The sequence below is a fragment of the Amycolatopsis sp. NBC_00348 genome (assembly GCF_036114655.1).
Classification (GTDB): Bacteria; Actinomycetota; Actinomycetes; order Mycobacteriales; family Pseudonocardiaceae; genus Amycolatopsis.
In genome coordinates this window covers 3,410,243-3,466,349 of record NZ_CP107994.1, presented here as the reverse complement: position 1 = coordinate 3,466,349, position 56,107 = coordinate 3,410,243, and the positions used below count along the sequence as shown (strand labels likewise).

At 71.4% G+C, this 56,107-nt stretch carries 52 protein-coding genes (1 of these 52 only partly in view); 19 read left to right on the top strand and 33 right to left on the bottom strand.

The genetic code is table 11. The annotated features are described in order from the left end of the window. Positions 1 to 247: 247 nt before the first annotated feature. Both OHS58_RS14615 and OHS58_RS14610 read right to left on the bottom strand, forming a co-directional pair. Positions 248 to 583 carry a transcriptional regulator gene (locus OHS58_RS14615; RefSeq protein ID WP_328648589.1) on the bottom strand — a complete coding sequence of 112 codons (336 nt, stop codon included), beginning with the start codon at positions 581 to 583 and terminating at the stop codon, positions 248 to 250. Then, entirely contained in the window at positions 580 to 1,377 is a 798-nt protein-coding gene (locus OHS58_RS14610; RefSeq protein ID WP_328648588.1) for a hypothetical protein, read from the bottom strand. Before OHS58_RS14610 ends, OHS58_RS14615 begins: the two co-directional genes overlap by 4 nt. 73 nt (positions 1,378 to 1,450) lie before the next feature. Here OHS58_RS14610 and OHS58_RS14605 point away from each other — a divergent pair, with 73 nt between their 5' ends. Beyond that, positions 1,451 to 1,867, top strand: coding sequence for a RidA family protein (locus OHS58_RS14605; protein WP_328648587.1), 417 nt, complete (start codon positions 1,451 to 1,453; stop codon positions 1,865 to 1,867). Positions 1,868 to 2,027: 160 nt separating this feature from the next. Here the strand turns inward: OHS58_RS14605 and OHS58_RS14600 are convergent, their stop codons facing one another. The 3 genes from OHS58_RS14600 to OHS58_RS14590 all read right to left on the bottom strand — a co-directional run bounded on the left by OHS58_RS14600 (position 2,028) and on the right by OHS58_RS14590 (position 5,085). Beyond that, a complete protein-coding gene (locus OHS58_RS14600; RefSeq protein WP_328648586.1) occupies positions 2,028 to 3,023 on the bottom strand; it encodes a YdcF family protein in 996 nt (331 codons plus the stop codon). A 104-nt stretch (positions 3,024 to 3,127) separates the two neighbouring features. Then, positions 3,128 to 4,651, bottom strand: a complete 1,524-nt coding sequence (locus tag OHS58_RS14595) for a catalase (protein WP_326949330.1) — start codon at positions 4,649 to 4,651, stop codon at positions 3,128 to 3,130. Next, complete coding sequence (locus OHS58_RS14590) at positions 4,648 to 5,085, bottom strand: Fur family transcriptional regulator (RefSeq protein WP_326953531.1); 438 nt, start codon at positions 5,083 to 5,085, stop codon at positions 4,648 to 4,650. Before OHS58_RS14590 ends, OHS58_RS14595 begins: the two co-directional genes overlap by 4 nt. Positions 5,086 to 5,192: 107 nt before the next feature. Between OHS58_RS14590 and OHS58_RS14585 the strand changes: the two genes are divergently transcribed. Further along, entirely contained in the window at positions 5,193 to 5,552 is a 360-nt protein-coding gene (locus OHS58_RS14585; protein ID WP_328648585.1) for a DNA polymerase ligase N-terminal domain-containing protein, read from the top strand. Positions 5,553 to 5,781: 229 nt separating this feature from the next. Here OHS58_RS14585 and OHS58_RS14580 read toward each other — a convergent pair whose 3' ends face one another. The 7 genes from OHS58_RS14580 to OHS58_RS14550 form a co-directional block, all read right to left on the bottom strand. Beyond that, a complete protein-coding gene (locus tag OHS58_RS14580; protein ID WP_328648584.1) occupies positions 5,782 to 6,390 on the bottom strand; it encodes a TetR/AcrR family transcriptional regulator in 609 nt (202 codons plus the stop codon). 386 nt (positions 6,391 to 6,776) lie between these two features. Beyond that, on the bottom strand, positions 6,777 to 7,481 hold the full coding sequence (locus OHS58_RS14575) for a DUF998 domain-containing protein (RefSeq protein ID WP_328648583.1): 705 nt from the start codon (positions 7,479 to 7,481) through the stop codon (positions 6,777 to 6,779). 199 nt (positions 7,482 to 7,680) lie between these two features. Continuing rightward, complete coding sequence (locus tag OHS58_RS14570; RefSeq protein WP_326949336.1) at positions 7,681 to 8,547, bottom strand: NAD(+)/NADH kinase; 867 nt, start codon at positions 8,545 to 8,547, stop codon at positions 7,681 to 7,683. A gap of 46 nt (positions 8,548 to 8,593) precedes the next feature. Further along, positions 8,594 to 10,048 (bottom strand): flavin-containing monooxygenase, encoded by a 1,455-nt coding sequence (locus OHS58_RS14565; protein ID WP_328648582.1) that lies wholly within the window; start codon positions 10,046 to 10,048, stop codon positions 8,594 to 8,596. Further along, positions 10,045 to 10,896 (bottom strand): SDR family NAD(P)-dependent oxidoreductase, encoded by an 852-nt coding sequence (locus tag OHS58_RS14560; protein WP_328648581.1) that lies wholly within the window; start codon positions 10,894 to 10,896, stop codon positions 10,045 to 10,047. Before OHS58_RS14560 ends, OHS58_RS14565 begins: the two co-directional genes overlap by 4 nt. Beyond that, a complete protein-coding gene (locus tag OHS58_RS14555; protein WP_328648580.1) occupies positions 10,880 to 11,770 on the bottom strand; it encodes an alpha/beta fold hydrolase in 891 nt (296 codons plus the stop codon). Before OHS58_RS14555 ends, OHS58_RS14560 begins: the two co-directional genes overlap by 17 nt. Next, positions 11,767 to 13,077 (bottom strand): cytochrome P450, encoded by a 1,311-nt coding sequence (locus tag OHS58_RS14550; protein WP_328648579.1) that lies wholly within the window; start codon positions 13,075 to 13,077, stop codon positions 11,767 to 11,769. The genes OHS58_RS14555 and OHS58_RS14550 overlap by 4 nt, the downstream gene beginning before the upstream one ends. Positions 13,078 to 13,176: 99 nt before the next feature. Between OHS58_RS14550 and OHS58_RS14545 the strand changes: the two genes are divergently transcribed. Further along, a complete protein-coding gene (locus tag OHS58_RS14545; protein WP_442875535.1) occupies positions 13,177 to 13,764 on the top strand; it encodes a TetR/AcrR family transcriptional regulator in 588 nt (195 codons plus the stop codon). Here OHS58_RS14545 and OHS58_RS14540 read toward each other — a convergent pair. Continuing rightward, the gene (locus OHS58_RS14540; RefSeq protein ID WP_328648577.1) at positions 13,742 to 14,806 is read right to left on the bottom strand and encodes an amidohydrolase family protein; all 1,065 of its coding nucleotides are present in this window, start codon (positions 14,804 to 14,806) and stop codon (positions 13,742 to 13,744) included. The two genes, OHS58_RS14545 and OHS58_RS14540, sit on opposite strands and share 23 nt — an antisense overlap. Before the next feature lie 62 nt (positions 14,807 to 14,868). Here OHS58_RS14540 and OHS58_RS14535 point away from each other — a divergent pair, with 62 nt between their 5' ends. The 3 genes from OHS58_RS14535 to OHS58_RS14525 all read left to right on the top strand — a co-directional run bounded on the left by OHS58_RS14535 (position 14,869) and on the right by OHS58_RS14525 (position 17,023). Further along, positions 14,869 to 15,411: a TetR-like C-terminal domain-containing protein gene (locus tag OHS58_RS14535; protein WP_326953523.1), complete on the top strand. Its 543-nt coding sequence runs from the start codon at positions 14,869 to 14,871 to the stop codon at positions 15,409 to 15,411. Between the two features lie 11 nt (positions 15,412 to 15,422). Next, positions 15,423 to 15,842 (top strand): cupin domain-containing protein, encoded by a 420-nt coding sequence (locus OHS58_RS14530; protein ID WP_328648576.1) that lies wholly within the window; start codon positions 15,423 to 15,425, stop codon positions 15,840 to 15,842. 137 nt (positions 15,843 to 15,979) lie between these two features. After that, positions 15,980 to 17,023, top strand: a complete 1,044-nt coding sequence (locus OHS58_RS14525; protein WP_328648575.1) for an alcohol dehydrogenase catalytic domain-containing protein — start codon at positions 15,980 to 15,982, stop codon at positions 17,021 to 17,023. Between the two features lie 21 nt (positions 17,024 to 17,044). Here OHS58_RS14525 and OHS58_RS14520 read toward each other — a convergent pair whose 3' ends face one another. Continuing rightward, positions 17,045 to 18,022 carry an SEFIR domain-containing protein gene (locus OHS58_RS14520; RefSeq protein WP_326949346.1) on the bottom strand — a complete coding sequence of 326 codons (978 nt, stop codon included), beginning with the start codon at positions 18,020 to 18,022 and terminating at the stop codon, positions 17,045 to 17,047. A 263-nt stretch (positions 18,023 to 18,285) separates the two neighbouring features. Between OHS58_RS14520 and OHS58_RS14515 the strand changes: the two genes are divergently transcribed. The 5 genes from OHS58_RS14515 to OHS58_RS14495 are packed head-to-tail and all read left to right on the top strand — an operon-like array spanning position 18,286 to position 24,903. Next, the gene (locus OHS58_RS14515; protein ID WP_326949347.1) at positions 18,286 to 18,870 is read left to right on the top strand and encodes a toll/interleukin-1 receptor domain-containing protein; all 585 of its coding nucleotides are present in this window, start codon (positions 18,286 to 18,288) and stop codon (positions 18,868 to 18,870) included. A gap of 3 nt (positions 18,871 to 18,873) precedes the next feature. Next, positions 18,874 to 20,508, top strand: coding sequence for a KGGVGR-motif variant AAA ATPase (locus OHS58_RS14510; RefSeq protein WP_328648574.1), 1,635 nt, complete (start codon positions 18,874 to 18,876; stop codon positions 20,506 to 20,508). Then, positions 20,505 to 21,146, top strand: a complete 642-nt coding sequence (locus tag OHS58_RS14505; RefSeq protein WP_328648573.1) for a hypothetical protein — start codon at positions 20,505 to 20,507, stop codon at positions 21,144 to 21,146. Before OHS58_RS14510 ends, OHS58_RS14505 begins: the two co-directional genes overlap by 4 nt. Next, positions 21,146 to 24,289, top strand: coding sequence for an ATP-binding protein (locus tag OHS58_RS14500; RefSeq protein ID WP_328648572.1), 3,144 nt, complete (start codon positions 21,146 to 21,148; stop codon positions 24,287 to 24,289). The genes OHS58_RS14505 and OHS58_RS14500 overlap by 1 nt, the downstream gene beginning before the upstream one ends. Before the next feature lie 53 nt (positions 24,290 to 24,342). Then, the gene (locus tag OHS58_RS14495; RefSeq protein ID WP_328648571.1) at positions 24,343 to 24,903 is read left to right on the top strand and encodes a dihydrofolate reductase family protein; all 561 of its coding nucleotides are present in this window, start codon (positions 24,343 to 24,345) and stop codon (positions 24,901 to 24,903) included. A 42-nt stretch (positions 24,904 to 24,945) separates the two neighbouring features. Here OHS58_RS14495 and OHS58_RS14490 read toward each other — a convergent pair whose 3' ends face one another. The 6 genes from OHS58_RS14490 to OHS58_RS14465 all read right to left on the bottom strand — a co-directional run bounded on the left by OHS58_RS14490 (position 24,946) and on the right by OHS58_RS14465 (position 32,992). Beyond that, positions 24,946 to 25,707: an Asp23/Gls24 family envelope stress response protein gene (locus tag OHS58_RS14490; RefSeq protein WP_328648570.1), complete on the bottom strand. Its 762-nt coding sequence runs from the start codon at positions 25,705 to 25,707 to the stop codon at positions 24,946 to 24,948. Positions 25,708 to 25,912: 205 nt separating this feature from the next. Further along, positions 25,913 to 26,899 carry a 3-oxoacyl-ACP synthase III family protein gene (locus OHS58_RS14485; protein WP_328648569.1) on the bottom strand — a complete coding sequence of 329 codons (987 nt, stop codon included), beginning with the start codon at positions 26,897 to 26,899 and terminating at the stop codon, positions 25,913 to 25,915. Further along, complete coding sequence (locus OHS58_RS14480; RefSeq protein WP_328648568.1) at positions 26,896 to 28,752, bottom strand: ThiF family adenylyltransferase; 1,857 nt, start codon at positions 28,750 to 28,752, stop codon at positions 26,896 to 26,898. The genes OHS58_RS14485 and OHS58_RS14480 overlap by 4 nt, the downstream gene beginning before the upstream one ends. A 338-nt stretch (positions 28,753 to 29,090) precedes the next feature. Then, entirely contained in the window at positions 29,091 to 29,336 is a 246-nt protein-coding gene (locus OHS58_RS14475; protein ID WP_328649809.1) for a hypothetical protein, read from the bottom strand. A gap of 310 nt (positions 29,337 to 29,646) precedes the next feature. Next, positions 29,647 to 31,953, bottom strand: coding sequence for a beta-glucosidase (locus OHS58_RS14470; protein ID WP_328648567.1), 2,307 nt, complete (start codon positions 31,951 to 31,953; stop codon positions 29,647 to 29,649). 28 nt (positions 31,954 to 31,981) lie between these two features. Continuing rightward, on the bottom strand, positions 31,982 to 32,992 hold the full coding sequence (locus OHS58_RS14465) for a LacI family DNA-binding transcriptional regulator (RefSeq protein WP_326949361.1): 1,011 nt from the start codon (positions 32,990 to 32,992) through the stop codon (positions 31,982 to 31,984). 133 nt (positions 32,993 to 33,125) lie between these two features. On the opposite strand from OHS58_RS14465, the gene OHS58_RS14460 reads away from it, so the two are divergent. Genes OHS58_RS14460 through OHS58_RS14445 form a run of 4 tightly spaced genes read left to right on the top strand, consistent with a single transcriptional unit; the run spans position 33,126 to position 39,258 of the window. Continuing rightward, positions 33,126 to 34,424, top strand: a complete 1,299-nt coding sequence (locus OHS58_RS14460) for an extracellular solute-binding protein (RefSeq protein WP_326953513.1) — start codon at positions 33,126 to 33,128, stop codon at positions 34,422 to 34,424. Beyond that, entirely contained in the window at positions 34,421 to 35,389 is a 969-nt protein-coding gene (locus OHS58_RS14455; protein ID WP_247051541.1) for a carbohydrate ABC transporter permease, read from the top strand. Before OHS58_RS14460 ends, OHS58_RS14455 begins: the two co-directional genes overlap by 4 nt. Continuing rightward, a complete protein-coding gene (locus tag OHS58_RS14450) occupies positions 35,389 to 36,213 on the top strand; it encodes a carbohydrate ABC transporter permease (protein WP_247051542.1) in 825 nt (274 codons plus the stop codon). The genes OHS58_RS14455 and OHS58_RS14450 overlap by 1 nt, the downstream gene beginning before the upstream one ends. A 15-nt stretch (positions 36,214 to 36,228) precedes the next feature. After that, positions 36,229 to 39,258, top strand: a complete 3,030-nt coding sequence (locus OHS58_RS14445; RefSeq protein ID WP_328648566.1) for a glycosyl hydrolase 115 family protein — start codon at positions 36,229 to 36,231, stop codon at positions 39,256 to 39,258. A 475-nt stretch (positions 39,259 to 39,733) separates the two neighbouring features. Here the strand turns inward: OHS58_RS14445 and OHS58_RS14440 are convergent, their stop codons facing one another. Continuing rightward, a complete protein-coding gene (locus OHS58_RS14440; protein ID WP_328648565.1) occupies positions 39,734 to 40,792 on the bottom strand; it encodes a LacI family DNA-binding transcriptional regulator in 1,059 nt (352 codons plus the stop codon). Between the two features lie 72 nt (positions 40,793 to 40,864). Between OHS58_RS14440 and OHS58_RS14435 the strand changes: the two genes are divergently transcribed. Beyond that, a complete protein-coding gene (locus tag OHS58_RS14435) occupies positions 40,865 to 41,011 on the top strand; it encodes a hypothetical protein (RefSeq protein WP_328648564.1) in 147 nt (48 codons plus the stop codon). Positions 41,012 to 41,091: 80 nt separating this feature from the next. On the opposite strand, the gene OHS58_RS14430 is transcribed toward OHS58_RS14435, so the two are convergent. Then, positions 41,092 to 41,637, bottom strand: a complete 546-nt coding sequence (locus OHS58_RS14430; protein WP_328648563.1) for a polysaccharide deacetylase family protein — start codon at positions 41,635 to 41,637, stop codon at positions 41,092 to 41,094. Between the two features lie 53 nt (positions 41,638 to 41,690). Continuing rightward, positions 41,691 to 42,626, bottom strand: a complete 936-nt coding sequence (locus OHS58_RS14425) for an acyl-CoA desaturase (protein ID WP_326949366.1) — start codon at positions 42,624 to 42,626, stop codon at positions 41,691 to 41,693. Between the two features lie 285 nt (positions 42,627 to 42,911). Here OHS58_RS14425 and OHS58_RS14420 point away from each other — a divergent pair, with 285 nt between their 5' ends. Continuing rightward, positions 42,912 to 43,139, top strand: a complete 228-nt coding sequence (locus tag OHS58_RS14420; RefSeq protein ID WP_326949367.1) for a hypothetical protein — start codon at positions 42,912 to 42,914, stop codon at positions 43,137 to 43,139. A gap of 76 nt (positions 43,140 to 43,215) precedes the next feature. On the opposite strand, the gene OHS58_RS14415 is transcribed toward OHS58_RS14420, so the two are convergent. The 3 genes from OHS58_RS14415 to OHS58_RS14405 all read right to left on the bottom strand — a co-directional run bounded on the left by OHS58_RS14415 (position 43,216) and on the right by OHS58_RS14405 (position 46,211). Then, positions 43,216 to 43,419 (bottom strand): cold-shock protein, encoded by a 204-nt coding sequence (locus tag OHS58_RS14415; RefSeq protein WP_086680104.1) that lies wholly within the window; start codon positions 43,417 to 43,419, stop codon positions 43,216 to 43,218. Positions 43,420 to 43,518: 99 nt separating this feature from the next. Continuing rightward, positions 43,519 to 44,784, bottom strand: a complete 1,266-nt coding sequence (locus OHS58_RS14410) for a cyclopropane-fatty-acyl-phospholipid synthase family protein (RefSeq protein WP_328648562.1) — start codon at positions 44,782 to 44,784, stop codon at positions 43,519 to 43,521. 20 nt (positions 44,785 to 44,804) lie between these two features. Beyond that, the gene (locus OHS58_RS14405; protein ID WP_328648561.1) at positions 44,805 to 46,211 is read right to left on the bottom strand and encodes an FAD-binding oxidoreductase; all 1,407 of its coding nucleotides are present in this window, start codon (positions 46,209 to 46,211) and stop codon (positions 44,805 to 44,807) included. A gap of 174 nt (positions 46,212 to 46,385) precedes the next feature. On the opposite strand from OHS58_RS14405, the gene OHS58_RS14400 reads away from it, so the two are divergent. Continuing rightward, positions 46,386 to 46,805, top strand: a complete 420-nt coding sequence (locus tag OHS58_RS14400; protein ID WP_326949370.1) for a DUF6292 family protein — start codon at positions 46,386 to 46,388, stop codon at positions 46,803 to 46,805. 58 nt (positions 46,806 to 46,863) lie between these two features. Here the strand turns inward: OHS58_RS14400 and OHS58_RS14395 are convergent, their stop codons facing one another. Next, complete coding sequence (locus tag OHS58_RS14395; protein WP_328648560.1) at positions 46,864 to 47,304, bottom strand: ATP-binding protein; 441 nt, start codon at positions 47,302 to 47,304, stop codon at positions 46,864 to 46,866. Between the two features lie 79 nt (positions 47,305 to 47,383). On the opposite strand from OHS58_RS14395, the gene OHS58_RS14390 reads away from it, so the two are divergent. After that, positions 47,384 to 49,183: a S9 family peptidase gene (locus tag OHS58_RS14390; protein WP_328648559.1), complete on the top strand. Its 1,800-nt coding sequence runs from the start codon at positions 47,384 to 47,386 to the stop codon at positions 49,181 to 49,183. Here OHS58_RS14390 and hpaD read toward each other — a convergent pair. The 6 genes from hpaD to OHS58_RS14360 form a co-directional block, all read right to left on the bottom strand. Beyond that, positions 49,161 to 50,204, bottom strand: a complete 1,044-nt coding sequence (gene hpaD, locus OHS58_RS14385; RefSeq protein ID WP_328648558.1) for a 3,4-dihydroxyphenylacetate 2,3-dioxygenase — start codon at positions 50,202 to 50,204, stop codon at positions 49,161 to 49,163. The two genes, OHS58_RS14390 and hpaD, sit on opposite strands and share 23 nt — an antisense overlap. Continuing rightward, positions 50,201 to 51,709, bottom strand: a complete 1,509-nt coding sequence (gene hpaE, locus OHS58_RS14380; protein WP_328648557.1) for a 5-carboxymethyl-2-hydroxymuconate semialdehyde dehydrogenase — start codon at positions 51,707 to 51,709, stop codon at positions 50,201 to 50,203. The genes hpaD and hpaE overlap by 4 nt, the downstream gene beginning before the upstream one ends. Continuing rightward, entirely contained in the window at positions 51,706 to 52,653 is a 948-nt protein-coding gene (gene dapA / locus OHS58_RS14375) for a 4-hydroxy-tetrahydrodipicolinate synthase (protein ID WP_328648556.1), read from the bottom strand. Before dapA ends, hpaE begins: the two co-directional genes overlap by 4 nt. A 16-nt stretch (positions 52,654 to 52,669) precedes the next feature. Continuing rightward, complete coding sequence (locus OHS58_RS14370) at positions 52,670 to 53,347, bottom strand: GntR family transcriptional regulator (RefSeq protein ID WP_328648555.1); 678 nt, start codon at positions 53,345 to 53,347, stop codon at positions 52,670 to 52,672. Beyond that, positions 53,329 to 54,747, bottom strand: a complete 1,419-nt coding sequence (locus OHS58_RS14365) for a fumarylacetoacetate hydrolase family protein (protein WP_328648554.1) — start codon at positions 54,745 to 54,747, stop codon at positions 53,329 to 53,331. The genes OHS58_RS14370 and OHS58_RS14365 overlap by 19 nt, the downstream gene beginning before the upstream one ends. Before the next feature lie 90 nt (positions 54,748 to 54,837). After that, positions 54,838 to 56,107 carry the 3' portion of an aldehyde dehydrogenase family protein gene (locus tag OHS58_RS14360; RefSeq protein WP_328648553.1) on the bottom strand. The gene runs 167 nt beyond the window's last position, so 1,270 of the gene's 1,437 nt are visible here — the last part of the coding sequence; its start codon lies beyond the right edge, outside the window; it ends in the stop codon at positions 54,838 to 54,840.

Sequence of the window (56,107 nt, the reverse complement as noted above, 5' to 3'; positions counted from 1 at the left end):
TGATCACGGTGGGTGATCGCAGGCCCACCCACGTGGGGGAGTGTTCGCTTTCTGTTCTCTCCCCTTCATATTGTCCGACCGAGTGGCGGGCGAGACAATTGTGGACTCCGGCCGGTTCCTCTGGCTTGTGCGCATGTCCTGGACGTTTTCCGGGTGATCACCGTCACTTTCGAATTCGATCGATCGACCGGAGAAGGAATACGCATGCGCAGGAATCGCCCGCCGGCGGGCGCCGCGGCGCCCAGTACTAAGTGGTCCGCGGCCGGATCGCCGGGATGGCTCCCTCGACGGCGGCCACCAGGGCCCGCAGCGCCGCCAGCTCCGCGGCGAGGGCCTTGCGGCCCGCCGGGCTGATCGAGATCCACGTCCGCGGGCGCTTGCCCTCGTAGCCCTTCTCGACGTCGATCAGGCCGGCCTCGTCGAGGATCGTGACGTGCCGGGACAGGTTCCCGGCCGTCATGTCCAGGGTCCGGCGCAGGTAACCGAAGTCGACCTGGCCCGCCTCGGCGGCGATGGTCAGGATGCCGAGCCGGTGGCGCTGGTGCACGGTCTCGTCGAGGCCCGCTGCGGGGTGGCCGCTCACGCGCGTGCCCCTCGCTCGTGGAACCACGCCACGACGCCGCCCACGACCAGGATGAGGCCCGGCAGCAGCGAGCTCCTGAACACGTGCGCCGTTTCGTAGTGCGCGAAAACGCCGAGGTTCGCCAGCAGGGCCGAGGCGGCGAAGAGACCGGTGATCACGCCCAGCAGCCTGCTCCGCTCCAGCCACGCCAGCCCGATCAGACCGAGCCCGATGGTGACGAGCGACGCGTAGGGCCGGTAGGGCGCGAACCGGAGGTCGAGCGCACTCAGTGCGACGAGGCCGGACAGCACGGCGGCGGCCGTGACGACGCCCCGGGCGGTGCGGCCCGTGAGGGCGGACCGCAGCCACAGCAGGCCGCCCAGTACCACGGCGGCGACGATCATGACGGGCCCGAGGACGGGCCCCTGGGCGTACGGCGACCGCGCGACCCGGTAGGCGAAGGACGCCACCACCGGCATGCCGAGACAGATCGCGACGACCCCGGTGAAGCCGACGGCGAGGTGGGCGCCGATGGGCGTCCGCACCCCGCGGTGCCGGCCGCGGAGGAGGTACCAGCCCGCCGTGGCGAGGAACCCGCCGGTCGCCGCGACCAGCCAGTACAGGTCGAGGGGTGTGCCGAACCAGACGCCGGCGACGCCGAAGAGCGCCGGTCCGCCGGACGGCCACAGCGGGGCGAGCAGCACGAGCACGCCGAACAGCAGCACTGGCGGCACGTACGCGTGCCGGTCCGCCCGGGTCCGCGTCTTGAGGCGGGCCAGCTCGTCGAGCAGGACGGCCGGCGGCAGGTCGGTCATGCGTCCCCACTTCGTAACTGGTTTATTTGGCAAACCAGATCCGGCGGTGAACCTACCATGCGATCATGGCCGGATGAAGCCACGCCGCTGGAATCCGGAGACCGTCGCGCCGCCGCTGGGCCGCTACAGCCACCTGGCCGAGGTGCCGCCGGGGCACCGGCTGGTGTTCGTCTCGGGGCAGCTCGGTGTCCTCCGGGACGGGACCCTCGCCGGACCGGACGCCGAGACGCAGGCGCGGCAGATCTTCGTCAACCTCGAGACCCTGCTGGCCGCGCGGGGTGCCGGGCCGGAGCACCTGGTGAAACTGCTGACCTTGGTGGCCGGCACCGAACACCTGCCCGGCCACCGGGCCGCGCAGGCGGAGGCGTTCGCGAAGTGGTTCCCGGACGGCGACTTCCCGGCCCAGTCGCTGGCCGTGGTGGCCGCCTTGGCGGGGCCGGACTACACGGCGGAGGTGGAAGCGGTCGCGGCCGTCCCGGCGGGGGACTAGGCGGTGTCCTGTGAGTCTGCTCGATGGGCTTCGTGATCCAGGTGGTTCCTGACGGTGCGGGCGGGTCACCCTCGTACTGGGCCGTACTCGGGTGATCCCGCCCGTGCCGTCAGGGGCCGCCTGGGCGCGAAGACCGCGAGCTTGACTTGCAGGACACCGCCTAGACGACGGCGAGTGCGACGCCCGCCCCGGTGATCAGGACGCACGCCGCGATCGTCGTGCGGCGGTAGTGCAGGATCAGCGCCGCGAACTCGCGCAGCAGGGCGCTCGGCAGGAAGTAGTACGCGGTGGGGGAGCCGGTCGCGTGGATCGGCAGACCGAGGCGGCGGCACTCCACCGCCGTGCGGAAGACGTGGTAGTTGCTCGTCACGGCCAGCACCCGGCCCGCCCGGCCGGACTGGGGGAGCAGCGCCGCCGAGAAACGCAGGTTCTCCTCGGTCGTCGTCGCCTGGTCCTCGCGGCGGATCCGGTCCTCCGGGACGCCGCGCTCGCGGAGGTAGCCGTGCATCGCGTCGGCCTCCGTGACGCTCTCGCCCGGGCCCTTCCCGCCGGAGACGACCAGCAGCGGCGGGTGCGCGGGTTCCCGTTCGTAGAGCCGGATCGCGCGGTCGAGGCGGCCGGCGAGCAGCGGCGGGACGCGGTCGCCGGCGAGCCCGCAGCCGAGGACGATGATCGCCTCGACGTCCCGGTGGCGCCCGACCCGGCTGTAGAGCACGGAGTAGACCAGCAGTGACGCGAGCAGGAACCCGAAGTAGCTCGTGAGCACGATGGCGATCGCCACGAGCGCCGTGCCCCAGCGGCCGAGCGGGACGAAGAAGAGCACTTCGAGCGTGATCAGCCCGGCGCCGAGGGCCAGCGACAGCAGGTTCCCCTTGCTGCGGCCTTCCTTCCGCCACATCTGCGCGCCGTTGAAGATCAGCGCGGCGGGCAGCACCAGCGCGACGATCACCGCGATCGCCGCCAGCAGCGCGGCCACCACCGGGGTCAGCCACTCGAGGTGCAGGGCCTCGCGCAGCAGCCAGGCGCCGGTCAGCAGCAACGCGACCCCGAGCCAGACGGCGTTCCCGAGCCGGCGCGGTTCACGCGCGAGCCGGATCAGGAAGACGAGCAGCGCGACCCCGGCGGCCAAGGGCAGCGCGGCTCCGGCGAAGTTCACCCGGCCTCCCCTGACTGTTCCCCCACGAGGAAGTCAACGTAGCCGAGGGACTTCGGGGCCGCGAACCGGGGCGAGTCACCCGGGAGAGTGACTCGCCCCGTTCGTCAGGCCTTCTTCTGCATGCTCGACCGGGCGGGGTTCGCCTGCTTGGCCGCCTTCGGGTCCTTCTCGTCGGCCTTCGCGCGGACGCCCGACTCGATCCGGTCGCCGATGTCCTTGTCGACGTTGCGCCAGTAGTCGAAGGCGCGCTGCAGCACCGGCTCGGTCACGCCGTTGAGCAGGTGACCCACGACGTTGTCGACGAACCGCTCGCGGCCGGCGTCGTCGAAGACCTCACGGATCATCGTGCCGGCCTGGCCCCAGTCGTCGTCCTCTTCGCGCAGCGTGTACGCGGTGCGGACCATGTCGCCGTCGGTGTGCCAGCCCGCCGGCTGGCCGTACTTCGCGACGTCGGCGTGCGGGCCGCCCTTGGAGTTCGGCGCGTACACCGGGTCGGCGACCTTGGTGTAGCGCATCGCGCCGTCCTTGCTGTAGCTGTGCACCGGCGACACGGGCGCGTTGACCGGCAGCTGCTTGTAGTTCGCGCCGATCCGGTAGCGGTGCGCGTCCGGGTAGGAGAACAGCCGGCCCAGCAGCATCTTGTCCGGGCTCGCGCCGATCCCCGGCACCAGGTTGCTCGGCTCGAACGCGGCCTGCTCGATCTCGGTGTGGTGGTCGGTCGGGTTCCGGTCGAGCGTCATCCGGCCGACGTCGATGAGCGGGTAGTCCGCGTGCGGCCACACCTTCGTGAGGTCGAACGGGTTGAACCGGTAGGTCTTGGCGTCCTCGAACGGCATGACCTGGACCTTGAGCGTCCAGCTGGGATGGTCGCCGGCCTCGATCGACTCGTACAGGTCGCGCGTGTGGTAGTCGGTGTCGGCGGCGGCCATCTGGTCGGCCTCGTCCTGGGTGAAGGTCTCGACGCCCTGGTCGGTCTTGAAGTGGTACTTCACCCAGAAGCGTTCACCACCGGCGTTGACCCACATGTAGGTGTGCGAGCTGTAGCCGTTCATGTGGCGCCAGGTCCGCGGGATGCCGCGGTCGCCCATCAGCCACGTCACCTGGTGCGCCGACTCCGGTGACAGCGTCCAGAAGTCCCACTGCATGTCGTGGTCGCGCAGGTTGTTGTCGGCGCGGCGCTTCTGCGAGCGGATGAAGTGCTGGAACTTCAACGGGTCGCGCAGGAAGAACACCGGGGTGTTGTTCCCGACCATGTCGTAGTTGCCTTCGCTGGTGTAGAACTTGACCGCGAAGCCGCGCGGGTCGCGCCAGGTGTCGGGGCTGCCCCGCTCGCCGGCGACGGTGGAGAACCGGATCAGCAGGTCGGTCTTCGTGCCCGGCTGGAACACCGCGGCCTTCGTGTACGCGCTGACGTCGCCGGTCACCTCGAACCGCCCGAAGGCGCCACTGCCCTTGGCGTGCGGCTGCCGCTCGGGGACGCGCTCGCGGTTGAACTGCGCCATCTGCTCGATGAGGTAGTTGTCGTGCAGCAGGATCGGGCCGTCCGCCCCGACGGTGAGCGAGTGTTCGTCGCTTTCGACGGGGATGCCGGCGTCGGTGGTGGTCGGTTCGGGATGGATCTGCGTCACTGCGGTCCTCTTTCTGCGTGGTGGTTCGCGGTGCACCCGGGGCAGAAGCCCCAGAACACCACTTCCGCCTCGTCGATGGTGAAGCCGTGCCCGGCGCCGGGGGTGAGGCAGGGTGTGGCGCCGACCGCGCAGTCGACGTCCTCGGTCCGCCCGCACCCGCGGCACACGACGTGGTGGTGGTTGTCCCCGGCTCGCCGCTCGAACCGGGCGGGGTGCCCCGGCAGCTCGATCCGCCGGATCAGGCCGGCTTCCGTGCACGCGCCCAGGACGTCGTAGATCGCCTGGGTGGACACGGAGTCCAGCATGGCGCGGACGCCGGTGCCGATGGCGTCCACAGTGGAATGAGGGTGCTGCGCCAGCCAGGTCAGCACCGCCCGCCGGGGCGCGGTTACCCGCAGACCCGCCGCTCGTAACATGCCGGCCGCATCGCTCATGACTCCCCACCGTGCGCCTGTTTCTGGACTGGGTCAAGTCCACGGAAGGACGGTTTCGAAGGGGTGAAACCGGGTACACGCCAGGAACTTCTGGCATCGTGAGCGGGATGGAAGACCCGCGCCCGGCGTTCGTGCTGCACGAGCACTGGCGGCCCCGGCACCACTTCGACCTGCGCTTGGAGGAGAACGGCGTGCTGCGGTCGTGGGCCGTCCCGCGCGGCCTGCCCGCCACCGCGGGCGGCAACCGCCTCGCGATCGCCGTCCCCGACCACGCGCTCGACCACCTCGGCTACGAGGACGAGCACAAGAAGGTCGCCGACACCGGCTGGTGGGAGGAGCACGACCGCACGCCCAAGCGAATGCTGTTCACGTTGCACGGCCGGGAAGGTGCCGTCCGTTACGCGTTGATCGACACGGGCCGCGACTGGCTGCTGCACCGGACCAAGGAACAGCCCGCGCGGAGCTAGGGCCTGCTTCAGAAGTGGGTTCTCAGCGGCTTCGGTTGAGAGGTAATCTTGCCGGCGGCTGCAATCCCGGTGCTGCAACGACGGGCGATCGGGTGCCGGATACCGGGAGTTTCCGTCACTCGCGCCCGTACCGAGCTTTGGTGGTGCGGGCTCTCGGATCGCCGGGAGTATCGGCTGGTCATGGCCACTCGTCGACGCAGGCGATGCGGACGGTGGCTTCGCAGCGCACCTAGCCCGGCAGCCCCTTCTCGATAAGGGAGAAGCAGGCGTCGATCCAGGTCGCGGCGCCGTCGTCGGGGATGCGGCCGCGGACGTCGGAGCTGGTCAGCACCCGGAACGGGGTGATCAGCAACGCCGCCGCCGCACGGGTGGCCGGGTCGAACGGGGAGCCGCCGGCCTCGGCCGCGAGCGTGGCCGCGAGGCGCTGCTCGTAGCGTTCCCACATCAGCTGCAGCCGGCTGTGCAGCGCCGGGTTCTCGCCGATCAGCCGCGCGAACGCGACGATGCCCTCGGCGTCGTCGCCGGGCAGCGTCCCGTCGATGAGCTCGTGGGCCAGGCGGCGGACCGCCTCGGCGGGCGAGGTGCCCGCCGGGCGGTCGGCCAGCCGCTGCTCGATCCGGTCGAGCAAGGAGTACTCGTCGGCGAAGACGAGGTCCTCCTTGCTGTCGAAGTAGACGAACAACGTCTTCACCGACACGTCGGACGCCCCGGCGACCTCGGCCACGGTCACCTGGTCGAAGCCGCGCTCCCGGAACATCCGCTCGGCGTTGGCGGCCAGCGTCTCGCGGGTCAGGCGCTTCTTGCGCTCCCGCAGTCCTTCGCGCGGCTCCTCGGTCATGCCCTCACCCTTTCACAGGCGGCCGGAAACGATCAGTACTCGGGCGCTTCGGCCGTGCCGTCGGCGATTTCGCGCATCTCTTCCGACAGCGGCTTCTCCCGCACGACCAGCGCGAGCACCAGCATCACGGCCGCGATCGGGACGGTGCCGAGGAAGACGACCGAGAAGCCGTGCGCGCCGAACCCGCCGCCGACGCTCTTGAAGAAGTTCGGCGCGCCGGTCGCGACGCCGAAGTCCCGGTAGGCGACGGCGTTCTGCCCGGCCGGCAGCGAAAACCCGGACGAAGAACCCGATCGCGGCGCCGGCCAGGACCAGCGGCGCGATCAGCCACGGCGAGGACGGCGCCGCCGCGAGCCACGCCATCGACGGGCCGACCAGCAGGGCGTCTAGCGTGCCGCAGGCGATAGCGTAAGTGGCTTACGCTTTGTGGGCGTAGTCGCCGCGCGGTGTGCCCAGACGCCGAGGACGGCGAGCAGGGCGATCTCCAGGAGCATCATCAGGCGTTCGACCAGGCCGGTCGCCACGGTCGGCAGGTGGCCGCCGAGCACGACGTTCACCGCGAACGGGACGATGAACGGCAGGTAGAACGGGATCGCGGCCAGCGCCAGCCGGCGCGACCAGGTGGCGAACCGGCGCCAGCGCGGGTCGTCGCGGTGCCGCCGGCCCAGCGCCCAGCCGACGACAGGCAGGCTGAGGCACGTCACGGCGGAGGCGTAGAGGTGGATCTTGCCGGTGGTCGTGATCGCCCCGCCTTGCGGATCCTTCGCGAAGATCGCGACGGTGAGCAGGCTGACGCACCAGAGGGCTTTCGCGGCGACGAGCGCCGGGTTGGCCAGCAGCCCGCGACGGTAGAGCGCGACGAGCAGCAACGCCGAGCCGGTGCTGGTGAGGATCAGCGCACCGTCCCACATCCAGCGGCCGGGAACCAGGGCGTAGTCACTGAGCATCGCGGTGACCGGATCGAGCGGCGCGAGCCGCCGATCGAGGTGCAGCACAGCGAGCAGGACGACGGCCGCGGCGAACGCGGCTTGCGCACCGGGCACGAGCAGCCGGGCGCGAAGGGAAAGGTGGGTCGGTGCGGGGGCCAGCATGCCTAGGTTCACTCCGGGGACGCTCAACGGGTTCAGGCGAAGTCGGCGACGCTACCCGTGACCATTCCGTGACCATCGCAGACACACCTGCGCTGTGACGCACCCCACGCTCCGGCGCCTCGGCCCGACCCAAGGCGGCGCTTTCACGTGAAAGTGCCGCTTTGTTCCGCAAACTCGCACTTTCGCTAGGAAAGATGCGTCAGTGGTCGCCGTCCTGGGGGATTTCTGCCGAGTCCGTGAGGCGCAGCTTGCGGCGCGCCCGCTGGTAGAACGTCGTCATGCCGAGGCGGACCACCCGGGCCGCGCTCGGGCGGCCTCGCAGGTCCAAGCGGTCGCCCGGGTTGACGTAGCCCGCGACCTGGCCGTCCACCTCCACCGCCAGGCGGCCGCTCGTCGGGAGGACCTCCAGCGCCACCGTGTCGTGCACCGAGAGCACCACGCCCCGGCTGTACGCCGAGTGCGGTGCCGCCGGCGTCACCAGCAGGGCCTCCACCGACGGGCTTGTGATCGGGCCGCCCGCGGAGAAGCTGTACGCCGTCGAGCCGGTCGGCGTCGCGACGATCACCGCGTCCGCCGAATAGCTCACGAACGGCTGGCCGTTGACGCGCACCGCGACGACCGCGCTGCCGTCGCCGGGGACGCGGACCACCGCGATGTCGTTGAACGCCGTGATCCGCTGGCCGTCGAACACGGCGTCGACGGCGAGGCGCGGCTCCACCGTGAACTCGTTGCCGTCGATGGCCGACAGCGCGTCCGGCAGGTCCGGCACGTCGACCTCGGCGAGGAACCCGAGCTTGCCCAGGTTCACCCCGAGCACCGGCGCGCGCTGCCCGTCGGCCAGCCGCATGGCGCGCAGCATCGTGCCGTCGCCACCCAGGCTGACCAGCAGGTCCGAGCGGCGGCCCAGCTCTTCCGACGTCACGCCGACGGCGGCACACTTCAGCCGGACGATCTCGTCGGCGATGCCGAGGATCTCGATGCCGCGGTTCCCGGCCCAGCCGAGCACCGCCTCGACGGCGGCCGCGGAGTCGCGGCGGGGGTGCAGGACCAGGCCCGCGCTGTGCATCAGCGGGCCCGGCGGGGCGAAGGCGTCATGCGCCCAGTCTGCACGCTCAGGCGGGCCGCCGCGAGAACCGCAGCGCGCCGTCGTCGATCCGGCCGTGCCGCAGCTTGACGACGTCGTGCGCGTAGCTCATGCCGAGCGTCCACGGCGCCCGCGACCCGGCCTTCGGGAACGCGTCGATCGCCCGCAGCACGTACCCGGCGTCGAAGTCGAGCAGCGGCCGCTCGGTGACCGCCGGGTCGTCGTTCACCGGGACGGCCTGGTCCTGCCCGGTCCGGTCGAGGTGACGCAGCAGCCGGACGACGTACTCGCCGACGAGGTCGGCCTTGAGCGTCCACGACGCGTTCGTGTAGCCGATGGTGAACGCGAAGTTCGGCACGCCGCTGAGCATCATCCCCTTGTACGCCATGGTTTCCGGCAGCTTGACGACGTGCCCGTCGACGGCCAGCTCGATGCCGCCGAAAGCCAGCAGCCGCAGCCCGGTGGCCGACACGACGACGTCCGCTTCGAGCTCGTCGCCGGACTCCAGCCGGATCCCGGTCTTCGTGAACGAGGCGATCCGGTCGGTGACGATCGAGGCGTCGCCGTGCTTGATCGAGCGGAACAGGTCGCCGTCCGGCACCAGGCAGAGGCGCTGGTCCCACGGCTGGTACTTCGGCTTGAAGTGCGTGTCCACGGCGTACCCGGGCGGCAGCTGCTTCATCGCGGCCTTCCGGATCATCGCTTTCACCACGCCCGGACGACGCCGGCTGAGCTGGTAGATCAGCGTGCTCACGGCGACGTTCTTCCAGCGCGCGATGGGGTAGGCCAGCTTCGGCCCGAGCAGGCCGCGCAGCCGGTTGGCCAGCGCGTCCTCCGACGGCAGCGACAGGATGTAGGTGGGGGAGCGCTGCAGCATCGTGACGTGCTCGGCGCGGTCGGTCATCGCCGGGACGAGCGTCACGGCCGTCGCGCCGCTGCCGATCACGACGACCTTCTTGCCCGCGTAGTCGAGGTCCTCGGGCCAGTGCTGCGGGTGCACCACGGTGCCGCCGAACTCCTCGACGCCGGGGAACTGCGGCGTGTGGCCGCCTTCGTAGTCGTAGTAACCGCTGCACAGGTACAGGAACTTCGCCGTGAAGCGCACGGGCTCGCCATCGTGCGTCGCCTCGACCGTCCACACCGCGTCCTCTGTGGACCATTCCGCGCGGATCACCTTGTGCCCGAAGCGGATGTGCCGGTCGATGCCCGCCTCGGTCGCGGTGTCGCGGACGTACTGCAGGATCGACGGCCCGTCGGCGATGGCCTTCTCGCTGGTCCACGGCCGGAACCGGTACCCGAGCGTCTGCATGTCCGAGTCGGACCGCACGCCGGGGTAGCGGAACAGGTCCCACGTGCCGCCGATGGCGTCGCGCGCCTCGAGGATCGTGTACGTCTTGCGCGGGAACGCCTCCCGCAGGTGGTGGGCGGCACCGACGCCGGACAGCCCGGCCCCGACGATCAGCACGTCGACGTGCTCGGTCATTTCACGGCCTCCGTCTGCCGGGCACGCATGCGGTTCTGCAGGCGGGAGAGCACGGCGTAGTAGTGGGTCGGGGTGACGCGGGTGAGCGCGTCGAACAGGTGGGCGTCGGGCCCGACCAGGATACGGGCCTTCCCGCGGTCGACGCCCGTGTGGATGATCTCCGCGGCCCGTTCGGGCGACGTCATCGTCATCGCCTCGAACTGCGCGGCCATCTCGTCCTTCGTGCGGCCGCGGCCTTCGGGGTCGCGCCGCACCCGGGCGTTGCGCGCGATGTTCGTGGTGATCCCGCCCGGGTGCACGGTGATCGCGCGGACGCCGGTGCCGCGCAGCTCGTGGCGCAGCGACTCGGTGAAGCCGCGGACGGCGAACTTCGCCGCGCAGTAGGCGCTCTGGTGCGGCATCCCGGCCAGGCCGAACACGCTGGAGGTGTTCACCACGGCACCCGAACCCTGCTCGGCGAGGACCGGCAGGAACGCCCGCGTCCCGTGCACGACCCCGCGGAAGTTGATGTCGTGCAGCCAGTCGTCGTCCTCGGGCACCGCGTCGAGCACGGTCGACGTCACCGCGACGCCGGCGTTGTTGAACACGGCGGCCAGCGGCGCCGGGAGCCAGTCGCGCACCTCACCGGCGAAGCGGAGCTGGTCGGCGGCGTCGCGGACGTCGAGGACCCGGGTCAGCACGTGTCCGCGCAGGCCGGCCGCGGTCGCCTTGAGCCCGGCTTCGTCGACGTCGGCGATGGCGACGGGGGAGCCGAGCCGGGACAGCCTGGTCGCGAGCGCACGGCCGATGCCGGACGCCGCGCCGGTGACGACCACCGGGCGGCCGGTGAGGCTAGGTGGTCGGGACATCGCTGCTCCTCGCGTGGCCGGCGATCAGGTCGAGCAGGGCGGGCCACGCGCCTTCGGGCAGGTTGTGCCCCATGCCGCGGACGGTTTCGAGGCGGGCGCCAGGGATCGCCCGCGCCGTGGCGGCGCCGCCGGTCGGGTGCACCATCCGGTCGCGGTCGCCGTGCACCACCAGCGTGGGCGCGGTGATCTTCCTCAGCCACGCCGTCCGGTTGCCGGACTTGAGGATCGCGCCGAGCTGACGGCCCACACCGCCCGCCGTCGGGTCGCGGTCCCAGCCCGTCCCGGCCGTTTCGCGCACCCAGGCCTCGTCGAAGGGGAAGCCGTGCGAGCTGATGTGCCGGAACATCTTCACGGCGCTTTCGACAGCCTCTTCGCGCGACTTCGGCGGCTTCGCGCCCATCAGCCGCAACGTCGAGAACGCCGGGCGGCCGATCAGGCGGGACCCGGTCGTCGACATGATCGACGTCAGGGTCCGGACCCGCGTGGGGTGCAGCGCCGCCACCGACTGGGAGATCATGCCGCCCATCGACACGCCCGCGAAGTGCACGCGGTCCAGGCCCAGCGCGTCGAGCAGGCCCACGGTGTCGGCGGCCATGTCTCGCAGGTCGTACTGCTCCGGCGGGAAGCGGCCGGCGAACATCGCGGGCAGCTTCGCCGGCCGGAACCGCGGGTGCGTCGAGCGGCCGGCGTCGCGGTTGTCGAAGCGCACGACCTGGAACCCGCGCCCGGCCAGCTCGGCGCAGAAGGCGTCCGGCCAGCTGTGCAGCTGCTGGCCCAGCCCGGCGACGAGCACCAGCGGCTCGGCGCCGTCGTCCCCGATCCGTTCGTACGCCAGGGAAATCCCCCGGCCGGCGTCGGCGATCTGTTCGTTCACGCGATTCCTCCCCGGCGGCGCACGACCGCGCGCCCACCCTTGGCCGGGGCGAAGGCGACGCCCCGGGAGTGCCAGCGCTCGTCCGCTTCGGTGGTCGGCTCGAGCGTGAAGTCGCGCAGCAGGGTGCGCAGGACCACGGTCATCTCCATCGTCGCGAACGCGGCACCGATGCAGCGGCGGGTGCCGCCGCCGAACGGGATCCACTGGTAGAGGTCCGGTCGCGCGCCGGCGAAGCGGTGCGGGTCGAACGTCGCGGCGTGCGGGAAGAGCGTGTCGTCGTCGTGGATCAGGGCGATGCTGACGAGCACGACGTAGCCCTTCGGCAGCGTCCACCGGCCCAGCCGGAAGCCGTCCTGCTTGACCTGCCGGGCCGTGAGGTCGATGACCGGGCGGGTGCGCTGGACTTCGAGGATCGTCGCGTCGAGCAGCTTGCTGTCGGTCGCTTCGGCGAGCTCCCGCAGCACGCCGGGATGCCGCCGGAGCCGTTCGACCGCCCAGGCCAGCGTGGTCGCGGTGGTCTCGTGCCCGGCGGTGAGCAGGGTGAGCAGCTGGTCGGCGATCTCTTCGCGGCTCAGCTCGGCACCGTCGTCGTAGCGGCTCTGCAGCATCAGCGCGAGGACGTCGTCACGCTCGTCGAGACGGTCATCGGTGCGGGCCTTGGCGATCAGCCGGTCGACGATCGCGTCGTACTCGCGGCGCAGCCGTTCGAAGCGGCGCCACGGGTTCAGGCGGCCCTTCTTGGAGATCGGCAGCACGGCCAGGCGGGAACCGAGCGTCACGAACGGCGGGAGCAGCGCCCGCAGCTCGGCGAACTCGGCCCCTTCCGCGCCGAACACCGCGCGCAGGATGGCGTTGAGGGTGATCCGCATCATCGACGGCAGCGTCGCGAACGCGCGGCCCTCCGGCCAGCTCGCCAGCTCCCGGACGGTCTCTTCCTCGACGATCTTCTCGTAGGCGGCGAGCCGGCGGCCGTGGAACGGCGGTACCAGGAGCTTGCGCTGCCGGCGGTGTTCCTCGCCCGAGAGGGCGAACAGCGACCGCGGGCCGAGCACGCGCCCGAGGTTGACCTCCTGGTTGTCGACCAGGTCCGGCCCGGACATGAACAGCTGCTTGATCTCGGCCGCGCCGCTGATCACGACGGCGTGGCCGAAGATCGGCACGTTCACCGTGTAGGCGTCGCCGTACTTCTCCCGCAGCCGGCGCATGCCGCGCAGCGGGCTGGTCAGCGCGTAGGCGCCCTGGACGGCGCGGGGCGCGGCCGGCCCCGGCGGCAGCGTCACGGGCCCTGGGCGTGTCACGGTCGTCATCGACATCTCCCCGCTCGGTGGTACGCGAACGTACCGTCGGTACGGTACGCCGGGGTACCATCCGGTTTCAAGGGGCTCCGGCTGCGGAAGGGGTATAGCGTGACGACGGTGACCACGGTCGAGACCCACCGGTTCCGGCAGCGGCTGCTCGACGGCTTGGCCGCCTCGATCACCGAGGACGGCTTCCGCGACACGACGGTCGCCGGCATCGTCCGCCGGGCCCGGACCTCGCGTCGCACGTTCTACGAACACTTCTCCAGCAAGGAAGCGTGCTTCGTCGCGCTGCTGGCCGAAGCGAACCGCCAGATGATCCGGCAGATCACCGAAGCCGTCGACCCGCGCGCGCCGTGGGCCGATCAGGTGCGTCAAGCGATCGAGGCGTGGATCGCCGCCGCGGAGTCGCAGCCGGAGATCACCCTGAGCTGGATCCGCGACGTCCCCGCGCTCGGCGCCTCGACCCGCGAGCTGCAGCGCGAGGCGATGGAGGGCTTCATCGCGATGACGCTGCGGCTGACCGACACGGCCCAGATGCGGGCGGCGGGGATCCGGCCGCTGTCCCGGCAGCTGGCAATTATGCTGCTGGGCGGGTTGCGCGAGCTGATCGCGACGACCGTCGAGGACGGCGGCCGGGCCGGCGACGTCAAAGAGGTCGCGGTCCGCGCGTCTATCGCCCTGCTGGGGCCGTGACTGCGGTACCGGCGCACCAGACCCGGGTGATCGCGCGGGTCGCCCGGATGTCCGCGATCGGGTCGCCGTCGACCAGGACCAGGTCGGCGCGCAGGCCGGGGCGGATGGCACCGCGGTCGTCGAGGCCGAAGTGCTTGGCGGGCAACGCCGTCGCCGCACGGAGAGCGTCCACAGTGGACAAGCCGGCGTCGACGAGCAGCTCGAGTTCGTCGTGCAGGCTCACGCCGTGCTCGACGGTGGCCGGCACGCCCGGCTCGGTGTTGGCGTCAGTCCCGGCGAGGATGGGCACGCCCGCGCGGTACAACGCCGTCACCGACGCTTTCGCGCCTTCGTAGAGCTGCGGCTGCCCGACCGTCGCGGACACGCCTTTCATCATGATCAGCGTCGGCGCGACGATCCGGGCGCGGGCGACGTCGTCCGCGGTGATCGGGGCGCCCAGCGGTGCGTGCGTGAGGACGTCGACCCCGGCGTCGAGGCCCATCGTGTAGGCCCCGGCGGAAGTGGCGTGCGCGACGACCAGCAGCCCGGCCTCGTGCGCGGCGTCGGTGAGCGCGCGGGCGGCGGGCAGCTCCGGGCCGCCGCCACCGGGCGCCTCCAGGACGATCTTCAGGTAGTCGGACCCCGCCGCGACCCGGGCGGCGACGAAGTCCTTGGCCTGCCCGGGATCGGTGATGACGGCTTCGGCGGGCATGCCGGGGATCCGGGCGTGCATCCCGCTCGGCCCGATGGCCGGGATCCCGGCGCTGCGGATGTCGGTCAGCCCCGGCCGGTCGCGCAGTGACGCGAGCAGTTCGGCCGAGAACGTCGCCATGTCGAGGGCCGTCGTGACGCCGTGGCGCGCCAGCTGCTCGAGGTTCTCGGGGCCGTGCAGGTGGATGTGGGTGTCGATGAGCCCGGGCAGCAGGACGCCGCCACCGCCGTCGACGGTGCCGGCCCCGGCGGGGTCTGTGCCGATTGTGCCGCCGTCGATCACGACGGTGCGCGGCTCGGTGAGCCCGGCGCCGTCGAAGACCCGGACGTTCGTGACGGCGGTCCTGCTCATGCGACACTCCCCGATAAGGAACGGTACTGTTCACTAAGCACGGTACACGGGAAGGGCGGGCGATGCCGGACACGCGGCGACGGGGCGACGACCTGGTGCGGGCGATCTACGCGTCGACGCTGGCCGAGCTGGCGGAGGCCGGCTTCGCGGAGCTGAGCTTCGAGAAAATCGCCCTTCGCGCCCACACCGGCAAAGCGGCGCTCTACCGGCGCTGGTCGACGCCCGCGGAGCTGGTGCTGGCCGCCCTGACCGACCCGGTCGCCGGTTTCGGCGAGACCCCGCCGCCCGGCACCGGTGATCTGCGTACCGACCTGCTGGTGCTGCTCGGCGGTTTCGCCCGCGTGCTCGACGAGCCGCACGGGCGCGCGCTGGTCCAGCTGATCACGCAGCGCCGGCGGCACCCGGCGCTGTTCGAGCGGGTCCGCGACCTCGTGTTCCGGCCGCGGCAGGAGCTGATCCTGGAGCTGCTGGGGGAGACCGGCACCGCGCGGCTCGCCGCCGTCGGACCGCGGCTGGTCCTCGTCGCGCACATCGAGGCCGGGCCGGTCTCCGAGGCCGAGGTCGCCGCGATCGTCGACGAGGTGCTCCTGCCGCTGGTCGGCTAGGTTCGAAGGTCATGGAGAGCGACAACACCCAGAGCGTGTTCGACGTCCTCGCGGAAGCCGCGGCGCTGCCCGGGACCGCCGAGACCATGCTGGTGGACAAGTACTTCGTCGACAAGGCTTCGGCCAGCGCGCGGATCTTCCGGATCTACCGCGAAGTCCCGCTGCACTACCACGACGACTGCGACGAGCACCTCTACCTGCTCAGCGGCGGCGGCACGTTCCACCTGGACGGCGAGGAGTTCGAGGCGAGGCCGGGCATGTTCCTCGCCTTCGAGCGGCGCAAGGTCCACGGCTTCCCGAGCATCACCGCGGAGCCGTTGGTGGTCCTGGCGATCGACGTCCCCCGCCGCCGCCCGGACGACATCGTGTTCGTCGACCCCGCCACGGGTGACGCGAAGAGCTTCATGGCCCGCAACGCCGAAGGCGATTGACGTTTCCCAGCTCGCGATGTCCGGACGTCCAGCTGAGCCACTGTCTCTAATTGCGACAGCCGGGCGGCCGCGACCGTCCTAGGTTCGGTGGGCGGCCGTGCCCGGACGCGGGTGCCGGGCGGTCGCCGGAGGCGACGATGAAGGCGCTGGTCTACCACGGTCCGGGCGCGAAGGCCTGGGAAGACGTCCCGGACGCCGCCGTCCAGGAGCCCACCGACGTGGTCGTGCGCGTCGACACGACGACGATCTGCGGCACCGACCTGCACATCCTGCAGGGTGACGTCGCCGCGGTGACCGACGGCCGGATCCTCGGCCACGAAGCGGTCGGCACGGTGACGGCGGTCGGCGACGCGGTCCGCGCGTTCGCCGTCGGCGACCGGGTGCTCGTCCCGGCGATCACCCAGTGCGGCCGCTGCGAGTACTGCGGCCGCGGGATGCCGTCGCACTGCCAGACGGTCGGCGGGATCGGCTGGATCTTCGGCCACCTCATCGACGGCACCCAGGCCGAGCTGGTGCGCGTCCCGTTCGCGGACACGTCGTTGTACGCGGTCCCGGACGACGTCACGAACGAGCAGGCGATCTTCCTGGCCGACTCGCTGCCGACGGGCTACGAGATCGGCGTCCTGGCCGGCCGCGTCCGCCCGGGCGACACGGTGGCGGTGGTCGGCGCGGGCGCGGTCGGCCTGTCGGCGATCCTGACGACGGGCCTGTGGGGCGCGTCGAAGGTGATCGCGGTGGACTCCAACAAGTTCCGCCTCGAGAAGGCCCTGGACTTCGGCGCGACGGACGCGATCGAAGCCGGCCCGGACACGAAGGCCGACGTCCTGGCCATGACGGACGGCCTGGGCGTAGACGTCTCGATCGAGGCGGTCGGCTACCCCCAGACCCTGCAGACGGCGGCGTCCCTGGTCCGCCCGGGCGGCCGCATCGCGAACATCGGCGTCCACGGCGTCCCGGTGGAGCTGCCGATGCAGGAGATGTGGATCCAGAACGTCACGCTGACGATGGGCCTGGTGGACACGGTCTCGATCCCCACGCTGCTGAAGATGGTGTCCTCGGGCCGCATCCCGGCGGAGAAGATGGGCACACACACGTTCACCTTCGCGGAGATGAACGAGGCCTACGAGGTCTTCGCCAACGCGGCCGCCAACTCGGCACTGAAGGTGGTCATCACGCCCTGACGCGCGGAGGGCGGCTCGGCGTCAGGTCATCGTCGGGTCGCCCCAGGCCAGCTCCGCCGGCCGCCCCGCCCGGGGCCGCACCGACACCGCGGCACCGCCGAAGGGCGAGCCGCCCACGCCGGGACGGGACATCTCCAGCCGCAGCCGGAGCGCCCCGGTGACGTCGAGGTCGATCGTGGCCGGCTTCCCGAGCGCCACCTGGTGGGTCGACTGCGGAGCGCCGTCGAGAAAGACCTGGAAGTGCCCGACCTGGAACGGGTCGGCGGCATCGTCGAGCACCCCGACGACCGCGGTCAGCCGCTGGTAGTGGCCGCCGAGATCCATCTCGACGTACCCGTCCGAGCCGGTCGGGCGCTTGGTGGGCCGCAGCACGATGCTGTTGTCGTAGCGGATCCCGTCGATCAGGGCGCTGCCACGGCGAATTCCGTTGCTGGCGACGACCCACGGCAGCTCACTGGCCGATACCTGTTTCACCGGCGCTTCGCCGTTTCCGCGCCACTGCCCCCGCTGGGGAATCGAGTACTGACCCCGCCCGGTGATCGCCGCCAGGAGTTCGGTCACTCCGGCTTCCGTGAACTCCTCGATCTCGTACCTCGTCGTCGAGTAGGCGTTCAGGAAGGTCGGGATCTCCTCGATCGAATGCCCCGGGAGCACGACGGGCAGGACCCGTTTGGCGCCGTCGCGGAGGTCCTTGGTCAGCTTGTCGCGGATGATCGCGGTTTCGAACTGGGCCCCGCGCCCCTCGTCCGGCGGCGCCAGCCCCTCGGCCCGGTCCTTGTAGAGGCGCGACGCCACGACCAGGATGAAGTCCGCGTCGCGCAGGTGCTCGGTCGCCCACAGGGACCAGTCCCGGCGTTCGTTGTCGTACCACCGGTCCAGCACGACCTCGAGCCCGATCCGGCCGTGCAGGAACGTCGCGAACCGCCGGACCTGTTCTTTGTGCTCCGGGGTGTCGTGGGAGTAGCTGACGAACACCCGCGGCGCCTCGTCGTCGGGCATCGACACTCCTCTTGAAGGGCGGGTCGGAGATTCACCGAGCCGGACCATCGTCTTTCCGGAAACATTTATCGAGCGGTCGGACTTGATCGCTACGCAGTCATCTATCCATTTTCCGTGGATCTGTCAAGGTTTGATCGGTGACTTTCCGGTTTCGTGGCCAGTAAATGTCCAGAATCTGTCAGGTTTCTCGTCTATCTCGGCGAGGTGTGTCGATCTAGGCTGTGATCCGCCTGGTGGGGAGCGGTGAAGGAGCGACGGCACGCGTGTACCAGTACGACGTCTTCATCAGCTACCAACGTGGCGACCGGGTGGTTCCGGCCTGGGTCAGGAATCATTTTCACCCACGGCTGTCGGAATTGCTGGACAGCAATCTCGACCGTGAGGTGAAGGTCTTCTTCGACGAGACCCTGCCCACCGGTTCGCACTGGCCGGCGGAACTGCGGACCGCGCTGCAACGCACGCGGATCCTGGTGCCGGTGTGTTCTCCGAAGTACTTCCAGAGCGAGTGGTGCCTCGCCGAATGGCACTCGATGGCGAAACGTGAGGAACTGGTCGGCCGCGCGACGCCGGAGCGACCGCGGCGGCTGATCTACCCCGTGATCTTCTGCGACTCGCGGAACTTCCCGGCGTACGCGCACGAACGCAGCATGTGGGATCTGAAGAAGTGGAATCTGCCCTACGAGCACTTTCAAGCTTCGCCGGCGTACCTGGAGTTCCACCAGCAGATCGAGAAGATCGCCGAGGAGCTCGAAGTGCTGATCGACCTCGCGCCGGACTGGCGGCCGGACTGGCCCGTCGACACCCCGATGCCGGAGCCGCCGAACCGGCCCCGGATGCCGAGGTTCTAAGGCATGCCGGGGTCGGTCTTCACCTTCTACTCCTACAAGGGCGGCGTCGGCCGCAGCTTCACCCTGGCCAACGTCGCCGTGTTGCTGGCGCGGTGGGGGAACCGGGTGCTGTGCCTGGACTGGGACCTGGAGGCCCCCGGCCTGAGCGACTACTTCCGGGAGAAGCTGACCGGTCCGCCCCTGCGGGGGGTCGTCGACCTCGTCGACGACTTCCGCGCCGGCCGGTTCGACCCGGCGATGCACATCACCCGGCTGACCGGAGTCGGCGCGCTCGACTTCGTCGCCGCCGGGCGCGAAGGAGCCGGGTACGCCGGGCGCGTCCAGGACATCGACTGGGAAGGCCTTTACGACGAGGGGTTCGGCGACTACCTCGAGCGGTGCCGCGAGTGGTGGACGGCCGAGTACGACTTCGTCCTGATCGACAGCCGCACCGGGATCTCCGACATCGGCGGCATCTGCACCGCGCACCTCCCGGACCACCTCGTGGTCCTGTTCACCGCGAACATGCAGAGCGTCCGCGGGGCCGTCGACCTCGCCCGGCGCGCGGACGTCGCCCGCGACCGGATGCCGTTCGACCGGCCGCGCCTGACCGTGCTCCCGGTGCTGTCCCGGTTCGACAACCGCGAAGAGTACGACCGGTCGGAGAAGTGGCGGCGCATCTGCGTCGAGGAGACGGCGGACCTGTACCGGACGTGGCTCGACCAGACCGTGGACGCCGACACGATGTCCCGGCACCTGACCCTGCCCTACGTCTCGTACTGGAGCTTCGGTGAGCAGCTGCCGGTCCTGGAGGAGGCGACGCCGAGCGCCGACCAGATCGGCTTCGCCCTGGAGACGGTCGCCGCGGTGATCGGGCACCGGCTGGACCGCACCGACCTGCTGGCGGGCAACCGCGACGCGTATGTCGCGACGGTCCGCGAAGTCCGGCGCGAGTTCGCGCACGAGGTCCGGGTCAGCATCCCGCGGTCCAGCGTGAAGGTCGCGAACGCGCTGGTCGCCGAGCTGGAGCGGCTCGACGTCCGGGTCGGGAAGTCGCTGTCGGGCGACCGTTCCCTGCTCGCCCGGGCCGAGGACGACGCCCGGCACCTGTGCCTGGTCATCGACGGCAAGGTCAGCCGCTGGCAGTCGGCGGAGATCGAGCTGTTCCTGCACCGGACGCTCGGCCAGGACCGCCGCGTCATCCCGGTGCTCACCCCGGGCACCGAGCCCAACGCACTCCCCGGTTACGTCGGCAACCTCCGCTACCTGCGTCTGGGTCCGTCCCGCGGCCCGGCCGATGTGGCCCGCGACCTGGTGGGCCAGCTCCAGGGCTTCACCCCGCTCGTCGACGCGGACGAACCCGATCTCGCCGCGCTGCTGCGCCAGACCCTCCAGGCGTGGCTGCGCCCACCGCTGTGGGACCTCGTCGACGAACTGGTCCAGGACCTGCGCGCGGCCGCCGGCGGCGGCGATGACGCGCGGGTCAAGGACCTCGCGGCGGACCTCGCACTCGTCATCAAACCCCGTTCCCCGAACGGCGACCGCCACCACGGCGTTCCGCTCGAGACCCGCAAGTCGATCGACATGCTTCTCCACGTCCTCGACGCCCGGGCGAAGACCACGTTTCAGCACACGAACCACCGGAAGGACCTCGGATGACCGACCGCTTGGGACACAAGCAGACCGCGGCGATGTTGACGCTGATGGTGCTGGGCCGGGAGGTGCCCAACCCCGAACTGCAGGAACGAGTGGGGTTCACCCTGACCGGCAAGGACCGCACCCAGCTGAACGACACCGGGTACGTCGCCAGCGCGAAGGTCGGCCGCACGTTCGTCCACCAGCTGACCGACAGCGGATGGGCATGGTGTGAGGCGGAGATGCAGGAACAGACCCCGCCACCGCCGCGGCCGCAGAGCGTTCTCTGTTCGGCGCTGTACCTCGTCCTGGGCGGCCTCAGTGGGTTCTTGCGCCAGGAGAAGCTCCGGCCGGCCGACGTTTTCGGCGTCGAGGCCGATGTCGAACCGGAGCCGGAGTCGGAAGACCTCGAGGGCCGGATCCGGATCGCCTACCGGGAACTGGTCAGGGAACCGCGTGGCTGGGTCGGGCTCGTGGACCTGCGGCCCAAGCTCGGCGCGCCCGCCGACGAGGTCGACGCCGTGCTGAAGGAACTCAGCCGGACCGGGCAGGCCCACCTGGTGCCGGAGGACAACCGCAAGGTCCTCAACGCCGCCGACCACGAGGCGGCGATCCGCATCGGTGGTGAGGACAACCACCTGCTCTCGATCGAGGCGCTGTGATGGACGAACTGACCGCGTTGGCGGCGCTGGGGTTCGACTGGGCGGACACCCCTGACCACGTCTGGCGGGATTCGCCGTACCACGTCGAAGGGCTGCACGCCGACGCCCTCGCCGCGCTCGATACGAGCATCCGTGTTGCCGCGGCCAGCGACGGCCCCAGCCCGATCGGCTTGGTCCTGCGCGGGCTGAAAGGAGTCGGCAAGACCCACCTGCTCGGCCTGGTCCGCCGGCAGGTACACCGGGCGCGCGGCTATTTCTTCCTCGATGAGGTCACCGCAGCGGACGCGTTCTGGGACAACACAGCCGAGGCGCTGCGCCGAGGACTGTCCCGCCCGGATGAGTCGGGCGAGTCGCAGCTGAAGAGCTTCCTGCTGCGCGTGTGCCTGCGGGCCCAGGTCGACGCCGAGGTCACGACGAGGCTCCGGCGAGGCAGAGGCGTGACCGCGGACGACCTCGAAGCGTTCGTCGACGGGGTGGCTCACCTCGACGAGATGGTCGCCGACGAATGCGGTGACACCGCCCGCGCTCTCGTGCTCCTCGCGAGCCGGGACCGCAGCGCCAGGTACGTCGGTGAGGACTACCTCGACGGGGACGATGAACTCACGTCCGACGCCAAGGAATGGGGCATCCGGCCGCGACCGAAGCCCGCGCGCGCCCTCGTGCAGGAGATCACCCGGCTGCTCGCCCTGACCGGCCCGGTCGTGATCGCCGTGGACCAGCTCGACACCCTCGTCGCGCGGTCCGTCCAGCACACCCAGCAGGTCGGTGACAGCGCCGACGAAGACCTGCTCGTGGCGCAGATCGCCGACGGGCTCATGGGGCTGCGCGAAGTCACCCACAAGACCCTGACGGTGCTGGCCTGCCTGCCCAGCACGTGGGAGCAGATCAAGACGAAGGCGGCGGGCACGGTACCCGATCGCTTCCGCGAGTCCGTGACGCTCGGCCGGATCACCGATGCCCGGCTCGGCCGGGCCCTGGTGGAAAAGCGGCTCGGGGCGGCCTACCAGACCATGGAGTTCACGCCGCCTCACCCAACCTGGCCGATCGCGCCGGAAGCCTTCGACGGGGCTTGGGAACAGTGGACCCCTCGGGAACTGCTGAAACGAATCGGGGCCCACATCGACGCGTGCCTGCGCTCCGGGCAGGTCCGGGAGCTCACCTCCTTCGACGAACGGGCCTCGCTGCCGGTGGCGCCGTTGCGGACCGTTGTGGAATCTGACCAGTTCACCGAGCTTGACACCGAGTTCGCGAAGCTGAAGGCCGAGGCCGATCCCGAGAAGCTGCGCAACGAGAAGACCGAAGACAAGGTCATGCCCGATCTGCTGTCGGCCGCGTTGCGCAGCTGGATCACCGAAGTCGGGGACGACAACCTGGAATGGGTGTGCGAGCGCCAGAACGGGCGGGGCGACCTGCACGCCTGGCTTACCCGGACGGTCGACGAGGCTTCCGATCTCCAGGAGCACTGGGGGTTCCGGGCGATCGCCGCCCAGAACGCCCGTGCCGCGCTGAGCCGCTTCCGCAAAGCCCGGTCGGCTGCAGGGCAACGGCCGGGCGCGGACAACCGGCACCTCGTCATCATCCGGGCTCCGAAATGGTCGCAGGGCAAGAAGACCCGAGAGGAGGTCGGCGCCTTCGAGACCGCGGGAGGACGCACCAAGCCGTTGTCCGACCCGGACGTGCGGACGTTCTGGGCGCTTGACCGGATGCTGGAGACCGGTGGTCGCGAGCTGCACGAATGGCTCGTCGACCGGCGGCCGGCCAGCCGCTCGGAGCTGTTGTCGGCGGTGTTGCCGCCGCCGTCGAACGGGCAGCGCTCCGAGGTGAAGGGGCCGTCGTCGGGGCAGGCTGCCGAAGGGACCCATCCGCCGCCGGTGGACGGAAAGCGCGCCGGGGAGGCGCACCCGCCGCCCGCGGAAGGGGAGATCACGCTCGGCACGGTTGTCGGCTCTGGCGTGCCGGTGCGGATCGGGCTTTCGGCGCTGCGCAAGCACGCCGCGATCTTCGCCGGGTCCGGGTCGGGGAAGACCGTGCTGCTCAGGCGGATCGTGGAGGAGTGCGCTCTGCTGGGGGTTTCCGCGATCGTCCTGGACCCGAACAACGACCTCTCGCGTCTCGGGGACGCCTGGCCCGAGCCGCCGGCCGGGTGGGGGCCCGATGACGCGCAGCTGGCCAAGCGGTACCTGGCGGAGACGGACGTCGTCGTCTGGACGCCCGGGCGGGCGACCGGGCGGCCGCTCGCGTTCCAGCCCCTGCCGGACTTCGGCGGCGTTCTCGACGACGCCGACGAGTTCACGGCGGCCGTCGAGGTGGCGGTGGCGACGCTGGCGCCGCAGGCCCGGCTCACCGGGTCCACGGTCAAGGCGAACATCGGCTTGGCGGTGTTGCGCCAGGCCGTGATCCATCACGCGCGGACCGGGTCGCGCAGCCTGCCGGACCTGATCGAGCTGCTGTCGGACCTGCCCGACGACGTCAGCAACCTCAACGACGCCAGGCGGATCGCGGCCGACCTGGCCGAGGTGCTGAAGGCGGCGATGGTCAACGACCCGCTGTTCGCCGGCGGCGGTGAGCCGGTGGACCCGGGCGTGCTGCTGACGCCGGCGCCGGGGCACCGGGCGCGGGTGTCGGTGATCAGTTTTGTCGGGCTGCCGGCGGAGGAACAGCGGCAGAACTTCGTCAACCAGCTGCAGATGGAGCTGTTCGCCTGGATCAAACGCAACCCGGCGGGCGACCGGCCGCTGGGAGCGTTGTTCGTGATGGACGAGGCCCAGATGCTCGCGGCGTCGGGCACGCTGACGGCGAGCACGCGCAGCACGATCGTGCTCGCGTCCCAAGCGCGCAAGTACGGCTTGGGGTTGCTGTTCGCGACGCAGGCGCCGAAGGGCCTGCACAACCAGGTGGTCGGCAACGCGATGACGCAGTTCTTCGGCCGCCTCAACAGCCCGGCCCAGATCGCGGCGGCCAACGAGCTGGCCCGCGCGAAGGGCAGCCCGGTCGCGGACATCTCGCGGCTGGAGCGCGCGCAGTTCTACGTGGCGGGGGAGGCGTTCGGCTTCCGCCAGGTCGCGACCCCGCTGTGCCTGACCCACCACCCGGCGAGCCCGTTGCGCCTGGAGGAGGTGATCAGCCGGGCCCGGGAAGCCTGAACCTGTCGATCCGGGCGTCGCTCGTTCGACGCGTGGGTGAAGGAGGTTCTCCCGTGTCCCAGGTGATCTTGTACATGTCGATGTCCCTCGACGGCTTCATCGCCGGTCCGGACGACCGAGCCGGCCAGGAGCTCGGCCGTGGTGGCGGGCGGTTGTTCGACTGGCTGGACGACCGGCTGGGGGAGGGGGTGAACGGTCAGGTCTACCGCGAGGCTTTGGCCACCGGCGCGGTGATCTCGGGCCGCCGGACGTTCGAGCTGGCCGGTCGGTGGCAAGGCGACCACCATGACGGCGTTCCGATCCACGTCCTGACGCACCACGTGGACCCCAGCGACGAGCCGCCCGGAAGCGCGCGGTTCTACACGGACGTCGTCGCGTGCGTGACCGAAGCGGTGCAGGCGGCCGGCGACCGGCCGGTCATGGTGCACGGCGCGGGGGCGGCACAATCGTTGCTGCGCGCGGGTTTGCTCGACGAGCTGGAGATCCACCTGGTTCCGGTCCTGCTCGGCGGCGGCCGGCGGTTGTTCGCGGAGTCGGAGCGGGTCGAGCTGGACGTCGTCCGGCGGCTGGACGGGAACGGCGTGACCCACCTCCGCTACCGGGTGTCCCGCTAGCCCGGTCCCGGGGCACGCCCCCGGGACCGAACGCGGTCGATGTCAGTCGGCGTCGGGGAAGTGGATGTCGGCGATGTGGACGTCGACGCCCTCGACGTCGAGGCCGAGGAACTTTTCCACCGCGTCGATCACGTCGGTGCGGATCTTCTCGGCCAGGGCCTTGACGGCGTGGCCGAAGTCGATCACCACGGAGATGGTGATCGTGGCGACGTCGCCGTCTACCGCCACCTCGACGTCGTCGCTGGTGAGTTCGTGGACGCCCTCGGCCTTGCGGGCCACCCGGTACACGATCTTCACCACGACGTCGTCGCCGATGGTGGTGGCGCCGCGGGTGCCGGCGGCGGGGCGGGCCGCGGCCGCGACGACTCGCTCCGCCTCGTCTACGACCTCGACCGCCGCTACGGGTTCGACCACCACAGCCTCGGTCTCAACCGGCGTCGCGACCCGGTCGGTTTCCTCTTCGGGCACCTCGACGACAGAGTCCGCGGCCGCCTCGTCGGACTCCTCGGTGACGGCCTCGTCTTCGACGTCGCCGGACGCCTCGTCTTCGACGTCGCTGGAAGCCTCGTCGGTTTCGGTGTCGACGGCCTCGGCGTCTTCGGAGGCGGAGACCGAAGCGTCCTCGGTCGCGACGTCCGTCGCGGCGCTCTCGGTGTCCTCGGCGGGCTCGGTGGTCTCGGCCGCGTCGGCCTCGATCTCTTCGGTGGCAACGACTTCGGGAGTGTTTTCGGCCGGGGGGTACCCGCCGGTGGCGGGGGTGCCGGAGTTGGGGCGGCCGAAGATGCTGTTGATGACGTCGGACATGGGTTCCCCTTTTCGGGAGCGACGACTTCGGGTGGGGACGAACAAGACGGCGCCACTATAGGGCATGACCGTGACCCCGATCACGTACCCCGCCGTCGGGTTTTCCCTTGTGTCCCAAAGATGTCCACAATCCGCGCGACGTCACTCGCGGTGGTCGGGCGGTGACGCGGCCCCGGCTCGGGAGCCGGGGCCGCGTCCGCTCAGCTCACCCGTGGCGGAAGCACAGCGTCCCCCACTGGAAGCCCGCGCCGATGGACGAGACCACGTACGTGTCGCCCCGGCGGACCGCGCCCTGGCCGAACGCCGCGTGCAGCGCCGTGAACACGCCGGCCGAACCGGTGTTGCCCAGGCGGTCCACCGTGATCGGCGCCCGCGAGCGTGCCACGCCCAGCTTGTCCAGCGCCGCCGTGATGATGTTCAAGTTCGCCTGGTGCAGGAAGAAGTGCGTGATCTCCTCCACCGACAGCCCGGCCTCGTCGACCGCACGCAGGATGCTGTCCGGCAGGCAGCGGGTCGCGGTGTTCCAGACCGCGCGGCCGTCCATCTTCAGGTAGTGGTCCGACGCCGACGCGGCGGCCGGCGGGAGGCGCGAACCGCCCGCCGGGATCTCCACGTCGTACGACAGCTCCGTGCCGAAGTCCCAGCCCAGCAGTCCGCCGGACGACGACGCGTGGGTCAGGACCGCCGCGCCCGCCGCGTCTCCGAAGAACACCCGCGTCGTGCGGTCGGCCGGGTCGGTGACGCGGGACGCGCAGTCCGCGGCGATGACCAGCACCGTCGACGCCGCCGACGTCTGGAGCAGGTGCGCCGCCAGGAACAACGCCTGGACGCCGTTCGCGCACGCCGCCTGCGTGATGTCCAGCGTCAGCGCGCGGTCCGCGCCCAGCAGCTCCTTCACGATCAGCGCCGTCGAGGGGAGCGGCTGGTCGTAGGTGTAGGTCCCGACGATGATCGCGTCGACGTCGCGGGCGGTGATGCCCGCCGCGGCCAGCGCGGAGTGGGCCGCCGCCACGCACATGTCCGACGTCGCGCGGTCCGGCGCGAGCCGGCGGCGGACGCGGATGCCCGTGCGGCTGATGATCCACTCGTCCGACGTGTCGAGCGTCGCGGCCAGCTCCGCGTTCGTGACGACGTCCGGCGGCAGGTGGACGCCGGTGCCGGTGATCGTGACCGGGACGGCCAGCGCGCTCACACCGCACCGCCCGCGAAAACGCTGCGCGCCGGGCTGAGCTGCTGGGAAAGGTCGGTGTAGAACCGGCCCGACTCGCACGGGCGGCCGAGCAGGATGCGGCGGGCCGCCTCGGCGCACAGCGCGCCACCCAGCGCGACGCCGGACGCCAGCTGCGGCCAGCTGCTCAGCGTGCGCCCGAGCTCGTTGAACGACGCGGCCAGCTCGGGGCTGATCCGGTCGGCGTCCACCATCGCCAGGATGAGGTCGACCTTCTCCTGGTAGCCGAGGTTCGCCAGATCGACGGACTTCACGTCGCCGAGCAAGCCGTGCAGCAGCGCCCGGTCGGGCTCCCGGTCGAACCGCTCGACGTCGAGCATGCCGCGGTCGTTGCAGTCCATCACCACCGGGATGCCGAGGTCACGCGCGTACTCGCGGGCCGCGATCTTCACCCACGGCGTGTCGCACTCCTCGACGAGCAGGTCGATCCCGCCGGCGAAGAAGTCCTCGATCGTGTCCGCGGTCAGCCCGTCGCGCTCGATCTCGATGTCGAGGTACGGGTCGATCTCGAACATCTGCCGCGCGGACAGCACCGCCTTGTTGACGCCGAGGTGGTGCACGCCGGCGCGCAGCCGGTTCAGGTTGGACAGCCCGAAGTCGTCGAAGTCGGCCAGCCGGTACGCGCCGCCGATGCCCTCCAGCGCGAACGTCAGCGCCGCGCTGTTGCCGACCGACAGGCCGATGATCCCGATCCGCTTGCCGAAGAGGTCACGCTGTTCCGGGCGCTCGATCCGGCCGCGGTTGCGGTCGGTGCGGACGAGCCGGAACTCCTCGCGCGGCAGCACGTGCACCAGCCGCCCCGACCACGGGTACCACACCCAGGTGCCGTACTCCCACGCCGCGACGCCGGTCAGCTGCTCGCGCTTCTTCCGGTCGATCTCGGCGTCGTCCCGGCACGCCGGTTCGCGGCTGCGGACCAGTTCGGTGAGCTGCTCGTCGAGGGTGTCGTGGACTTCGCGGACCTCGCCGGAGGCCAGCAGCCGGGTGAGCGCGTCGTGGTCGGCCGCGGTGAACAGCACCGGCCGCCAGACGTCGCGGTCGGGCGCGGCGGCCTCGGTCAGCGTGAGCGGCGCCGCGCGGGGCGCCCGCGGTGCGGGGAGCAGTGGCGACGGGCCGCTCGCCGCGATGAGCGGGAACTCGTCCCGCAGCCGCGTCACGAGGTCGTGCTGCCGGCCCGCGCCGTCGAGCACGCGGTGGAACATGATCACGACGTCCTCGGTGTAGCGCGGGACGTAGCGGCGGGTGCCGGGCACCGGCCGGAAGCCGAACCGTTCGTGGAACCGGTCCTGGCCGTCCTTCGTGCCGGACGTGCCGATCATCGCCCGCGCGCCCAGGTGGTGGGCCGCGCCGATCGCCAGCGCGTTGAGGTACTGCCCGAGCCCGAGCTTGCGCGCCCGGTGCTCGACGACGAGCCGGCTGTGCTCGAACACCTCGGACACCGGAATGCCTTCGGCCGCCAGGAGTTCCTCGTAGCTCGCGTCGCCGAGGTAGGCCCGGGACTGGAAGCGTTCGCCGGAGTCCGGTGTGGACAGCCGGATGTAGCCCAGCGGCTCACCGCCGGGACTGCGGCGGGCGATGAAGTGCCACGCGCCGAAGTCGAGGTCCTGGTCGTCGGCGTGGGAGCCGTCCGAGCGGAGGAACGCGGGGCGGCGGCCGTGGTCGAACAGGATCCGGGCGCGCAGCTCGCGGACCGCGTCGATCAGGGTGTGGTCGCCGGCGCCCGGCTGCGGCCCGAGGAACGCGGTGACGTGCCAGTCCGGCGAGCCGGGCTGCGGGGACCACGATTCGCGGGGGCCGGGGTGGTTCAGGTCGGTCAAGTTCCGTCTTTTCTCAAGGAGTTCCGGGGGACCTGTCCGGCCGCGGCGAGCGTGGTCCGGACCAGGGCAGGCGGGACACTAGCAGCGGGCGGACGGCCCGGCCCGGCGGTGCGCCGCGGCGATCTTCCCGCTCGGCCCAGCCGGGAAATCCTTTACTCGCAAGAGAATTGACGGTGTGTCACAGACGACGACCACGAATGATGAAGATCGAGCGACACTGCCACCCGATGGAGTGGCGGTGTCTCTCGCAGGGCGACGGAGAGAAGATCAAGCCGGCTACGCTCCACAGAGGATTGTGGTCGGCTTCACAAGCGCGTCTTCACCCCCGCGGGGGAGCGTCAGCGGTGGTCGAACAGTCCAAAAGGGACACTCGACGCGAGCGCCCGGTACCCGGCCGGGTTGAGGTGCAGGTGGTCGCCGACGTCGTAGGCGGGCCGCAGCTGCCCGGGCGCGGCCGGATCGCGGGCCACGCGGTCGAAGTCGAGCACCGCGTCGAAGTGGCCGCGGATCCACGTGTTGACCCGCTGCCGAGCCGCTTCGCGCCCGGGGGTGTCGTAGGGGGCGTTGCCGCCGAACGGCGTCAGCGTCGCGCCGTAGACGCGGATGTCCCGCGCGTGATGATCTGGTCGTAGGCGTCGATCAGGTCGTCCGCGGTCTGCGCGGCGGGTCCGGTGGCCGCGGTGCCAATGTCGTTCACGCCCTCGACGGCTTGCGGTGGTAGGCGTTCGAGAGAATCGTCAGGGCCCGCCGAAGTCCGTGAATGCCACATCGAGGGACACCATGTCCCTCGATGTGGCATTCACGGACTTCCGGGGTGTGCTCAGCCGCAGGCAGATCCGGGGCCGCCCGCGGAGAGGTGGGCGGTCTGGCGCAGCGAAGCGTCGAAGGGGTGCTTCACACCGAGAACTCCGGCGCCAGCACGCGATCGAACCCGACCTCCCGGCGCGGCCCGGACAGCGTGCAGTGCAACGTCGCGACGATCTGCTCGCTCGACGTGCCGACGCGCAGTTCGACGTCGCCGGGCTCGACCAGGCGGTGACCCGCGCGGCCGGTGTAGGACGTCAGGTCCGCGTGCAGGCCGATGTCCAGGACCTTCGCCTCACCGGGCTCGAGGTCGACCCGGCGCGCGGCGATGAGCTGACGCTCCGGGCGGGCCACCTCGGCGACCGGGTCGTGCAGGTACACCTGGACGACTTCGGACGTCGGCCGGTCGTGGTCGTTGCGCAGCGTCACCCGGACCTGGCAGGTGCCGTCGGTCGGCCACAGCGACCCCGTCGCGCTGACGTCCTGCCAGGTCGCCGGCGCGTAGGAAAGCCCGTGCCCGAAGGGGTACAGCGGTGTCGGGTCGACCGTGCTGACCTCGCTGCGCCGGCCCAGCGGGGCCGCCAGGTACGTCGACGGCTGGCTCGCGCCGGCCGCCGGGAAGCCGACCGGCAGCCGGCCCGAGGGGTTGATCCGTCCACTGAGGACACTCGCGAGCGCGGGCGCGCCCTCTTCGCCGGGGTAGAAGCCGCAGACGATCGCGGCCAGCCGGTCCGCCTGCCGCGACAGCTCGTACGGTCGCCCCGACAGCAGGATGAGGATCACCGGCTTGCCCGTCGCGAGCAGGGCTTCGAGGAGTTCCTCCTGCCGGCCGGGCAGCCGCAGGTCGGGCGCGTCGCAGCCCTCACCGGACGTTCCGCCGCCGAACAACCCGGCCCGGTCGCCCAGCACGGCGACGCAGACGTCCGCGGCCGCCACGGCCGAGACGGCCTCGGCGATCCCGTCGTCGTCCCCGCCGACCACCGGGCAGCCCAGCGCGTAGGTGACGTCGTGGTCGGCCCGCAGGGCCTCGACGACCGTGGGCACCTCGACGCCGAACGGGACGTCGGGGTGGTGGACGCCGACGTGCAGCGGGAACGAGTAGCAGCCCATCATCGCGCCGGCCGCGTCCGCGCGCGGGCCGACGACGGCGACCCGGCGGCCGGGGGCCAGCGGGAGCGTGCCGTCGTTGCTCAGCAGCACGATCGAGCGTTCGGCCACCTCACGGGCCAGGTCCCGGGACTCCGCGTCGTCGAGGTCGATCTCCTCCGGCACCTCCGGGGCCCAGTCCGCGTCGAGCAGGCCCAGCTCGCACTTCTGGCGCAGCACGCGTTCGAGGGCCCGGTCGACGACGGCGGCATCGACCGAGCCCTCTTCCACCGCGGCGAGCAGCGGCTCTCCGTAGCAGTCCATGGTGGGCAGTTCCACGTCGACGCCCGCGGTCAGGGCCTGGCTGGCGGCGTCGCCGCGGTCGGCGGCGACGCCGTGCAGCCGGTGCAGGAACGCCACCGAGAAGTAGTCGGCGACGAGCGTGCCCGTGAACCCGTAGGTGTCGCGCAGCAGGTCGGTCAGCAGCGCCTGGTCGGCGACGGCCGGGACGCCGTCGACGTCGGTGTAGGAGTTCATCACCGAGCGGGCGCCCGCGCGCAGGGCCAGCTCGAACGGCGGGAGCAGGACGTCCGCGATTTCGCGCGGCCCCACCGAAACCGGCGCGAGGTTGCGCCCCGCGCGGGAGGCGGAGTACCCGACGAAGTGCTTCAGCGTGGCGACGACGCCGGCCGCCTCGAGGCCCGCGACGTAGGCGCTGCCGATCGTGCCGACCAGATACGGGTCCTCGCCGATGGTCTCTTCGACGCGGCCCCAGCGCAGGTCGCGGGCGACGTCCAGGACCGGCGCGAGGCCCTGGTGCACGCCGAGGCCCACCATGGTCCGGCCGATCCGTTCGGCCATGCGGCGCACCAGGTCCGGGTCGAAGCTCGCGCCCCACGACAGCGGCGCGGGGAAGATGGTGGCCTGCCACGCGGCGAGCCCGGTGAGGCACTCCTCGTGCACCATGGCGGGAATCCCGAACCGGCTGCTCGTGATGATCTGCCGCTGGGTGCGCGCCAGGCTGCGGGCGCCGATCACCGGGTCGACCGGGCGGGTGCCGAACACCCGGGTCAGCTGGCCGATCCCGTGCCGGGCCAGGTCGTCGAGGTCGATCACGGCGTCGACGAACTCGTGCTGGTGCGGGGCCATCTCGCCGCCGGCGTCGATGCCGACCCAGACGCCGTAGAGCTGGCCGAGCTTTTCGCGCGGGGTCATCCGCCCCATCAGCGCGCGGACGCGCTCGGCCGGGTCGGCGGTGGGGTCACGCCAGGGCTCCGCTGATTTGGGGGCCTCGGTGGGCTGCGTGGTCAAGGCTGTCCGCCCTTCGTAGGGGAGAAGATCAGGGGAGGGCGCGGGTCGAGCGCCGCACCACCAGGCCGGTGTCCAGGGTGAGGTGGGTGCGCTCGACGGCGTCGCCGTTGATCAGCGCGATGAGCATGCTGATCGCGCGGTGGCCCATCTCGCGGATCGGCTGGTCCACTGTGGTCAGTGGCGGGCTGCAGAGCGCCGACTCGGGCACGTTGTCGAAGCCCACCACGGAAAGGTCTTCGGGCACCGAGAGGCCCAGCTCGCGGGCCGCGCCAACGGTCGCGATGGCCGAGATGTCGTTCGCGGCGAACACCGCGGTCGGCCGGTCGGGCCCGGTCAGCAGCTCGTGCGCCGAGGCCGCGGAGATCTCCGGGTCGTACGCGCCGTCCCGGATCAGGGCCTCGTCCACCGCGACGCCCGCCGCCGTCAGGGCGCGCAGGTAGCCGGTCTTGCGCAGCTCGGCGGACTGCAGGTCGGGCCGGCCGGCGAGGAAGCCGATCCGGCGGTGGCCCAGCTCGAGGAGGTGCTCGGTGGCCAGCTGCGCGCCGCGCAGGTTGTCCGAGTCGATGGTGGGCAGGTGCGACGGCCCGGTGTGCGGGTCGACCGCGACCACCGGCGTGCCGGGCACGGCCTCCAGCGAGACGGCCGGCGTGACCAGCACGGCGCCGTCGACGAGGGTGCCGCTCAGCCGGGAGAGGTAGCGCTTCTCCCAGCCCTTCGGGTCGCCGGTGCGCCCGCCCGCGGAGTAGACGACGAGCTCGAAGCCACTGCCGCGGATCGCGTCCGCGGCTCCCTTGAGCAGCTCGGTCGAGAACGGTTCCAGGTCGGCGACCAGGATGCCGATCACGTTGGTCCGGTGGTTGCGCAGGCTCTGCGCGACGAGGCTCGCTTCGTAGCCGAGTTCTTCGATCACCGCCCGGACCTTCGCGAGCGTCGCGGCGGAGACGCCGTAGCGGTCGTTGATCACTTTGGAGACCGTGGCCACCGAGACGCCGGCGCGGGCCGCGACGTCACGGATGGTCACCCTGGAACTGGGCTGCATCGGCTCAGACTAGCCATGTAAAACGTTATCGACAACGATTGACATCCGTTTTTCGCTGGCGCAGACTCTTCGCCAACCCGGGCGTTGTCACGCCCCGTCCAACTCGGCCGAAGTCGTCAGGAGTGGACCCAAGATGTTTGTGAAACGCCGAATCCCCGTAGTCGCCGCGCTCGCGGCGGTCGTACCGCTCGCCCTCGCGGCGTGCAGCGGTGGGGGGAGTGACGCGCCCGCGCAGCCGAGCGGCCCGGTCACCCTCACCTGGTGGCACAACGGCACCACCGACCCGATCAAGTCGATCTGGGAGAAGGTGGTCACCGACTACCACCAAGCACACCCGGACGTCACCATCAAGGCCCAGCCGCTGCAGAACGAGGACTTCCCCACCAAGGTGCCCCTCGCCCTGCAGGGGGCCGAGCCACCGGACGTCTACCAGTCCTGGGGCGCCGGCGACCTGGCTTCGCAGATCACTTCGGGCAAGGTCGCCGACATCACCGACGCCACGAAGTCGTGGATCTCCGCGACCACCGGCAAGTTCGGCGAAAACTGGCAGGTCGACGGCAAGCAGTACGGCGTGCCGTTCGAGCAGCACTTCGTCGGCTTCTGGTACCGCAAGGACCTGTTCTCCGACGCCGGGATCACCGAGCCGCCGAAGACCATCGACGACCTGAACACCGCCGTCACCAAGCTCAAGGCCAAGGGCGTCGCGCCGATTTCGGTGGGTGGCAAGGACCGCTGGCCGGATGCCTTCTACTTCAACTACTTCGCCGTCCGCGAATGCTCGGTCGACGTGCTCAAGCAGTCGGTGAAGGCGATCAAGCTCGAGGACCCGTGCTGGACGAAGGCGGGGCAGGACCTGAAGAACTTCCTGGCCACGCAGCCGTTCCAGACCGGGTTCGCCGGCACCGCCGCCCAGCAGGGCGCGGGCAGCTCGGCCGGCCTGGTCGCCAACGGCAAGGCGGCGATGGAGCTGCAGGGCGACTGGGAGCCCGGCACGATGTCGGCGCTGACCGAGGACAAGCAGCTGGATTCCAAGGTCGGCTGGTTCCCGTTCCCGTCCGTGCCCGGCGGCGCGGGCGACCCCGCGGCCGTGCTCGGCGGCGGTGACGGTTTCGCCTGCACCACCCGCGCGTCGAAGGCGTGCGCGGACTTCCTGCAGTACCTGGGCAGCGAGCCGGTGCAGACGCAGCTCGCCGCGCAGGGCGCCGGCTTGCCCGTCAACACCGTCGCCGCCAAGGCGCTGAAGACCGACACCCTGAAGGCCGTCTACGACTACGGCACGAAGTCGCCGTACCTGCAGATGTACTTCGACCGGGCGTTCCCGACGGCGGTCGGCGCCGCGCTGAACGACGCGGTGGCCAACATGTTCGCCGGCCAGGGCACCCCCGAAGGCATCGTGGCGGCCGTCAACCAGGCCGCGGCGGGCAACAAGTGACCACGACCACCAGCCCGGTGCGGGCGGCGCGACCGCCCGCACCGGCGGTGCCGGTCCGGAAGCGGCGGTCGAGCCTGCGCAAGCGGCTCGAGCTGGCGCTGCTGCTCGGCCCGGCGCTGCTGCTGTTCGCCGGGTTCGTCCTGGTGCCGATCGGGATCGCCGCGTTCTACAGCCTGTTCAACTGGAACGGGTTCGGCGCGCTCGACGACTTCGTGGGCTTCGACAACTACGTCGACGCCTTCGGCGGCGACGTGTTCCAAAGCGCGATCGTGCACAACCTGATCATCGCCGGGCTGTCGATCGTGGTGCAGCTGCCGCTGTCGATCGGTCTGGCGCTGCTGCTCAACCGGAAGCTGCGCGGCCGGGCGGTGCTGCGGTCCCTGGTGTTCGCGCCGTACGTCCTGTCCGAGGCGATCACCGCGGTGATCTGGGTGCTCATGCTGCAGCCGAGCGGGTTCGCCGACCAGGTGCTCGAAGGCGCCGGGCTCGGCGGCCTGGTCCGGCAGTGGCTGGCCGACCCGGGCATCGTGCTCTACACGCTGTTCGCGGTGATCACCTGGAAGTTCATCGGCTTCGGCATCATCCTGCTGCTGGCCGGGCTGCAGGGGGTGCCGGCCGAGCTGCGCGAGGCCGCCGCGCTCGACGGCGCGTCGGCGTGGCAGACCACCCGCCACGTCGTGCTGCCGCTGCTCGGGCCGACCATCCGGATCTGGATCTTCCTGTCGGTGATCGGCTCTCTGCAGCTGTTCGACATCGTGTGGATCATGACGCTCGGCGGGCCCGCGAACGCGTCGACGACGATGGCGACCTACCTGGTCGACCACGGCTTCAAGCGCTACGAGTTCGGGTTCGGCTCCGCCGTCGCGGTGATCCTCTTCGTCATCTGCTTCGTGTTCGCGCTGCTGTACCAGCGGTTCGCACTGCGCCGGGACACCCAGGGTGCCCTGACGAGGATGGTGGGTTGATGCGCTCGCGCCGGTTCGGCCTGTCGATGGGGTATCTCGCGGCGATCGTCGTGGTCGGTGTGACTCTCGTGCCGCTGCTGTTCGTGGTGCTCGGCGGGTTCCGCAGCAACGCGCAGATCAACTCCGACCCGGCGGGGCTGCCCGGGCCGTGGATCACCGAGAACTACGCCTCGGTCCTCGGCTCGAGCGCGTTCTGGACGTTCCTCGGCAACAGCGCGCTGATCGCGGTGATCGCGACCGCCGTGGCCGTCGGCCTGGGCTCGATGGCCGGGTTCGCGCTGTCTCGGTACCACTTCAAGGGCCGTGAAGCGCTGTACACGCTGTTCACGCTCGGCCTGCTGTTCCCGCTCACCGTGGCGACGCTGCCGCTGTACCTGTGGCTGCGCCAGCTCGGCATGCTGGAGAGCTTCTGGGGCGTCGCGATCCCCGAGGCGGCGTTCTCGCTGCCCGTGACGATCGTGATCCTCCGCCCGTTCATGCACGCCATCCCCGGCGAGCTGGAGGACGCCGCGGTGCTCGACGGCGCGAGCCGGCTCGGGTTCTTCTGGCGGATCCTGCTGCCGCTGTCGGCGCCCGCGCTGACGACGGTCGGCGTGCTCGCCTTCGTCACCAGCTGGAACGCCTACCTGCTGCCCCTGCTCGTGTTCAACGACTCCGCGCACTTCACGCTCCCGCTCGGCGTCGCCACGTTCCAGTCCCAGTACTCCCAGGACACCGCCCGGGTGCTCGCGTTCACCGCGTTGTCGATGATCCCCGCGCTCGCGTTCTTCGTGCTCGCCGAACGACGCATCGTCGGCGGGCTCACCGGATCCGTGAAGGGCTGACTCAGGAGGTCTCCCGTGACGTCCGAGGTACACCGCCGTGCCTTCCTCCAGCTGCTGGCCGTGGCCGGCGCCGGAACCGCCGTGCTGCCGGGAACCGCCGAAGCAGGCACGGGCTTCCCGCTGGTGGAGCGCGGGAAAGCCGCGACCATCGTGGTGGGTTCCGGGGACCGGCCGGGGGTGCGCCGGGTCGCCGGCGACCTCGCGGCCGACGTCGAGCGCGTCACGGGCGTGCGGCCCGCCGTCTCGATCGACGTCGTCCCCGCGCACGGGCCGGTGGTGCTGATCGGCACCCTCGGCCACAGCCCGCTGGTCGACGACCTGGTCCGCGCGGGTCGCCTCGACGTCACCGGGATCGCGGGCAAGTGGGAGACGTCGCTGAGCCAGGTCGTCGACGGGACGCTGGTGCTCACCGGCAGCGACCAGCGCGGCGTGATCTACGGCGTCTACGAGATCTCTCGGCGCATCGGCGTCTCGCCGTGGTACTGGTGGGCCGACGTCCCGCCGCGGCGCAGCGCGGAGCTGCACCTGCCGGGCGAGCGGTTCAGCCTGGGCACGCCCCGCGTCAAGTACCGCGGGTTCTTCATCAACGACGAGAACCCGGCGCTCGGCACCTGGGCACCGGCGTACTTCGGGCCGGGCAAAGCCCCGGGCTACCCGGGCGGCTTCACCCACGAGTTCTTCGCGAAGGTCTTCGAGACCATGCTGCGGCTGCGGGCCAACTACCTGTGGCCGGCGGTGTGGGGCCGCGCGTTCGCCGAGGACGACCCGCTCAACCACGCGACGGCCAAGGAGTACGGCGTCGTCATGGGCACCTCGCACGAGGCGCCGATGATGCGCGGGATCGAGGAGTGGAACCGGCACGCGGTCGCCGCGGTCCGCGACGCGGCCGGCACCATCGTCACGCCCGGCCACGACCCGTACGGCGGCACAGGGGAGTGGAGCTTCCGCCGCAACGGCGAAGCGATCAAGGCCTACTGGGCCGACGGGATCCGCCGGATGGCCCGCGAGGACTTCGAAGGCGTCGTCACGCTCGGCATGCGCGGCAACGGCGACGTCAGCCTGCCCGACGGCGACGGCATCGAGCTGATGCGCGAGATCCTGGCCACCGAACGGGAAATCCTCGCGCGGGAGCTGACCACTGACGTCCCGCAGGTGTGGACGCTCTACAAGGAGGTCCAGCGCTACTGGGCGCAGGGCCTGCGGCCGGCCGACGACGTCATCGTGGTGTTCACCGACGACAACTGGGGCAACATCCGCAAGCACCCGGATCTCTCGTTGCCGCCGCATCCGGGCGGGTACGGGCTGTACTACCACTTCGACTACGTCGGCGGCGGTCGCAACTACAAGTGGGTCGACACCGCCCTGATCGCGAACACGTGGGAGCAGCTGAACCAGGCCGTCTCCTACGGCAACGACCGGCTGTGGGTCGTGAACGTCGGCGACCTGAAGGGCAACGAGCTGCCGCTGCAGTTCTTCCTCGACTACGCCTGGAATCCCTCGGCGCTGCCCGCGTCGCGACTGTCCACCTGGGAGCGGGACTTCGCGGCGACGAACTTCGGGGCCGCGCCGGCGTCGGACATCGCGTCGGTGCTGCACGACTACGGGCGGCTGCAGTCGCGCCGGAAGCCGGAGCTGCTGAACCGGAAGATCACGCTGCAGGCCGACGGCACGATCGTGTACGACGACCAGGCGACGCCGTTCAGCCTGGTCAACTACCGCGAGCTGGACACGGTCACCGACGAGTGGCAGGCGCTGGCCGCGCGTGCGTCGAAGATCTCTTCGCGACTGCCCGCGGTGTACCGGGACGCCTACTACGAGCTGGTGCTGTACGAGGTCGGGGCGACGGCGAACCTGTACGCGTTGCGGCGCGCCGAGTTCACGAACCTGCTGTACGCGGCGCAGGGGCGCGCGTCGGCGAACGGCTTGGCCGCGTTGACCGAGGCCCGGTTCGCCGACGACCTCGCGCTGGCGGCGAAGTACAACACCGGCATCGCGGGCGGGAAGTGGAACGGGTTCCAGACCCAGCCGCACATCGACTACGGCGACGTCGCGCGCTACGGCCCGAACGCGCCGTGGCAGCAGCCGGAGAAGGACAACGTCGCGCTGCCGGACGTCATCTTCCCGGCGGTACAACGGGTTTCCGTTCCCGCTGCCGCCGAGATGGGGGTCGCGGTCGACGGCTCTGACCAGTGGTGGCCCGCGGCGCCGGGACGTCCGGTGCTGCCGGAGTTCAGCCCGTTCCAGAGCACGCCGGCGCAGTACGTCGACGTGTTCAACAGGGGGCGGACACCGTTCCGCTGCACCGTCACGGCCGGGGCGCCGTGGGTACGCGTCGAGCCGCGCGGCGGCCGGGTGGACGAGGAGCTGCGGATGACGGTGCGGATCGACTGGGCCCGCGCGCCGAAGGGCACGACGACGGTGCCGATCACGGTGTCGGGTGCGGGACGCACGGTCTTCGTGGACGCGATGGTCGTCAACCGCTCGCTCCCGGTGACGTGGCGGCACGGGTTCGTCGAGGCCGGTGGACACGTCTCGATGGAGGCCGACCACGGCGACGCCGTGCCCGCGGCGGGCGTGTCGTGGCGGCGGATCCCGGACCTCGGCCGCACGGGCGCCGGGATGACACCGTTCCCGGTGACGGCGCCGAGCCACGCGGCGGGCGCGGGCCCGCGGCTGGAGTACCGGATGACGCTGTTCACGACCGGCCCGGTGACGGTCTGGGCGTACCTTTCGCCGCGCAACAACGTGCTGCAGGGCGACGGGCTGCGCTACGCGGTCTCACTGGACGACGCGGCCCCGCAGGTCGTCAACATCACGAAGGCGTCCGGCGCGGACGACACGACCATGAACCGCCAGTGGGAACGGACGACATCGGACAACGTCAACCTGACCTCGACGCGGCACGTGGTCGCCGCACCGGGCCCGCACGTGCTGAAGCTCTGGATGATCGACCCGGCGGTGGTGGTGCAGAAACTGGTGGTCGACACGGGCGGCCTGCGGCCGAGCTACCTCGGACCGCCGGAGAGCACGAGGCTGGGAAGGTGACCAGCCGCTGCGCCTGGCCGCCTGGTCGCGGCGGGCGGGCCACGGTCCGGCGGGCGGCCGCCGTGACCGACCGCTGCGCCTTGTCGCGGCGCGCGGTCCGGAGATTGTCCGCCGTGATCGGCGGCCGTGCTGCCGGGCGACACCGGCCCGGCTACCGCGGTGCGGGGATCACACCTTCCGCCGGGGCGGCGACAGTCAGCCAGGGTCGCGGGGTCCGGTCGCTGGCAGAGCGCGGCCTGGCGCTTTCGGCTTGGCGCTTTCGTCGCGTGCCGGTGGGCCGGGCCCGGCGGGCTGTCGGGCGGCGCCGACCCGGCTGCCGCGGTGCGGCGATCGCGTGCTCTGCCGGGGCGGCGACACCCGGCCAGAGGTGCGGGGTCCAGTCGTCGGCGGAGTGCGGCCTGGCGCTTTCGGCGGGGCGACCATGTCGCGTGCCGGTGGGCCGGGCCCGGCGGGCTGCCGTCCGGCTCCAGCCGGGTTACCGCGGTGCGGGGATCACGTGCTCCGCCGGGGCGGCTGTGCTGTGGCGGACCACCAGGCTTGTCGCCAGCTCCAGCCGTCGCGCCTCCGGGGCCATGCCGCGGGCCAGTGCGATCGCCAGCCGGGCGCCCGCCGCCGCCATTTCCTGCAGGGGTTGGCGGATCGTCGTCAGCTCCGGGGTCAGCCACCTGGCCACCGGGAGGTCGTCGAAGCCGACGACGCTCAGGTCGGTGGGGATCTTCAAACCCGCGTCGCGGGCTGCCTCGTACACGCCCAGGGCCTGCAGGTCGCTGCCGGCGAAGACCGCCGTCGGGCGGTCGGGGAGGGTGAGCAGTGATGCCAGCTCGCGGTAGCCCGACCGGACGTGGAAGTCGCCCTTGCGGACCAGCGCCGGGTCGAACGCCAGGCCCGCCGTCTCCAGCGCCGTGCGGTAGCCGTCGATCCGGGCGCGGCTGCACAGCACGCCGTCCGGGCCGCCGATCATCGCGATCCGGCGGTGGCCCAGCTCCACCAGGTGCCGGGTCGCGGTCAGCCCGCCCTGCCAGTTCGTCGCCCCGATCGAGGGCGTCTCCGGGCCGGGCGCGCCGGCGGGGTCGACGATCACCAGCGGGATGTCCCGCGCGCGCAGTTTCGCCAGCTGCCCGCTCGTGAAGTCGGAACACACCGAAACGATGCCGACCGGCCGCCGGGCGAGCACGCTTTCCAGCCAGCTCTGCCCCGGCGTGTGCCGCCCCGACGATTCCGCCAGCACGACCGCCATTCCGTTTTCGCGGGCGACGTACTCGACCCCGCGGATGATTTCGAGCGCCCACGTGCTTTCGAGTTCGTGGAACATCAGTTCCAGCAGCCGGGAACGGCGGGAACGCTCGTCGGCGCGCCGCCGGTAACCGTATTTCCCGATGACGGCTTCGACGCGGGCGCGTGTGCTTGCGGCGACGTCCGGACGCCCGTTCAGCACCTTCGAAACGGTCGGCACGGAAACGCCGGTCTCGGCGGCGATCCGGGCGATGGTGACCCGCGACGCTGCGGGTTCGAGATCGTCGGATTTCACTGGCATGAAGGGGATTCTAGGTCATCGGGCGCGGAATGGACACGCTCGAAACTTTCGAGCATTGCTCCGAAAGGTACCTTGACCACCGTCGACGGCGGCTCCTATCGTCGGAAATCTCCCTATTCCCCGAGGAGTCACGAGATGGTGCACGCAATTCCGGTCGAACGCGCCCTGGTCGCGGTGCTGGCGTTCGCGCTGTCCTCGCCCGGGGATTCGACGACGTGACGCCGGAGAACGAGAGGAAATGGGGCACGGTCGAGGCGGTGCGCGGGCAGGCCGAAAGCCGAAGACGGACTACGCGCGCATCAACCCGTGACCGCGGCCGCCCGCAGGCCCCGGGAAGCGAGCGCGGCCAGGATGCGGGGGACGGCGGCGACCGTCGACGCGTAGCCGCCGTCGTGCATCAGGATGATCCCGCCCGGCTCGACCGCGGCTGCGGCGTCGACGATCTCGCCGGTCGAAACCCCGGCCCAGTCGCGGGTGTCGACCGTCCACAGGACCTCGGTGAGCCCGTGCCCGGCGATCGTGGTCGCCACCGAAGCGTCCGTGTCGCCGTACGGCGGGCGGAACAGCGCGGGCCGGGTGCCGGTGATCCCGGCCAGCAGGTCCTGCGTGCGCGCCACCTCTAGCTCCCGGGCCGCGGGGGAGAGCGACGGCAGTCGCGGGTGCGTCCAGCTGTGGTTGCCGATGGTGTGCCCGGCCGCGGCGATGGCGCGGACCAGGTCCGGGTGATCAGCCGCGCGGGAGCCCTGGAGGAAGAAGGTCGCCGGCGCGTCGTCCAGTGCGGCGAGCAGCGCCGGCGTCGTCTCCGGGTGGGGGCCGTCGTCGAAGGTCAGGGCGACCGTGTCCATCCGTCCACGGTCCACCCCGCCCGCGACGACCGGCAAGGAGTTTCGGCGGGCTTTCAGCGCGCCATGGCGGCGAGGCGCTTGGCCGTCGGCCAGCGGACCTGCCAGGCCCAGCCGAGCTTCTCGAACGCCCAGATCACCCGGGCGGAGATGTCGATCTGGCCGCGCTGCACGCCGTGGCGGGCCGACGTCGGGTCCGCGTGGTGGGAGTTGTGCCAGGACTCGCCCATCGACAGGATCGCCAGCGGCCAGAAGTTCGCCGAGCGGTCCCGGCTCGCGAACGGCCGTTCGCCGATCATGTGGCAGATCGAGTTCACCGACCACGTCACGTGGTGCTGGAAGGAGATCCGGGCCAGCCCGGCCCACAGGAACGCGGTCAGCGCGCCCCACCACGACAGCGTGATCAGGCCGCCGAGCAGCGCCGGGAGCAGCAGGCTCGTCACCACCCACACGGGGAACAGGCGGTCGACGACGCGGATGTCGCGGTCGGCGGCCAGGTCGGGGGCGAACCGCTCGATGTTGGTCTTGTCGCGGCCGAAGAGCCAGCCCATGTGCGCGTGCCAGAAGCCGCGGGCCAGCGCGACCGGGGACGTGCCGAACAGCCACGGGGAGTGCGGGTCGCCCTCGCGGTCGGAGAACGCGTGGTGGCGGCGGTGGTCGGCCACCCAGGTGATCACGGGGCCCTGGGCGGCGAGGCCGCCGGCGACGGCGAGCGCGATGCGCAGCGCCCGCTTCGCCCGGAACGCGCCGTGCGTGAAGTAGCGGTGGTAGCCGATGGTGATCCCGAGCGTCGACACGACGAAGAAGCCGCCGCCGATCGCCAGGTCCAGCCAGCTGACGCCCCAGCCCCAGAACACCGGGACCGCCGCGGCGAGCGCGAGGAACGGGATGAGGAGGAAGGCGCGGATGGTGAGCAGCTCGGGGATGGTCTGCTTGCCGGAGAGGACCGGCTTCGGGGCAGGTCGGGGTTTCACCGGGGTGGGTGAGGTCATGCACCACTCGTTTCGAGGTCTTCGCCACGCGCGGAGGGGGGTCCTGCGCGGGAGGCCGGGGACGCGGGACACCCGGCTCGATCAGCTGTGTACGCGCGGCCCGCCGCACGGTCGCCGCTCCTGCCGGCGCCCGGCCGTCAAGGGCCGAGGGACGGGAGTGCGCCCGGCACTGCGCCGGCCTACGAGGTGCTCCCGTGCTTCCGAGGCTACCTGAGCCGCGTGTGAGCCCGCAGTGTGGCGAACGAGGGAGACCTGGGGCGCGCACCGGCGCAGTACGGTGGGCGGATGGCAGAACGAGCAGGTGGACCCGCCCTGGACCCGACCCTCTCCGAATGGCTCAAGGCCCGCGACGAGACCCACCGGCACCTCGGCACCGCCGAGGCCACCGTCGACGCCGGCTGGACCCAGCGCCTGGCCGACCTGCTGGCCACCGAGCAGTCCTGGCAGGCCCAGTACACCGAGCTCGTCGCCCTCGGCACCCCCGGCCGCCGGTTCCCGACGTCCAACCGCTGACGGGGCGTCGGAGAACCCCGGAAAAGGGGAATGCCCCCGCCCCGGAGGGGGCGAGGGCATTCCAATGTCGCGTGGTTCAGATGACGCTGACCCGCTGGGCCTGGGGGCCCTTCTGGCCCTGGCCGATTTCGAACTCCACACGCTGGCCCTCGTCGAGCGACTTGAAGCCGGTGCCCTGGATCTCGGAGTAGTGGACGAACACGTCCGGACCCCCGCCATCCTGAGCGATGAAGCCGAAGCCCTTTTCACCGTTGAACCACTTGACACTGCCCTGAGCCATACCCATACCTACTTCTCATCAGTGAGCCTGGCCGCCCCGTTCGGACGCCCGGTCTCGTGACTATCCTCGCAGAAGTGCGCGCGAGAGGCACGCCCGGTCTCAAACGCCCCAGTCGGGACGCAGCGGCATCCCCATTCCGCCCTGGTTGTCGGTGCGTACGCCGAGGATCTGGTGCAGCTCGATCTCCCGCCGTTCGAACGCCAACCGGCAGGCCGCGAGGTAGAGCGCCCACACCCGGCTCCGGCCCGCCCCGGCCTCGGCGACGGCCTCGTCCCAGTGCTCGTCGAGGTTGGCGCACCAGCCGGCCAGGGTGGTCGCGTAGTGCTCGCGGAGGTTCTCCGAGTGCCGCACCTCCAGGCCGCTGTCGTGCATGGCCGTCATCAGCTCGCCGGGGGCCTCCAGCTCGCCGTCCGGGAAGACGTAGCGGTCGATGAAGCCCCGGGAGCGGTGCGCGACGCTCGAGTCCGGGTTGGTGATGCAGTGGTTGAGCAGCCGTCCGTGCGGCTTGAGCTTGGCGGCCAGGAAGCGGAAGTAGCCGGGCACGTTGCGGGCGCCGATGTGCTCGGTCAGGCCGATCGACGAGATCGCGTCGAACCCGGTTTCGGTGACGTCCCGGTAGTCGAGGTGCCGGATCTCGGCGCGGTCGGCCAGGCCGAGGGCGACGATGTTCTTCTGCGCCCACTGCGCTTGTTCACGCGAAAGTGTGACCCCGAGCGCCTCGACGCCGTAGTGGCGGACGGCGTGCGCGACCATGCCGCCCCAGCCGCAGCCGACGTCGAGCAGCTTCATGCCGGGCTTGAGGCCGAGCTTGCGGCAGACCAGGTCGAACTTGTGCTCCTGGGCCTGCTCCAGCGTGGCGCCGTCCTCGGGGAACACGGCGCAGGTGTAGGCCATCGACGGCCCGAGGACCAGCTCGTAGAACCGGTTGGAGACGTCGTAGTGGTTCGAGATCGCGCTGCTGTCGCGCTCCTTCGAGTGCCGCAGGCCGGACAGGCTCCGCCGGAACCGGCCGGGCAGCTCCTCGGCGGGCGGCTCGACGCGGCGCAGGTGGGCGGGCCCGAGCTTGCGCAGCAGCCAGACGCGGTCGGCTGGGGTCAGCTGGTCGACCTGGGCCGCCAGCGCGTGCAGCGCCGTGTAGAGGTCGCCCTTGACGTCGATGGCGCCGGCGACGTACGCGCGGGCCAGGCCGAGGTCACCGGGGGAGGAGATCAGGTAGTCCAGCGCGAGCGGCGAGCGGACCTCGATGGCCACCGGCGCGTCGGCCGGGCCGGTGCCGGAGCCGTCGTAGGCGGTGATGGACACCGTGGAGCTGGGGCCGAGCAGGCGTGCGAAGACTTCGCCGACCGGGATGGTTGCCTTGGTCACGTTCGTTCCTTTCAGGGCGTTCACCGGCGCCGGACGCACTTCTCGTAGAGGCCGAGCAACCGGCCGTCCGGGTCGTAGGCCCGCTTGAGCTCCCGGTAGGCGTCCCCGTTGTAGAGGCGCCAGAACTCTTCCTCGGAGTAGAAGCTGTCCGAGTAGAGCGACTTGTGGCCGCCGAGGCGGGTGACCTCGGCTTCGATCAGCCGATTGTGGACGCCGTCGCGTTCGCCCGGGTCCAGGGGTACCGAAGACCAGAACCCGAAGTTGACGTAGAGCTCTTCGGGGTCCAGTTCGTAGAGCGGCCAGCGCACCCCGCCGGGGCGCTGGCGCAGCGGGCAGATCCACACCGGGCTGATCGGGATCTCCCGCTCGAAGAACTCGAGGAAGTCCGCGGCCCGGCTCAGCGGCACCTCGATGTCCTGCACGATCGTCTCCTCGGGCGGCATCCGCCGGAGCTTGAGGAGCTTGGCGGCGATCCCGAAGCGGCGGTCGAGCGCGACGAGCTTCCAGTACACCGAGGAGCGCAGGAACCGGCGGCCCATCAGCAGCCGGGGCAGCCGGGACTGGACGCCGAAGGCGCGTGAGCACCAGAACCAGTCGGTGTCCCAGCGCCACAGGTAGTCACGGACGGTGAGGTGGTCGGTCTCGCGCTGCTGGATCGAGCGGTAGTAGATGTCGAGCCAGGTGTAGTCGCTCGTCGCCGGCGCGGTGTCGGTGAACGTGCCCAGCGTGAGGTACAGCTCGTCCGGGCCGAACACGGTGCCGTCGACGAAGTCGACCGCTTCGCCCTCGTACGTCCGAGTGGTACAGACCTCACCGAGGGCCGCGAAGAGCGCCTCGCGGTCGTGGTGGCGGACGTGGCGCACCTTCACGAACGGCTTCACCGGTTCCAGCCGGATCCGCAGGCGCAGCGCGTACCCGAGCGTGCCGTAGGAGTTCGGGAAGCCGTGGAACAGGTCGCGGTGCTCGTTGTCCGGCGTGGCGACGACGATGCCGCCGTCGCCGGTCATGATCTCCAGCTCCAGCACCGACTCGTGAGGCATGCCGCTGCGGAACGAGCTCGACTCGATGCCGAGGCCAGTGACCGCGCCGCCGAGGGTGATCGTCTTGAGCTGCGGCACCACCAGCGGCATCAGCCCGTGCGGCAGCGTGGCGTCGACCAGCTGCTCGTAGGTGACCATGCCTTCGACGTCGGCGGTCAGCGTCTCCGGGTCGACGCGCAGCACGTGGGTGAACCCGGAGACGTCCAGGCCGGGGTGCCCGGCCGACGTGCGGGAGCGGAAGAGGTTCGACGTCCGCTTCGCCAGCCGGACCGTGGCTTCGCCGGCGACCGCCGCCAGCTGCCGCCTGAGGTCGTCGACGCGGGATTCGTGTTCGGGGAAGGCCGGGCCCGGGCGGGCCTGGGGCGCACCGGCCTGATCGATCGTCACACCCCGATCCTGCCTCACGGGGGAAGGCAGCGCACCGTGCCTGTCCGCTCGTTGTCCCGTTGGCCGGAACCGGCCCCGATCCCGTGGTTGATCCACGGGGGCGTGGGGTATCCGCGATCGGGTCCCGAACGAGGGCGCGGAAGATCCCGCGCCGACGGGGAAAGCGAGGCGGCGTTGAGCATTTCCATCGATTTCGGGCGCGACACGGAGTTCTCGTTCGAGCGGCGGTTGCGCGGTTACCTGGGGGCGGTCGCCCGGGCCGTGGGGGTCGGGCCGGAGTCCGGCACCATCGACCTCGACACCCCGGTGTCGGCCTACGTCGCCCTCGACTGGCGGCTGCGCCGGTTCCCCGGGCACGACCTCGCCCTCGTCTGGGACGAGGTGCACGGCTGGGCCGTGGCGCTGGAGGACTCCGGCGGCGACGCCGTCGTGCTGGCCTACCTCGGCGGCGAAGTGCTGCCCGAACCCCGCGCCGTCGTGCGGTTCCTCGCCGCCGTGCGCGCCGGTGACCCCGCCGCGGGGCTGCTCGACGCGCCGGTCCTGCGGGCGGCGGGCCACCACGAGGAGCTGCTCGGCGCGCTGCCGGCGGAATGAGCGCAGCCGGGGTTCCAGGCCGTCCGCGATCTCACGCCGGGGAACGAGCCGTGAGCGGTCAGTGTTCGTGGAACAGCTGGGCCGGGACGAGCGCCCACACCGTCTTGCCCGGTTCGGTCGCGCGCACGCCCCACCCCAGCGACAGCTGTTCGACCAGCTGCAGGCCGTGGCCGCCGCCGGCCGCGACGCGCTCGACCGACGGGTCTTCGTCGACGACCTCGACCAGCAGGCCGCGCAGCTCGCGCGTCACCCGCAGCCAGGACGGGCGCGGAGTGTGGTCGTAGGCGTTGCCGACCAGCTCGTCGACCACGAGCAGCAGCGCGCCGAGCGGCTCGTCCTTCGTCCGCCCGAAGCCGAGGCAGCCGGCGACGGTCGAGCGGATCCGGCGCAGCGCCGGCCGCGTCGTGAGGTCGACGGTCAGCTCCGCGGCCGTGGCGACCCGCAGGCTGAGCCGCTCCACGACCAGGTCCCAGCCCGGGGGCAGTGCTTCGCCGTCCATCCATCGCTCCCTCGCACCCGGACACGCCCACCAGGAGTTCGGCGCCACCGGTCGCGCGGATGGCTGCCAGACTGCGTTCATGGGGAACTTGAGCGCCGAAGCCGTCGTCGACCGGATCGTGCCCAGGGAGCCGCGGGTTTCCCCCGACGGCCGCTGGGTCGTGTACCTGACGACGACCCGGGGCCGGACGGCCGGTGACCTGTGGCTCGTCCCCGCCGGCGGCGGTGTGCCACCGCGCCGGCTGGCCGGCACGGCCGAGGCACCCCGGTGGGCCCCGGACTCCGGCTCGGTGTTCTACCTGGCCGCCGAGCGGCTCCACCGGGTCCCGCTCAGCGGGAACGCCGAACGCCTCACGGACCGGGCCGTCACCGCCTGCGTCCCGCTGCCCGGCGACCTCGTGGCCCTCGTCGGGCCCGGCGATGAGCCCGCGAAAGACCCGTACCTGCGCGTGCCGAGCCCGCCCGACCGGCTGTGGCTGCTCGACCTGGCCACCGGCGACGTCCGGCCGCACGGCGACCTCGGTGACCGGCACGTCGTCGAGGTCGCGGCCCACCCCGGCGGCGGCCCGCTCGCCGTGCTGACCTGGCCGGTCGCCGACCCCGATCCCGGCATGCTCGAACCGCGGCTCCACGTAGTCGGCGGCCGCGACCTGCCCGCCCCGGCCGTCGAGGCGTCCGCGCTCACCTGGTGGGGCGACCGCCTCCTCTACCGCGGCGTGACCCGGCCCGGGCTCGTCGGCGGCTACGCGATCTTCGACGCCGAGGACGACGCCGATCTCACCGAGGGGATGGACGTCTGCCCGGTGGAACTCGTCCAGGTCGACGACGGCCCGCCGCTCGCCCTGTTCGCCGAAGGTCTCGACAGCACGATCCGGCGGCTCGACCCGGCCACACGCAGGTTCACCGAGCTCACCCACGCGCCGGGCTCCCTCGAGTTCCTGAGCCACGGCGGTGGTGTCGTCGCCGTGGTCGCGAGCACCGCGACCGAGCCCGACGACGTCCACACCGGACCTCCGGGCGGCCCGCTGACCCGGCTCACCGACTGCAGCCCGGAGCTGCGTACCAGGACCTGGGGCCCGCAGGAGCGCCTGGCTTACCGCGCCGCCGACGGCCTGGAGCTGGACGGCCTGCTCGTCCTCCCGCCCGGCACCACCCGCCAGGACGGCCCGTTCCCGCTGGTCACGCTCGCGCACGGCGGCCCGTACGACCGCTGGGCCGACCGGTTCATCGTCGGTTGGCACCGGCAGGCGCGGTGGCTGGCCGACGACGGGTTCGCCGTCTTCCTGCCCAACCCGCGCGGCAGCCAGGGCCACGGCCACGCGTTCGCCGTTTCCGTCGCCGGTGAAGTCGGCGGCGCGGAGTGGACGGACATCCTCACCGGCATCGACCTGCTGATCGACGCCGGTGTCGCCGATCCGGACCGGCTCGGCATCGGCGGCGGGAGCCACGGCGGGTTCCTCGCCGCCTGGGCGGCCGCGCGCAGCGACCGCTTCGCCGCGGCCTTCGTCAACGCGGGCATCAGCGACTGGGGCATGCTGGCCGCCTCCGGCGAGCAGGGCGCCCCCTTCGAGGCGGCGTACGGCGGGAGCATCGGCTGGGAGGGCCCGGGCCCGCACCGGCACGACCGGAACAGCCCGATCTCCTACGCCGCCGACATCCGGACGCCGATCCTGCTGCTGCACGGCGCGGACGACACGAACGTCCCGCTCTCGCAGGCCGAGTTCCTCCACCGCGCGCTGCGCCACTTCGGCGTCGAGCACGAGTTCGCCGTCTACCCCGGGGAGAACCACTCGCTGCGCGGCCGCGAGCACCAGCTCGATTTCCTGCACCGCACCCGCGAGTGGTTCACCCGGTGGCTCAAACCTGTTCGCCCAGCTTGAATTCCGTGTCCTTCGACGTGTACGAGAAGCCGTCGGCGCCGATGGTGACGTCGGCTTCGCGCGCCTCGGCCCGGGCGACCAGCGGCTGGGGCTTCCCGTCCAGGTCCAGGACCGCGGACGCGTCGGCGTACCAGCTCGGCACCACCGGGTTGCCCCACCAGTCGCGGCGCTGGTTGTCGTGCACGTCCCAGGTGATCACCGGGTTGTCCGGGTCACCGGTGTAGTAGTCGTGCGTGTAGATCTCGATCCGGTGCCCGTCGGGGTCGCGGACGTAGAGGTAGAACGCGTTCGACACGCCGTGGCGGCCCGGGCCGCGTTCGATCATGCCGGACTGGCGCAGCGCGCCGAGGTGGTCGCAGAGGTGCAGGATCTGCGTCCGCTCGTGGCTCGCGAACGCGATGTGGTGCAGCCGCGGCCCGTCGCCGCCGGTGAGGGCGACGTCGTGCACCGTCGGCTTGCGGAACATCCACGCCGCGTACACCGTGCCCTCGTCGTCCTGGATGTCCTCCGACACGCGGAAACCCAGGCCCTCGTAGTACTTCCGGGCCGCCGGGACGTCCGGGGTGTCGAGGTTGAAGTGGTCCAGCCGCGCCAGCGCGCCGGCGCCGTGGACGTCGTAGCGCTGGGTGAACCGCTCGACGTGCTCGGCCTCGCAGAAGAACTCCACCGGGAACCCGAGCGGATCTTCGACGCGGACGGCCTCGCCGATGCCGCGGGTCGCGCCCGCCGCCCGGCGCTCGACCCGGCAGCCGAGGGCGCGGTAGTACGCCTCGGCGAGGTCGAGGTCGGCCGCGCTCCGGACGCGGTAGCCGAGCACGGCCAGCGCGGGCGTCGCACCCTTCCGCAGCACCAGCGAATGGTGCAGGTACTCCTCGAACGCCCGCAGGTACAGCGCTTCGTCGTCCTCGTACGACACGACGAGCCCGAGCACGCCGACGTAGAAGTCGCGTGACGCGGCCAGATCGGTGACGACGAGTTCGGCGTACGCGCAGCGCAGGACGTCCGGCGGGGTGGCGGTCATGACTGTCCTTTCCGGACGCTGCCGAAGCGGGCCGTGTGCACCGGCCCGAGCGAGACGTGGATCGCCTGCTGGTGGGTGTAGAAATCGAGTGAGCGGTAGCCGCCCTCCTGGCCGAGGCCGGACGCCTTGACCCCGCCGAACGGCGTGCGCAGGTCGCGGACGTTGTGCGAGTTCAGCCAGACCATCCCGGCCTCGACCGACTGCGCGAAGGTGTGCGCGCGCTCCAGGTTCGACGTCCAGAGGTAGGCGGCCAGCCCATACTTGACGTCGTTGGCCAGCGCCAGGGCCTCCGCCTCGGTGTCGAACGGCGTCAGCGCGACGACCGGGCCGAAGATCTCCTCCTGGAAGATCCGGGCGTCCGGCGCGACGTCGGCGAACACCGTCGGCGCGACGTAGTTGCCACTGTCCACGCCGGACGGACGGCCGCCGCCGGCGAGCAGGCGCCCCTCGGACTTGCCGAGTTCGACGTAGCTCATGACCTTGGCGTAGTGCTCGGGGTGCACCAGCGCGCCGACCTCGGTGGCCGGGTCGTGCGGGTCGCCGACGACGATGTTGCGCGCCCGCTCGGCGTAGCGTTCGCAGAACTCGTCATAGATCGGGCGCTCGATCAGGATCCGGCTGCCCGCGGTGCAGCGTTCGCCGTTGAGCGAGAACACGCCGAACAACGTCGAGTCGAGCGCGGCATCGACGTCCGCGTCGGCGAAGACGATAGCCGGGGACTTGCCGCCCAGCTCCATCGACATGCCCTTGAGCCCGGTCGCGCAGTTGCGGAAGATCGTCTGACCCGTCGTGGACTCGCCGGTGAACGAGATCAGCGGGACGTCCGGGTGCTTGACGAGCGCGTCACCCGCTTCCTCGCCGAAGCCGTTGACCAGGTTGAACACGCCGTCGGGCAGGCCCGCGTCGGCGAAGATCGCCGCCCACAAGCTCGCCGACAGCGGCGTGAACTCGGCGGGCTTCAGCACCACCGTGCAGCCGGACGCCAGTGCGGGCGCGAGCTTCCAGCTCTCCAGCATGAACGGTGTGTTCCACGGCGTGATCAGCCCGGCGACGCCGACCGGCTTGCGGTGCACGTAGTTCACCTGCCGCCCGGGCACCTGGTAGGTGTCGTCGGCCTGCGCGACGACGAGGTCGGCGAAGAACCGGAAGTTCTCGGCCGCGCGCTGCGCCTGGCCCAGGGCCTGGGTGATCGGCAGGCCGGTGTCGAACGTCTCCAGCTCGGCCAGCCGGGCGTCTTGGGCCTCGACGGCGTCGGCGATCTTGTTCAGCACCCGGGCCCGCGCGCGCGGCGCCAGCCGTGGCCAAGGGCCGTCGGTGAACGCCGTGCGCGCCGCGGCGACCGCCCGGTCGACGTCCTCGGCCTGGCCCGCGGCGGCGGTGACGTACGGCGTGTTCGACACCGGGTCGAGCACGTCGAAGGTCTTGCCCGAGACGCTGTCGACGAGCTGCCCGCCGATGTAGTGCTTCAGCTCGCCCGGCAGTCCTTCCGGGACGTGGTGACTCATGACTTTCCTTCCACGGTGAAGCCTTCGGCCGGCGAGAGGTACTTCGCGCCTTCGGCCAGGAAGTCCTTGATCCGGGCGACGCCGGCTTCGGACGGCGGGAGCAGCGGCGGCCGGACGTGGCCGGACCCGATCAGCCCGCGGTGTTCGAGGACCCACTTGCCGGGCGCCGGGTTGGTCTCGACGAACAGCAGGTCGACCAGCGGGTGCAGGCCGTAGTGGATCTCCCGCGCGCGTTCGAGGTCGCCGGCCTGCCAGGCCTCGTACATCTCGGCGCAGGCGGCGGGGGCGATGTTCGCCGTCGCACTGACGAACCCGGCGCCACCGAGGGCCAGCAACGGCAGGCAGAGCAGCTCGATCCCGGACCACACGATCAGCTCCCGCCCGCACAGGTGCAGCACGCGCGAGAAGTGCTCGAAGTCCTTGGTCGTCTCCTTGATGCCGACGAAGTTGTCGCACGAGCGGAACAGCCGTGCGACGGTCTCCGGCGCGAGGTCCACGGCGGTGCGGCTGGGCACGTTGTAGGCGACGATCGGCAGGTCGGGGAACTCGTCGGCGACCGTGCGGTACCAGAAGAACAGGGCGTCCTGGGTCGGGCGCGCGTAGTACGGCGTGATGACGAGCGCCGCGTCGATCCCGGCGTCGCGCCCGGCGGCCGTCAGCTCCAGGGTCTCGTCCAGCTTCGCGGAGCCGGTGCCCGCGGCGATCGGGACGCGGTCGCCGACGGCCGCGGCGACCGTGCGGATCGCCTCGGCGCGTTCGGCGACCGTCTGGGACCCGGGCTCGCCGGTGGAGCCGCCGATCGAGATGCCGTGGGTGCCGGACGCGAGCTGCCAGCGCACGAGGTTGGTGAGGCCGTCGTGGTCCACCGCGCCTTCCGCGGTGAACGGCGTCATCAGCGGCGCGATCGACCCGCGGATGGCCTGGGGGTCGGAGCGGAATCGCATGGGTTTCCCTTCTGCGTCAGGGGTGGCGGTGGGCTTGAAAGGCCAGGAACGTGTTCAGGGTGGCCAGCCGGTGGTCACGCGCGGCCCGCTCGACGTCGGCCGCGGGGGCGCCGGCGTCGAGCAGGCCGAGGATGGCTTCGTGCTCGGCCACCGACTCGTGGGCGCGGCCGGGTACGAAGCTGAACGTCGAGGTCCGCAGGCCGCTGAGCCGGTTCCAGCCGCGCTCGACCAGGTCGAGCACCTGCGGGTTGGGACAGGCGCCGAACAGCACCGCGTGGAAGTCCCGGTTGAGCGCGGTGAACCGCGCGGGTTCGAAGTGCCCGAGGCAGTCGGCGAGCTGGGCGTTCAGCTCGCGGGCCTCGTCGAGCGCGCCCGCCGGCAGCAGCGGCGCGGCCAGGGCGGCCGCGTAGCCCTCCACCAGCGCGAGGGTCTGCATGGTGTGCTGGTACTCGCGCTCGTCGACCATCGCGACCTGCGCGCCGACGTTCCGTTCGAACGTGACGAGTCCTTCGGCTTCCAGCAGCCGGATCGCTTCGCGGACGGGCACCACGCTGACGCCGAGCTCCTGCGCGAGCTGGCCGAGGACCAGCCGGTAGCCGGGGGAGAAGGTGCCGTCGCCGATGCGGGCCTTGATCCACTCGTAGGCGATGCGCGACTTGCTCAGCGCGGCGCCGGTCACCGTTGCGCGAGCCATGCGGCGTACCTCCCGCGCCAGTGCTCGTCCAGCGGGTAGAGGCCTTCGACGCGCTCGCCCGCGGCGACCTGCTCGGCGATGAACGTCTCCTGCCGCTCCTGCTCGATCGCCGCGTCGACGACCTCCTCGACCAGGTGCGGCGGGATGACGAGCACGCCGTCGCCGTCACCGGCGATGACGTCGCCGGGGCAGACGGCCGCGCCACCGCAGGCGATCGCGACGTCGGCGTCCCACGGCACGTGCCGCCGGCCGAGCACCGCCGGGTGCGGCCCGGCGTGGTAGGTGGGAATGTCCAAAGCGGACACCGCGGCCAGGTCGCGGACGCCGCCGTCGGTGACGATCCCGGCCGCGCCGGTGACCTGGGCGCGCAGCGCCAGGATGTCGCCGACGGTCCCGGTGCCGCGTTCGCCGCGGGCTTCCATGACCAGGACGTCACCCGGGCCGAGGGCGTCGATCGCGCGTTTCTGCGCGTTGTAACCGCCACCGTGTGCGCGGAACAGGTCTTCGCGGTAGGGCAGGTAACGCAGGGTCCGCGCGCGGCCGGTCAGCCGGGCGCCGGGCCGGGTCGAGGTGAGGCCCTCGATGAAGACGTCGTGGTACCCGCGCTTGCGGAGCTGGACGGAAAGCGTCGCGGTGCCGACGGATTCGATCCGCGCCCGCAGTTCCGGCGTCAAGGTGAACTCCGGCTCGGCCGTCCCGTGGGCGTCCGCGCGCTGCTGCTCGTCGACGCGGGGGAGCGCGCCGAACGGTCCGAACGGGACGGTGCCGGTCGCGATCGGCGTGACCAGGCGGCCGGTGGTGTGTCCTCCGGCGCTGACCTCGACCTCGACGACGTCACCCGGGCCGGCCACCGAGGCGCCCGCCGGGGTGCCGGTGAGCACGACGTCGCCGGGTTCGAGGGTGATCAGCTGCGAGAGGTCGGCGACCAGCCGGCCGAAGCCGAACAGCAGATCGGCGGTGGTGTCGTCCTGGACGAGGTCGCCGTTGAGCCAGGTCCGCAGCCGCAGCGCGGCCGGGTCGACGTCCGCGGCAGGCAGGACGGCCGGGCCGAGCGGGGTGAAGCCGTCGCCGCCCTTCGAGCGCAGGTTGCTGCCCTTGTCGGCGTAGCGGAGGTCGTAGACGCCGAAGTCGTTGGCCGCGGTGACGCCGCCGACGTAGGACCAGCCGTCTTCGGGGGAGACGCGGCGGGCGAGCCGGCCGATGACCAGCGCGATCTCGCCTTCGAAGCCGAGCAGCTCGGTGCCGGCCGGGCGCTCGAGGACGTCCCCGCTCGCCGCGACCGACGTCGGCGGCTTGAGGAAGTACGACGGCTGCTCGGGGACCCGGCCGCGTTGCGCGGCGCGGGAGCGGTAGTTCAGGTGCAGCGCGATGATCTTGCCGGGCCGCGCGATGCTGGTCATCCGTGGTTCCTGCCTGCCGGTTCGGGCGAAGATATCCCAAATAATATACGATCTGACGTCCGGGGAAACCCCCGTTCAGCAGCCCGCTTTTCAGTAGCCGTAGTGCAGCCAGACCGACTTGGTCTCGGTGTAGACGTCGAGGGCCCACGGGCCCATCTCGCGGCCCCAGCCGGACGCCTTGTAGCCACCCCACGGCGCGGCCATGTCCGGGATCGGGGGCATGTTGACGAACACCGCGCCGGCCCGGATCCCGTCGGCGTAGCGCTGGGCGGTGCGGATGTCGCGGGTCCAGATGGTCGCGGCCAGGCCGTACTCGGTGTCGTTGGCGCGGCCGAGCACGTCGTCGCCGTCGTCGTAGGCGGTGACGGCCAGGACCGGGCCGAAGATCTCCTCGCGCATGACCGCCATCTCGTCGGTGACGCCGGCGAACAGCGTCGGCCGGTAGAAGTAGCCGTCGCCGTCGACCGGGCTGCCGCCGGTCACCAGGTCGGCGCCTTGTTCGCGGCCGGTGGTGACCAGGAAGTCGACGTGCTCGCGGTGCTTGTCCGACACCAGCGGCCCGAGCTGGGTGCTTTCGTCGGTGCCGGGGCCGAGCCGCAGGCCTTCGAGGCCGCGGGCGAGCTTGTCGACGAACTCCTGCTCGCGTTTGCGGTCGACGTAGAAGCGGGTGTAGGCCGCGCAGACCTGGCCGGTGTTGAGCGTGGCCCCGGCGAGGTTGCCCGCGACGGCGGCGTCGATGTCGGCGTCGGCCGCGATGATGCTCGGCGCCTTGCCGCCGAGCTCCAGGGTGAGCCGTTTGAGGTTGGACGCCGCGCTCGCCGCGGTGATCAGCTTCCCGACGGCCGTCGAGCCGGTGTAGGAGAGGTGGTCGACGCCGTGGTGCTCGCTGAGCATCGCGCCGACCGCGCCGTCCCCGGTGACGAGGTTGACGACGCCCGGTGGGATCCCGGCTTCGTGGGCCAGCTCGACCAGGCGGATGCTGGTCAGGGGTGTGACCTCGCTCGGCTTGATCACCACGGTGTTGCCGGTGGCGAGCGCCGGCGCGAGCTTCCAGGCGAGGATCATCAGCGGGAAGTTCCACGGCGTGATCAGCGCGTTCACCCCGACCGGCTCACGGCGGGTGTAGTGCAGCGTGTCCGGGAACGAGACCGGGTTCGTGGTGCCCTGCAGCTTCGTCACCCAGCCCGCGAAGTACCGGAAGTGCTCGGCCGCGCCGGTGGCGCTCACCTGCCGGGACACCCCGATCGGCTGACCCTGGTCGCGGGTCTCCAGCTGGGCCAGTTCCTCGTGGTGCGCGTCGATCAGGTCGGCGAGCCGGAACAGCAGCGCGGCCCGCTGCACCGGGAGCAGCCCGGCCCAC

Excerpts from the sequence above, each read along its gene's own strand:
- OHS58_RS14610 (WP_328648588.1), bottom strand. The coding sequence starts at position 1,377 with ATGACCGACCTGCCGCCGGCCGTCCTGCTCGACGAGCTGGCCCGCCTC.
- OHS58_RS14605 (WP_328648587.1), top strand. The coding sequence starts at position 1,451 with ATGAAGCCACGCCGCTGGAATCCGGAGACCGTCGCGCCGCCGCTGGGC.
- OHS58_RS14590 (WP_326953531.1), bottom strand. The coding sequence starts at position 5,085 with ATGAGCGATGCGGCCGGCATGTTACGAGCGGCGGGTCTGCGGGTAACC.
- OHS58_RS14585 (WP_328648585.1), top strand. The coding sequence starts at position 5,193 with ATGGAAGACCCGCGCCCGGCGTTCGTGCTGCACGAGCACTGGCGGCCC.
- OHS58_RS14580 (WP_328648584.1), bottom strand. The coding sequence starts at position 6,390 with ATGACCGAGGAGCCGCGCGAAGGACTGCGGGAGCGCAAGAAGCGCCTG.
- OHS58_RS14575 (WP_328648583.1), bottom strand. The coding sequence starts at position 7,481 with ATGCTGGCCCCCGCACCGACCCACCTTTCCCTTCGCGCCCGGCTGCTC.
- OHS58_RS14570 (WP_326949336.1), bottom strand. The coding sequence starts at position 8,547 with ATGCACAGCGCGGGCCTGGTCCTGCACCCCCGCCGCGACTCCGCGGCC.
- OHS58_RS14565 (WP_328648582.1), bottom strand. The coding sequence starts at position 10,048 with ATGACCGAGCACGTCGACGTGCTGATCGTCGGGGCCGGGCTGTCCGGC.
- OHS58_RS14560 (WP_328648581.1), bottom strand. The coding sequence starts at position 10,896 with ATGTCCCGACCACCTAGCCTCACCGGCCGCCCGGTGGTCGTCACCGGC.
- OHS58_RS14550 (WP_328648579.1), bottom strand. The coding sequence starts at position 13,077 with ATGACGACCGTGACACGCCCAGGGCCCGTGACGCTGCCGCCGGGGCCG.
- OHS58_RS14540 (WP_328648577.1), bottom strand. The coding sequence starts at position 14,806 with ATGAGCAGGACCGCCGTCACGAACGTCCGGGTCTTCGACGGCGCCGGG.
- OHS58_RS14535 (WP_326953523.1), top strand. The coding sequence starts at position 14,869 with ATGCCGGACACGCGGCGACGGGGCGACGACCTGGTGCGGGCGATCTAC.
- OHS58_RS14530 (WP_328648576.1), top strand. The coding sequence starts at position 15,423 with ATGGAGAGCGACAACACCCAGAGCGTGTTCGACGTCCTCGCGGAAGCC.
- OHS58_RS14525 (WP_328648575.1), top strand. The coding sequence starts at position 15,980 with ATGAAGGCGCTGGTCTACCACGGTCCGGGCGCGAAGGCCTGGGAAGAC.
- OHS58_RS14520 (WP_326949346.1), bottom strand. The coding sequence starts at position 18,022 with ATGCCCGACGACGAGGCGCCGCGGGTGTTCGTCAGCTACTCCCACGAC.
- OHS58_RS14510 (WP_328648574.1), top strand. The coding sequence starts at position 18,874 with ATGCCGGGGTCGGTCTTCACCTTCTACTCCTACAAGGGCGGCGTCGGC.
- OHS58_RS14505 (WP_328648573.1), top strand. The coding sequence starts at position 20,505 with ATGACCGACCGCTTGGGACACAAGCAGACCGCGGCGATGTTGACGCTG.
- OHS58_RS14500 (WP_328648572.1), top strand. The coding sequence starts at position 21,146 with ATGGACGAACTGACCGCGTTGGCGGCGCTGGGGTTCGACTGGGCGGAC.
- OHS58_RS14490 (WP_328648570.1), bottom strand. The coding sequence starts at position 25,707 with ATGTCCGACGTCATCAACAGCATCTTCGGCCGCCCCAACTCCGGCACC.
- OHS58_RS14465 (WP_326949361.1), bottom strand. The coding sequence starts at position 32,992 with ATGCAGCCCAGTTCCAGGGTGACCATCCGTGACGTCGCGGCCCGCGCC.
- OHS58_RS14460 (WP_326953513.1), top strand. The coding sequence starts at position 33,126 with ATGTTTGTGAAACGCCGAATCCCCGTAGTCGCCGCGCTCGCGGCGGTC.
- OHS58_RS14450 (WP_247051542.1), top strand. The coding sequence starts at position 35,389 with ATGCGCTCGCGCCGGTTCGGCCTGTCGATGGGGTATCTCGCGGCGATC.
- OHS58_RS14440 (WP_328648565.1), bottom strand. The coding sequence starts at position 40,792 with ATGCCAGTGAAATCCGACGATCTCGAACCCGCAGCGTCGCGGGTCACC.
- OHS58_RS14430 (WP_328648563.1), bottom strand. The coding sequence starts at position 41,637 with ATGGACACGGTCGCCCTGACCTTCGACGACGGCCCCCACCCGGAGACG.
- OHS58_RS14425 (WP_326949366.1), bottom strand. The coding sequence starts at position 42,626 with ATGACCTCACCCACCCCGGTGAAACCCCGACCTGCCCCGAAGCCGGTC.
- OHS58_RS14420 (WP_326949367.1), top strand. The coding sequence starts at position 42,912 with ATGGCAGAACGAGCAGGTGGACCCGCCCTGGACCCGACCCTCTCCGAA.
- OHS58_RS14415 (WP_086680104.1), bottom strand. The coding sequence starts at position 43,419 with ATGGCTCAGGGCAGTGTCAAGTGGTTCAACGGTGAAAAGGGCTTCGGC.
- OHS58_RS14395 (WP_328648560.1), bottom strand. The coding sequence starts at position 47,304 with ATGGACGGCGAAGCACTGCCCCCGGGCTGGGACCTGGTCGTGGAGCGG.
- OHS58_RS14390 (WP_328648559.1), top strand. The coding sequence starts at position 47,384 with ATGGGGAACTTGAGCGCCGAAGCCGTCGTCGACCGGATCGTGCCCAGG.
- hpaD (WP_328648558.1), bottom strand. The coding sequence starts at position 50,204 with ATGACCGCCACCCCGCCGGACGTCCTGCGCTGCGCGTACGCCGAACTC.
- hpaE (WP_328648557.1), bottom strand. The coding sequence starts at position 51,709 with ATGAGTCACCACGTCCCGGAAGGACTGCCGGGCGAGCTGAAGCACTAC.
- dapA (WP_328648556.1), bottom strand. The coding sequence starts at position 52,653 with ATGCGATTCCGCTCCGACCCCCAGGCCATCCGCGGGTCGATCGCGCCG.
- OHS58_RS14370 (WP_328648555.1), bottom strand. The coding sequence starts at position 53,347 with ATGGCTCGCGCAACGGTGACCGGCGCCGCGCTGAGCAAGTCGCGCATC.
- OHS58_RS14365 (WP_328648554.1), bottom strand. The coding sequence starts at position 54,747 with ATGACCAGCATCGCGCGGCCCGGCAAGATCATCGCGCTGCACCTGAAC.